The sequence below is a fragment of the Reyranella sp. genome (assembly GCF_965279465.1).
Taxonomy (GTDB): Bacteria; Pseudomonadota; Alphaproteobacteria; order Reyranellales; family Reyranellaceae; genus Reyranella.
Genome location: NZ_OZ257242.1, coordinates 1,009,538 through 1,067,208, shown reverse-complemented (window position 1 = coordinate 1,067,208; position 57,671 = coordinate 1,009,538). Strand labels below are relative to the sequence as shown.

The 57,671-nt window shown below is 66.3% G+C and carries 45 protein-coding genes and 2 pseudogenes (2 of these 47 running past the window's edge); 18 read left to right on the top strand and 29 right to left on the bottom strand.

All coding sequences use genetic code 11. The features are described 5' to 3' along the window. Nucleotides 1–2,415: the 5' portion of a helicase-related protein gene (locus tag ACQY8M_RS05140; protein ID WP_428669530.1), read on the bottom strand. 981 nt of this gene lie to the left of the window's left edge; 2,415 of the gene's 3,396 nt are visible here — the first part of the coding sequence; the start codon lies at nt 2,413–2,415; its stop codon lies beyond the left edge, outside the window. A gap of 163 nt (nt 2,416–2,578) precedes the next feature. Between ACQY8M_RS05140 and ACQY8M_RS05135 the strand changes: the two genes are divergently transcribed. Beyond that, on the top strand, nt 2,579–3,574 hold the full coding sequence (locus tag ACQY8M_RS05135) for a 2-dehydropantoate 2-reductase (protein ID WP_428669528.1): 996 nt from the start codon (nt 2,579–2,581) through the stop codon (nt 3,572–3,574). On the opposite strand, the gene ACQY8M_RS05130 is transcribed toward ACQY8M_RS05135, so the two are convergent. Further along, nucleotides 3,523–4,260, bottom strand: coding sequence for a DUF1223 domain-containing protein (locus tag ACQY8M_RS05130; RefSeq protein ID WP_428669526.1), 738 nt, complete (start codon nt 4,258–4,260; stop codon nt 3,523–3,525). The two genes, ACQY8M_RS05135 and ACQY8M_RS05130, sit on opposite strands and share 52 nt — an antisense overlap. Before the next feature lie 199 nt (nt 4,261–4,459). Between ACQY8M_RS05130 and ACQY8M_RS05125 the strand changes: the two genes are divergently transcribed. The 5 genes from ACQY8M_RS05125 to ACQY8M_RS05105 all read left to right on the top strand — a co-directional run bounded on the left by ACQY8M_RS05125 (nt 4,460) and on the right by ACQY8M_RS05105 (nt 8,369). Then, the gene (locus ACQY8M_RS05125) at nt 4,460–5,203 is read left to right on the top strand and encodes a metal ABC transporter ATP-binding protein (RefSeq protein ID WP_428669524.1); all 744 of its coding nucleotides are present in this window, start codon (nt 4,460–4,462) and stop codon (nt 5,201–5,203) included. A 27-nt stretch (nt 5,204–5,230) separates the two neighbouring features. Further along, entirely contained in the window at nt 5,231–6,097 is an 867-nt protein-coding gene (locus ACQY8M_RS05120; RefSeq protein ID WP_428669522.1) for a metal ABC transporter permease, read from the top strand. An 8-nt stretch (nt 6,098–6,105) separates the two neighbouring features. Next, entirely contained in the window at nt 6,106–7,104 is a 999-nt protein-coding gene (locus ACQY8M_RS05115; protein ID WP_428669520.1) for a YeeE/YedE family protein, read from the top strand. Then, nucleotides 7,101–8,060: an alpha/beta fold hydrolase gene (locus tag ACQY8M_RS05110; protein ID WP_428669518.1), complete on the top strand. Its 960-nt coding sequence runs from the start codon at nt 7,101–7,103 to the stop codon at nt 8,058–8,060. The genes ACQY8M_RS05115 and ACQY8M_RS05110 overlap by 4 nt, the downstream gene beginning before the upstream one ends. A gap of 123 nt (nt 8,061–8,183) precedes the next feature. Next, nucleotides 8,184–8,369, top strand: coding sequence for a type II toxin-antitoxin system VapB family antitoxin (locus ACQY8M_RS05105; protein WP_428669516.1), 186 nt, complete (start codon nt 8,184–8,186; stop codon nt 8,367–8,369). A 363-nt stretch (nt 8,370–8,732) separates the two neighbouring features. Here ACQY8M_RS05105 and msrB read toward each other — a convergent pair whose 3' ends face one another. Together msrB and ACQY8M_RS05095 are read right to left on the bottom strand one after the other, a co-directional pair. Beyond that, a complete protein-coding gene (gene msrB, locus ACQY8M_RS05100; RefSeq protein ID WP_428669514.1) occupies nt 8,733–9,131 on the bottom strand; it encodes a peptide-methionine (R)-S-oxide reductase MsrB in 399 nt (132 codons plus the stop codon). 45 nt (nt 9,132–9,176) lie between these two features. Then, entirely contained in the window at nt 9,177–13,913 is a 4,737-nt protein-coding gene (locus ACQY8M_RS05095) for an NAD-glutamate dehydrogenase (protein WP_428669512.1), read from the bottom strand. Between the two features lie 450 nt (nt 13,914–14,363). Between ACQY8M_RS05095 and ACQY8M_RS05090 the strand changes: the two genes are divergently transcribed. Both ACQY8M_RS05090 and ACQY8M_RS05085 read left to right on the top strand, forming a co-directional pair. Then, nucleotides 14,364–16,232 carry a ribonucleoside-diphosphate reductase subunit alpha gene (locus ACQY8M_RS05090; RefSeq protein ID WP_428669510.1) on the top strand — a complete coding sequence of 623 codons (1,869 nt, stop codon included), beginning with the start codon at nt 14,364–14,366 and terminating at the stop codon, nt 16,230–16,232. A 153-nt stretch (nt 16,233–16,385) separates the two neighbouring features. Continuing rightward, the gene (locus tag ACQY8M_RS05085) at nt 16,386–17,348 is read left to right on the top strand and encodes a ribonucleotide-diphosphate reductase subunit beta (RefSeq protein ID WP_428669508.1); all 963 of its coding nucleotides are present in this window, start codon (nt 16,386–16,388) and stop codon (nt 17,346–17,348) included. Between the two features lie 430 nt (nt 17,349–17,778). Here the strand turns inward: ACQY8M_RS05085 and ACQY8M_RS05080 are convergent, their stop codons facing one another. After that, the gene (locus ACQY8M_RS05080; protein WP_428675625.1) at nt 17,779–18,084 is read right to left on the bottom strand and encodes a hypothetical protein; all 306 of its coding nucleotides are present in this window, start codon (nt 18,082–18,084) and stop codon (nt 17,779–17,781) included. Here ACQY8M_RS05080 and ACQY8M_RS05075 point away from each other — a divergent pair. Next, nucleotides 18,080–18,290 (top strand): annotated as a pseudogene (locus tag ACQY8M_RS05075) (molybdopterin-dependent oxidoreductase); the annotation flags it as partial. The gene ACQY8M_RS05080 and the pseudogene ACQY8M_RS05075 overlap by 5 nt on opposite strands. Nucleotides 18,291–18,311: 21 nt before the next feature. On the opposite strand, the gene ACQY8M_RS05070 reads toward ACQY8M_RS05075, so the two are convergent. Further along, on the bottom strand, nt 18,312–19,154 hold the full coding sequence (locus ACQY8M_RS05070; RefSeq protein ID WP_428669506.1) for a GNAT family N-acetyltransferase: 843 nt from the start codon (nt 19,152–19,154) through the stop codon (nt 18,312–18,314). Nucleotides 19,155–19,231: 77 nt separating this feature from the next. Between ACQY8M_RS05070 and ACQY8M_RS05065 the strand changes: the two are divergent. Together ACQY8M_RS05065 and ACQY8M_RS05060 are read left to right on the top strand one after the other, a co-directional pair. Next, nucleotides 19,232–20,566, top strand: a pseudogene (locus ACQY8M_RS05065) (GDSL-type esterase/lipase family protein). A 414-nt stretch (nt 20,567–20,980) separates the two neighbouring features. Next, on the top strand, nt 20,981–22,471 hold the full coding sequence (locus ACQY8M_RS05060) for a hypothetical protein (RefSeq protein WP_428669504.1): 1,491 nt from the start codon (nt 20,981–20,983) through the stop codon (nt 22,469–22,471). Nucleotides 22,472–23,212: 741 nt separating this feature from the next. On the opposite strand, the gene ACQY8M_RS05055 is transcribed toward ACQY8M_RS05060, so the two are convergent. From ACQY8M_RS05055 to ACQY8M_RS05040, 4 genes are all read right to left on the bottom strand, one after another. Beyond that, nucleotides 23,213–24,556: an LLM class flavin-dependent oxidoreductase gene (locus ACQY8M_RS05055; protein ID WP_428669502.1), complete on the bottom strand. Its 1,344-nt coding sequence runs from the start codon at nt 24,554–24,556 to the stop codon at nt 23,213–23,215. 193 nt (nt 24,557–24,749) lie between these two features. Further along, the gene (locus ACQY8M_RS05050) at nt 24,750–25,595 is read right to left on the bottom strand and encodes an urea carboxylase-associated family protein (RefSeq protein WP_428669500.1); all 846 of its coding nucleotides are present in this window, start codon (nt 25,593–25,595) and stop codon (nt 24,750–24,752) included. A 95-nt stretch (nt 25,596–25,690) separates the two neighbouring features. Beyond that, nucleotides 25,691–27,109 (bottom strand): amidase, encoded by a 1,419-nt coding sequence (locus tag ACQY8M_RS05045; protein WP_428669498.1) that lies wholly within the window; start codon nt 27,107–27,109, stop codon nt 25,691–25,693. Next, nucleotides 27,106–27,288, bottom strand: coding sequence for a hypothetical protein (locus tag ACQY8M_RS05040; protein WP_428669496.1), 183 nt, complete (start codon nt 27,286–27,288; stop codon nt 27,106–27,108). The genes ACQY8M_RS05045 and ACQY8M_RS05040 overlap by 4 nt, the downstream gene beginning before the upstream one ends. Nucleotides 27,289–27,382: 94 nt before the next feature. Here ACQY8M_RS05040 and ACQY8M_RS05035 point away from each other — a divergent pair, with 94 nt between their 5' ends. The 3 genes from ACQY8M_RS05035 (at nt 27,383) to ACQY8M_RS05025 (ending at nt 32,002) form a co-directional block, all read left to right on the top strand. Beyond that, nucleotides 27,383–29,503 carry a cation:proton antiporter gene (locus ACQY8M_RS05035; protein ID WP_428669494.1) on the top strand — a complete coding sequence of 707 codons (2,121 nt, stop codon included), beginning with the start codon at nt 27,383–27,385 and terminating at the stop codon, nt 29,501–29,503. Between the two features lie 665 nt (nt 29,504–30,168). Next, on the top strand, nt 30,169–31,143 hold the full coding sequence (locus ACQY8M_RS05030; RefSeq protein ID WP_428669492.1) for a Bug family tripartite tricarboxylate transporter substrate binding protein: 975 nt from the start codon (nt 30,169–30,171) through the stop codon (nt 31,141–31,143). 10 nt (nt 31,144–31,153) lie between these two features. Beyond that, nucleotides 31,154–32,002, top strand: a complete 849-nt coding sequence (locus ACQY8M_RS05025) for a TauD/TfdA dioxygenase family protein (RefSeq protein ID WP_428669490.1) — start codon at nt 31,154–31,156, stop codon at nt 32,000–32,002. A 21-nt stretch (nt 32,003–32,023) separates the two neighbouring features. Here the strand turns inward: ACQY8M_RS05025 and ACQY8M_RS05020 are convergent, their stop codons facing one another. Further along, on the bottom strand, nt 32,024–32,866 hold the full coding sequence (locus ACQY8M_RS05020; protein ID WP_428669488.1) for a 6-bladed beta-propeller: 843 nt from the start codon (nt 32,864–32,866) through the stop codon (nt 32,024–32,026). Then, nucleotides 32,866–33,342 (bottom strand): YybH family protein, encoded by a 477-nt coding sequence (locus tag ACQY8M_RS05015; protein WP_428669486.1) that lies wholly within the window; start codon nt 33,340–33,342, stop codon nt 32,866–32,868. Before ACQY8M_RS05015 ends, ACQY8M_RS05020 begins: the two co-directional genes overlap by 1 nt. Nucleotides 33,343–33,407: 65 nt before the next feature. On the opposite strand from ACQY8M_RS05015, the gene ACQY8M_RS05010 reads away from it, so the two are divergent. Beyond that, the gene (locus ACQY8M_RS05010; RefSeq protein ID WP_428669484.1) at nt 33,408–34,055 is read left to right on the top strand and encodes a glutathione S-transferase family protein; all 648 of its coding nucleotides are present in this window, start codon (nt 33,408–33,410) and stop codon (nt 34,053–34,055) included. A gap of 46 nt (nt 34,056–34,101) precedes the next feature. Here the strand turns inward: ACQY8M_RS05010 and ACQY8M_RS05005 are convergent, their stop codons facing one another. The 13 genes from ACQY8M_RS05005 to ACQY8M_RS04945 all read right to left on the bottom strand — a co-directional run bounded on the left by ACQY8M_RS05005 (nt 34,102) and on the right by ACQY8M_RS04945 (nt 51,724). Then, entirely contained in the window at nt 34,102–34,821 is a 720-nt protein-coding gene (locus ACQY8M_RS05005; RefSeq protein ID WP_428669482.1) for a hypothetical protein, read from the bottom strand. 108 nt (nt 34,822–34,929) lie between these two features. Further along, nucleotides 34,930–39,114, bottom strand: coding sequence for a translocation/assembly module TamB domain-containing protein (locus ACQY8M_RS05000; protein WP_428669480.1), 4,185 nt, complete (start codon nt 39,112–39,114; stop codon nt 34,930–34,932). Beyond that, on the bottom strand, nt 39,114–40,955 hold the full coding sequence (locus ACQY8M_RS04995) for an autotransporter assembly complex protein TamA (protein ID WP_428669478.1): 1,842 nt from the start codon (nt 40,953–40,955) through the stop codon (nt 39,114–39,116). Before ACQY8M_RS04995 ends, ACQY8M_RS05000 begins: the two co-directional genes overlap by 1 nt. A 69-nt stretch (nt 40,956–41,024) precedes the next feature. Beyond that, a complete protein-coding gene (locus ACQY8M_RS04990; RefSeq protein WP_428669476.1) occupies nt 41,025–41,867 on the bottom strand; it encodes an ABC transporter permease in 843 nt (280 codons plus the stop codon). Beyond that, complete coding sequence (locus tag ACQY8M_RS04985; protein WP_428669474.1) at nt 41,864–42,811, bottom strand: ABC transporter permease; 948 nt, start codon at nt 42,809–42,811, stop codon at nt 41,864–41,866. The genes ACQY8M_RS04990 and ACQY8M_RS04985 overlap by 4 nt, the downstream gene beginning before the upstream one ends. A gap of 95 nt (nt 42,812–42,906) precedes the next feature. Further along, a complete protein-coding gene (locus ACQY8M_RS04980; RefSeq protein WP_428669472.1) occupies nt 42,907–44,406 on the bottom strand; it encodes an ABC transporter substrate-binding protein in 1,500 nt (499 codons plus the stop codon). 29 nt (nt 44,407–44,435) lie between these two features. Then, on the bottom strand, nt 44,436–45,464 hold the full coding sequence (locus ACQY8M_RS04975; protein WP_428669470.1) for a P1 family peptidase: 1,029 nt from the start codon (nt 45,462–45,464) through the stop codon (nt 44,436–44,438). Nucleotides 45,465–45,466: 2 nt separating this feature from the next. Then, nucleotides 45,467–46,660 carry a class I SAM-dependent rRNA methyltransferase gene (locus tag ACQY8M_RS04970; protein ID WP_428669468.1) on the bottom strand — a complete coding sequence of 398 codons (1,194 nt, stop codon included), beginning with the start codon at nt 46,658–46,660 and terminating at the stop codon, nt 45,467–45,469. A gap of 40 nt (nt 46,661–46,700) precedes the next feature. Beyond that, nucleotides 46,701–48,353, bottom strand: a complete 1,653-nt coding sequence (gene ggt, locus ACQY8M_RS04965; RefSeq protein WP_428669466.1) for a gamma-glutamyltransferase — start codon at nt 48,351–48,353, stop codon at nt 46,701–46,703. Then, on the bottom strand, nt 48,350–49,150 hold the full coding sequence (locus ACQY8M_RS04960; RefSeq protein ID WP_428669464.1) for a methyltransferase domain-containing protein: 801 nt from the start codon (nt 49,148–49,150) through the stop codon (nt 48,350–48,352). Before ACQY8M_RS04960 ends, ggt begins: the two co-directional genes overlap by 4 nt. A 2-nt stretch (nt 49,151–49,152) precedes the next feature. After that, entirely contained in the window at nt 49,153–49,551 is a 399-nt protein-coding gene (locus tag ACQY8M_RS04955) for a carboxymuconolactone decarboxylase family protein (protein ID WP_428669462.1), read from the bottom strand. A gap of 130 nt (nt 49,552–49,681) precedes the next feature. Continuing rightward, nucleotides 49,682–50,344, bottom strand: coding sequence for an acetoacetyl-CoA reductase (phbB, locus tag ACQY8M_RS04950; RefSeq protein WP_428669460.1), 663 nt, complete (start codon nt 50,342–50,344; stop codon nt 49,682–49,684). 147 nt (nt 50,345–50,491) lie between these two features. Next, entirely contained in the window at nt 50,492–51,724 is a 1,233-nt protein-coding gene (locus tag ACQY8M_RS04945; RefSeq protein WP_428669458.1) for an MFS transporter, read from the bottom strand. Between the two features lie 87 nt (nt 51,725–51,811). Here ACQY8M_RS04945 and ACQY8M_RS04940 point away from each other — a divergent pair, with 87 nt between their 5' ends. Beyond that, the gene (locus tag ACQY8M_RS04940) at nt 51,812–52,288 is read left to right on the top strand and encodes a DUF1348 family protein (RefSeq protein WP_428669456.1); all 477 of its coding nucleotides are present in this window, start codon (nt 51,812–51,814) and stop codon (nt 52,286–52,288) included. A 69-nt stretch (nt 52,289–52,357) separates the two neighbouring features. Next, complete coding sequence (locus ACQY8M_RS04935; RefSeq protein ID WP_428669454.1) at nt 52,358–53,341, top strand: Bug family tripartite tricarboxylate transporter substrate binding protein; 984 nt, start codon at nt 52,358–52,360, stop codon at nt 53,339–53,341. A 188-nt stretch (nt 53,342–53,529) separates the two neighbouring features. Here the strand turns inward: ACQY8M_RS04935 and ACQY8M_RS04930 are convergent, their stop codons facing one another. The 4 genes from ACQY8M_RS04930 to ACQY8M_RS04915 form a co-directional block, all read right to left on the bottom strand. Then, the gene (locus ACQY8M_RS04930) at nt 53,530–54,711 is read right to left on the bottom strand and encodes an acetyl-CoA C-acetyltransferase (RefSeq protein WP_428669452.1); all 1,182 of its coding nucleotides are present in this window, start codon (nt 54,709–54,711) and stop codon (nt 53,530–53,532) included. 110 nt (nt 54,712–54,821) lie between these two features. Next, nucleotides 54,822–55,700, bottom strand: coding sequence for a LytTR family DNA-binding domain-containing protein (locus ACQY8M_RS04925; protein ID WP_428669450.1), 879 nt, complete (start codon nt 55,698–55,700; stop codon nt 54,822–54,824). Then, nucleotides 55,700–56,890: an alpha/beta fold hydrolase gene (locus ACQY8M_RS04920; protein ID WP_428669448.1), complete on the bottom strand. Its 1,191-nt coding sequence runs from the start codon at nt 56,888–56,890 to the stop codon at nt 55,700–55,702. Before ACQY8M_RS04920 ends, ACQY8M_RS04925 begins: the two co-directional genes overlap by 1 nt. Continuing rightward, nucleotides 56,808–57,131, bottom strand: a complete 324-nt coding sequence (locus tag ACQY8M_RS04915; RefSeq protein ID WP_428669445.1) for a hypothetical protein — start codon at nt 57,129–57,131, stop codon at nt 56,808–56,810. Before ACQY8M_RS04915 ends, ACQY8M_RS04920 begins: the two co-directional genes overlap by 83 nt. Nucleotides 57,132–57,265: 134 nt before the next feature. On the opposite strand from ACQY8M_RS04915, the gene phaR reads away from it, so the two are divergent. Further along, nucleotides 57,266–57,671 carry the 5' portion of a polyhydroxyalkanoate synthesis repressor PhaR gene (gene phaR / locus ACQY8M_RS04910; protein WP_428669443.1) on the top strand. It continues 242 nt past the right edge of the window, so 406 of the gene's 648 nt are visible here — the first part of the coding sequence; the start codon lies at nt 57,266–57,268; the stop codon falls past the right edge of the window.

The window sequence follows — 57,671 nt, the reverse complement described above, 5'->3', positions numbered from 1 at the left end:
TGGCGGGATCGGCGGTGCAGCGGCTTCGCTCGCCGACGCGCCTCTGGCGTCGCTCCGTCTCTCGGGCCGTTCTCGCGGCTCGCGCTTTTCCTGCTTCTCCTGCTGGGCGCGGCGCGCGTTCTCGCGGCTGTCGCGCACCGCCGCGCGTGCCATGGCGGCCAGCCGCTCGACCATGTCGGCGCGAATCGCATGGTTGCCGAGCGGCAGGTAGCCGATCGCGCCGTAGAAGTCGCGTTCGGCACCTTGCGGCAGATCCATCGAGGTGCGGCCCTCGATCGGCAGAGGCGGGATGGAATCGCGGTTGCGGGCGACCATCCAGAGCCCGGCGCGCAAGCGGATCGGCACCGGCTTCAGCATGCTCGGGAAATAGAGCGAATAGACGCCGACCCGGACGCCGAGCTTGGCCAGTGCCTTGCGGTCCTCTTCGCCGAGATCCGCCATTTGCTGCTCGATCGGACGACGCGGCAGCACGCCGAGATTCTCGCAGAGCTGGAAGATGATGCCGCGCGCGCCGGCCGGCAGCTGTTCCAGGGTCGCGCGCGCATCCATCATTTCCGACAGGCCGAGCCGAATGCGCGTCTCGACCCAGGTGGCAACGCGCTTGCGCACTTCCTCGCGCGCCGGCCCGTCGAGCAGGTCGGACGACAGCGCCTCGACCTTGGGCGCCAGCACGTCCCCGCTCGGCAGCAGGCGGGCGACCGGTCCGCCACCCCAGCAAATCCGCAACTGCGAGTCGAACACCAGCCCGCCGTCCGGCGCGGACGTGAAGGCCTGCAGACGTGTCGGCAAATTTTCGCGCAAGGCGCGCAGTGCCGCGCTCAGAACGGCCTTCTGGTCCGTCACTTTTCCATCGGGGCCTTCGGTCGTGTCGGGAATGAACCGGAAGCCCTCGATGCGTCCGAGATGTTCGCCCTCGACAATGACCTCGCCCGCTTCAGCGACCGACGTCGTCATTTCACCCTCATCGCGCAATCTTCGTACAAGCAACGCCGCTCGTCTATCGACAAACCTTTGCGTCAAACGTTGATGCAGCACGTCCGACAGCCGGTCCTCTATAGCGCGCGCGCGCTCCTGCCAATGGGCGGCACGCTGAATCCAGTCGGCACGATGCGAAATGTAGGTCCAGGTCCGCACGTGCGCGATGCGTGTCATCAACGTGTCAATGTCGCCATCGAAACGCTCGAGTCGTTTGACGTGGCTGTCGATCCAGTCCTCGGGCAAACGCTCGCCACCCTGACTGAGATGCTGGAAAAGCTGACCGAGCAAGGTGGTGTGCTCTTCCGTCATGGTCTTGCGGAAATCCGGGACCTGACACACCTCCCATAGAAGCTTCACTCTCTTGGGTGCGTGCAGGCGGGGCAGAAAATCCGACATTTGCGCCAAAGTCTGCAGCGCGACCTGGTCGTCCTGCTCGCGCACCCGCTGCAGTGCGGCATGAGGTGGCGGTTCGTTGAGTGACGCGATCAGGGCCGGAATGGAGCGGAAGTCGAGTTCCGCGTTGCGCCATTGCAGCTCGCGCAGCGGGTCGAACCGGTGATTTTCGATCGCCTCGACGGTTTCCTCGTCCAGCCCGCCGACATCGATCGTGGTGCCGAAGGTGCCGTCGTTCATGTGCCGGCCGGCACGGCCGGCGATCTGGGCGATCTCGACGTCGCGCAGCCCGCGCAGCTGGCGGCCGTCATATTTGCGCAGCGAGGCGAACCAGACGTGGTTCACGTCCATATTGAGGCCCATGCCGATCGCGTCGGTCGCGACCAGGTAGTCGACCTCGCCCGACTGGAACATGTCGACCTGGGCGTTGCGCGTGCGCGGGCTGAGCGCGCCCATCACGATGGCCGTGCCGCCGCGCTGGCGGCGGATCAGCTCGGCGATGGCATAGACCTCGTTGGCCGAGAAGCCGACCACTGCCGAGCGGGCCGGCAGCCGCGTCGCCTTCTTCGGCCCGACGTACGACAGCTTGGAGAATCGCGGCCGCGCCACGACATCGATGTCGGGCAGTAGTCTGTTCAGCACCGGGCGGATGGTGTCGGCGCCGAGCAGCATGGTCTCGTTCATGCCGCGTGCGTAGAGGATGCGGTCGGTGAAGAAATGGCCGCGCTCGGGATCGGCCGCCATCTGCACCTCGTCGACGGCGAGGAAGGAGACCACGCGGTCGAGCGGCATCGATTCGACGGTGCAGACGAAGTAACGCGCGCCGGGCGGGATGATCTTCTCCTCGCCGGTGATCAGCGCGACCTGGTGCGCGCCCTTGATCTTGACGATGCGGTCGTAGTTCTCGCGCGCCAGCAGGCGCAGCGGGAAGCCGATCATGCCGGACTCGTGGCCCAGCATGCGTTCGATCGCGAGGTAGGTTTTGCCGGTATTGGTCGGGCCGAGAACGGCGGTCAGGCGGCCGTCGGCGCGGGAGGACGACATGGACCGACCTTGGCGCGCCGATGCGGCGGAAGCAAGGCTTGGAAGGAGGTCATGAGGACCCTCCATACCCGTTCCTCCCGCGAAGTCGGGAGAGGATTTGATGGCCGGAGCAGGATCGTGAAAGAGAGATCGAGACCCTCCCCGCCGGTGCTATCGTCACCCCATGAAAATCTGCATCGTGGGCGCCGGCGCGGTCGGCGGTCTCATTGGAACACGGCTTGCCGCCTCTGGTGTGGAGGTGGGCGCGCTTGCCCGGGGTGAGACGCTCGTGGCATTGCGCACGCACGGCTGGCGGCTGAAGCAGGGAGGCCAGTTGCTCTCCGGCCCCGCCGCTGAGGTGTCGAACGACGCGCGCGAGCTCGGGCCGCGGGATCTCGTTATCATCGCGGTCAAGGCACCGGTGACGGCCGCTCTTGCCGAGTCCGTGACCCCGCTGCTCGGACCCTCCACTATCGTGCTGCCGGCGATGAACGGCGTGCCGTGGTGGTTCATGCCGGATCTCGGCAGCATCGATCCGGGCGGTGCGGTTGCAAAGGCGATCCCTCTCCCGCATGTCATCGGCTGCGTCGTGCATCTCAGCGCCGCGACCGAAGCGCCGGGTGTGGCAGCGCACAAGAACGGCATGGGCCTGATCATCGGCGAGCCGGATGGCGCCTCGTCGTCGCGCCTCGCCGCAGTACACGCGCTGTTGGCCAACGCAGGCTTCAGCGTGACCTCGTCGCCCGCGATCCGGAGCGAGGCCTGGTACAAACTATGGGGCAACCTGACGATGAACCCGGTGTCGGCGCTGACCGGCGCCACGGGCGATCGCATCCTCGACGATCCCCTGGTGCGCAACTTCTGCTCGGCGGCGATGCTCGAGGCGCAGGCGATCGGCGCGCGAATCGGCTGCGCGATCGACCAGACTCCCGAGGAACGCCACGCCGTCACGCGCGAGCTCGGCGCCTTCAAGACCTCGATGCTGCTCGATGCCGAACGCGGCCGGCCGATCGAGCTCGACGCCATTGTCACCGTGGTGCACGAGCTCGGCAAGCGGACCGGCGTCGCGACGCCGAACATCGATGCGCTGCTCGGCCTGGCACGGCTCTTTGCGCAGTCGCGCGGGCTTTATCCGGCGGCCAGCAGCTCGAGCTTGTTGGCGCCCAGAACAGGACCCTGATCGGCCTGCTGGACGAGGACCGCGATGCCCTGGTCGGGCTGGAAGCGGTCGGCCGGCACGGTCCATTGTCGCTCAGCGCCATCCCAGCGGCTCACGCGCTCGAAATGCCGAACGACGTTGAAGTTGTCGAGCCGTCGGCCGTTGTTCTCGCCGCGCTCGACTGGCGTCGAATGGCGGCGGTCATAGGCGAAGACGACGACATCGGCCGGCTGGTCGAGCGTCGCCGCGGCAAGCCAGATCGACAGCGCGCCGTTGGCGGTACGTTTCAGCTTCGGGGTGGCGCGCTTCGACGACTGGCGCCGGACGTCGGCCAACAGGGCCTCGATCGCGTGCTCCTTCACGCCGGGTTCGTGGGCACGGCCGTCGACCACCATCTCCGGCGTGTAGACGTAGCGCTGCTTGAGGGTGCGGGCGTAGACGTGCTGCCGCTCGGTGTTCGCCTTACTGGCAAAGCGGTCTTTCCACCCGATGTAATCCCAGTAATCGACGTGGAAGGACAGAGCGACGATGTCCGGGCGCGCAGCGAGCTTGCCGAGATTCATATCGGCCGGCGGGCAAGAACTGCAGCCTTGCGAGGTGAAAAGCTCGATCGACCACGGGCCGTCTTTCGGCACCGCAGCGGCGCTGCGGCCGGCCAGGAGGCCCGCGCCGGCGATCAGGAGGGAACGTCTTCCGGGGAGGGACATGACGCGAACATGATGAGCGCGCCGACGCTTCTCCAATCAACAAACGGTTAGACTCATTTTACGTAATATTATAACACTTCGGGATGTTGCACGGCTCCGTTTCACCCGGCACGGCCCTGCTCGCCATGAGCGCCTCGACCCGCATCGCGGCGGCGCTCGGTGTGGCAGGCCTGTTGTGGCTCTGTGTCTGGTGGGCGCTGTGACCGCAGCCCTGAAGCTCGTGGATCTGACGGTAAGCTACGACCGTCATCCGGCGGTGCATCATCTCTCGGCCGAGATCCCGGCCGCCGAGATGACGGCGATCGTCGGACCCAACGGCGCGGGCAAGAGCAGCCTGCTCAAGGCCCTGATGGGGCTGGCGCCGCGCATCGAGGGCCGTATCGAATGCACGGCCAGGCGAATCGCCTACCTGCCGCAGCAGGCGGAGATCGACCGAACCTTTCCGATCTCCGTGCTCGACACCGTGCTGCTGGGCCGCTGGTCGCGCTTCGGCGCCTTCGGCAAGGCCGCGCGGATCGACGTGCACGATGCGCAGCATGCGATCGAGGCGGTCGGGCTGTCGGGCTTCGAGCGCCGGCCGATCGACACGCTCTCGGTCGGCCAGTTCCAGCGCGTGCTGTTCGCGCGTCTGCTGCTGCAGGACGCCGACCTCGTGCTGCTCGACGAGCCGTTTGCCGCGATCGACGCCAAGACGGTCGGTGACTTGATGGCGCTGATCCGGCGCTGGCGCAGCGAGAAGCGCACCGTCGTCGCGGTGCTGCACGACCTCGACCAAGTGCGCCACGACTTCCCCAACAGCCTGTTGCTGGCGCGCGAACTGGTCGACTCCGGTCCAACCGCGCGCGTGCTGTCGTCGGAGAACCTGCTGCGCGCGCGCGCGATGGCCGAGGCGTGGGACGACCAGGCGGGCGCCTGCGAGATGCCGCTGCGGAAGACGGCGTGACGTCGCCGCGGTCGGGATGACGGGAGAATGTACGATCTCCTGATCGCGCCCTTCGCCGACTTCGGCTTCATGAAGCGGGCGCTGGTGGCGAGCCTCTGCCTGTCGGTCGGGGGCTCGTCGATCGGCGTGTTCCTGATCCTGCGGCGCCTGAGCCTGATGGGTGACGCGCTGGCGCATGCTCTGCTGCCGGGCGCGGCGCTGGGCTTCCTGCTGGGCGGGCTGTCCCTGCCGGCGATGAGCCTCGGCGGTTTCCTCGCTGGCATCACGACGGCGCTGGTTTCCGGCGCGATCGCCCGTTTCACCTCGATGCGCGAGGATGCAAGCTTCGCTGCCGCCTATCTCACTGCGCTGGCGCTCGGCGTGCTGATCGTGTCGCTGCGTGGCTCGGCGGTCGACCTGATGAACATCCTGTTCGGCGCGATTCTCGCGGTCGACGACCAGGCGATGTTCCTGATCGCCGGCACGACAACCGTCACCCTGGTTGGCTTGGCTGCGATCTACCGGCCGCTGGTGGTCGAGTGCTTCAATCCCGGCTTCCTCGCCGCCATGGGTGTGAAGGGCGCACTTTATCATTATCTCTTCCTGGCGATGGCCGTGCTGAACATGGTCGCGGCCTTCCAGGCGCTCGGGACCCTCATGGCGCTCGGCCTCATGCTGCTGCCGGCGGTCGCCTCGTCGTTCTGGTCGCGCGAAGTCTGGTCGATGACGGCGATCGCGGCCCCCATGGCTTTCCTGTCGGGTGCGATCGGCCTGCTGGTGTCGTTCCATGCCGGCCTGCCCTCGGGCCCGGTGATCGTGCTGGTCGCCAGCCTTTTCTTCCTCGTCTCGCTGCTGTTCGGGTCGCGAGCGTCGGTGCGCGCAAGGCTGTCGCATCCGGTTCACCTTCGCGGCTAATCTCCGGCATGGCTCTGGAGAACAATGCGCAGGTGGCGCTGGCCGCCTTCGCGGTCGGCATCGGCTTCGGCGCGCTCGCCCGCTGGTCGGGTTTCTGCCTGCGCGGCGCCGTCGAGGACGTGCTGACCAGGCCGGACGCGCCACGTGCACGCGGCTTCGTGCTGGCGATCGTCGTAGGCCTGATTGGCGTGCAGGCGCTGGTGCTGACTGGCCGGCTCGACATCTCCAAAGCGGTGATCCTGCCGACATCCCTGTTCTGGGGCGGTGCGTTGCTGGGTGGCGCGCTGTTCGGCGTCGGCATGGTACTGACCGGGGGCTGCGGCACGCGCATGCTCGTGCTGGCGGCCGGTGGAAACCTGCGCTCCGTCGTCGCCTTCATCGTCTTCGGCTTCGTGGCCTACGCCACCATTCGCGGCATCCTGGCGCCGACGCGCGCGGCGCTGATGGCCGCGACCTCGGTGACGCTGGCCGAGCAGACCCTGCCGCTCGCGGTGGGAGGTGCCGTGCTCGTGGCAGCGCTCGCCTTCATCGCCTGGCGGCGGGTGCCGGCAAAGCACCTGATCGGCGGCGCGCTGATCGGGCTACTGGTGCCGGCGGGTTATCTCGTGACCGCCGTCCTGGGTGGCGACGAGTTCGAGCCGGCGACGGTCGAGAGCATCAACGTCACGCGCGGCGGCGGCGACGCGCTGATCTACCTGCTGACCTGGACCGGCTCGAAGATCAATTTCGGCATCGCCTTCGTGGCCGGTGTCTTCGTTGGGGCACTGCTGGTCGTCGCACTGCAGCGCGACTTCAAGCTGGTCGGGTTCGAGCGCCCGGCTGATATGTTGCGCTACACAGCCGGCGCGGCGCTGATGGGTGTGGGCGGCGTGCTGGCGCTGGGCTGCACCGTCGGCAATGGCCTCACCGGCATCGCCTCGCTGGCGCCAACCTCGTTCATCGCCCTGCCCGCGATGGTGCTGGCTGCTGCCGCGACCCTGAAATGGCGCTGGAGGAAACGACCATGACCGTGACTCTCAAGACCACCACCGCCAACAGCATCCACATGCGCTACGCCGAGGCCGGCAGCGGCCCGCTGGTGCTGTTCTGCCACGGCTGGCCGGAGAGCTGGTACTCCTGGCGGCACCAGCTCGCGGCGGTGAGCGAGGCCGGCTTCCGCGCCGTCGCGCCCGACATGCGCGGTTACGGCGGCACCGAGGCACCCGAACCGATCGACCAGTACACGCTGTTCAACCTGGTCGGCGACATGGCCGAGCTGGTCAAGGCGCTGGGCGAGACCAGCGCCGTCATCGTCGGCCATGACTGGGGCGCGCCGGTCGCCTGGCACGCGGCGCTGTGGCGGCCCGACCTGTTCACCGCCGTCTGCGGCATGAGTGTGCCCTACGTTCCACCCGGCTACGTCGATATCCTGACGGCGCTCGGCAAGCTCGGGATCAACGACTTCTACCTGCAGTATTTCCAGAAGCCCGGCGTGCCCGAGGCCGAGCTGCAGCAGGACATCCGGGCGGCGCTACGCCGAATCTACTACACGGCGGGCGGCGAGCTCGACGAGAAGGGCAAGGGCTTCGCCCGGCTCACCACCGGCACATTGCTCGGCAACACCGTCGATCCGCCGGAGCTGCCGCCGTGGCTGACGGAAGCCGATCTCGACTACTACGCCGGCGAGTTCGCCCGCACCGGCTTCCGCGGAGGTCTGAACTGGTACCGCAACCTGCGGCGCAACTGGGAGCTGGGCGGCCCGTGGCGTGGCCAGCCGATTCGCCAACCGTCGCTGTTCATCGCCGGCAGCAAGGACGGCGTGCTGCGTTTCCCGGCCGCGCAATCGCAGCTCGATGCCTTCCCCAAAACCTTGCCTGGCCTGCGCGGCAGCCACATTCTGGACGGAGCCGGCCATTGGGTGCAGCAGGAGCGGCCGGCCGAGGTCAACCGCCTGCTGATCGACTTCCTGAAGGGGTTGCCATGACCAGACTGTTCAGCCTTGTCCTTGCCGCGCTCCTCGCCTCGGCCACTGTCGCGACCGCCCAGGAATGCGAGGACCCGCCGCGGGCGCCTCCGCCGCCGAGCACCCCGACGACTTGAGGACGCGATGGCCTTCGATATCGACGACCGCGAAACCGAGGAACTCGTGCACGAGCTGGCTCGGCGCGCGGGGCTTCCCGTCGAAGAAGCAATAAAGCGGGCTGCCCCCAAAGCGCTGCAGGAAATCGAGGCCAGCCCGGCGGCGCTGGAGGCTTACATCGCACATGCACACAAGGCTCGGCCCGACGATTAGGCCTGTGACGAATAAATCGCCTCGAAGTCCGCCATTGGTAGATCACGCCCGCGACGAAGACCCTGTCATCCCGAGCGCAGCGAGGGATCTTTCCTGCTGCTCCAAAGATCCCTCGCTGCGCTCGGGATGACAACTTTGTCGAACATGCGCGCTTCGTAATTGTAGCGATTATGTCGTTACTGGCCCCTAGTTGGCCGTGACGACTTGGCCCATGCCCGTCGTCCCGACCGAAGCCAAGCAGAGTTCGGCGCGGTGGAGGGACTCGTCGCCACAATTTGCCGTTAAATGTTGTGACAAGGTCCTTCCGCTGTACGCCTTTGGCGCTCCGGCGATTTGACGCTCGATGCCCAGCGGGCACGGTAGCTACTTCTTCTCCTCGAACTTGAGCGCCGCGCCGTTCATGCAGTAGCGGTCGCCGGTCGGCTGCGGGCCGTCGGGGAAGACGTGGCCGAGATGGCCGCCGCACTTGGCGCAGGTGACCTCGGTGCGGACCATGCCGTGGCTGATATCGCTCGTCGTGTCGACCGCGCCACCGCTCATTGGCGCCCAGAAGCTCGGCCAGCCCGAACCGCTCTCGTACTTGGTCGAGGAATCGAACAGCGGCTCGCCGCAGCCGGCGCAGCGGAAGATGCCCTTGCGCTTCTCGTTGTTCAGCGGGCTGGTGAAGGGCCGCTCGGTGCCGTGGTTGCGCAGCACGTGATGCTGCAGCGGGTCGAGCTCCGTCTGCCACTCCGCGTCGCTCTTCTCGATCTTGGTGCTCATGACGACCTCCGGTAATCGCGCTGCCAATGTGGCCATGATTGGCGCTCAGACAAGCGCGCGCAACTCGCTCGTCGCGACCGACAGCATGGCAAGGTCGATCGGTCCCGCCGCCGTCAGCTCCTCCTTCAGGCGATCGACCCGCTCGAGCGCGAGCGTGCGGCCTTCGCTCCAGCGCCGCAGGGCGGTGTCTGTGTCGCCCTTCAGCCTGAGCGCGGAGCCCAGCAGGTCGGCATGCAGTGCCGCCAACTCGTCGAGCATCGCGACAGCCGCCTGCGACGGCCACTGGCCGTCGCGCGGCAGCTTGTGGGCGGCGGTTTCGAGGCGGGCGAGCGACAGCCGTTCGCCCAACTGGAAATAAAGCCGTGCCGCCTCTTCGATCGAACAGCCGTTGGTCCGAGCGGCCAGCATGAGGTCGCCGGCCGCCGCCAGTGTTTCCAGCGCCGAAGCCCGCCGCGCCGTGTCGGGCGGCGCGCCCAGTATCTCGAAGGCCGCCGCGCGCTCGTTGAGCGCGGTGCCCTCGGCCTCGCCGATCAGCGAGGACGGCAGATCGCCCAGCGCCGCCACGGCGGCGCCGAGCTGCTCGGTGGCGGCCATGGTGTCGATCGGCTGCGGCAGGCGGCGCAGGGTCCATTGCACCGCGCGGAGCAGGAAGCGTTGCGAGGCAACCAGCATGCGGGTCTGCGTCTCGGCTTTCAAGGTCGCGTCGAGGGCCTCGATCTCGGTCCACAGGTCGCGCAGCTTCCAGGCGTCGCGTACGACGGCGAAGGCACGCGCAATCGACGCGGCCGGCGCGCCGGTGCGCTGACCGACGGTGCGCACGAAGGTCGGGCCGCAGCGGTTCACCAGCGAGTTCACGACTTGCAAGGTCGCGATCTCGCGGCGCAGGCGATGATTGCGGAGCTGCGGCTCGAATTTCTGCTGCAGGGTCGTCGGGAAGTAGCGCAGCAGTTCGCCTTCGAGCAAGGGATCATCGGGCAGGTCGGAGTCGAGGATCTCGTCGGCGAGATCGATCTTGGCGTAGGCCAGCAACACCGACAGCTCGGGCCGCGTGAGATGCTGCCGGGCGAGGCCCCGCGCCCGCATCGCGGCGGTATCGGGAAGGAACTCGACGTCGCGGTCGAGCCGGCCGTGCCGTTCGAGGGCGCGCATGAAGCGCTCCAGCCGGTCATGCTCTTCGGCGGCCTGCGCCTCCGCGACGCTGATCGCCTGGCTCTGCTGGTAGTTGTTGCGCAGCACGAGGCTTGCGACCTCGTCGGTCATGCTGAACAGAAGCGCCTCGCGCCCTTCGGCCTGGTTGCCCCACGGACCGCCGATTGCGATCTTGATATTCACCTCGTGGTCCGAGGTGTCGACGCCGGCGGAGTTGTCCAGGGCGTCGGTATTGATCTTGCGCCCCGCGAGGGCGGCTTCCACGCGCCCGCGTTGCGTGAAGCCGAGGTTGGCGCCCTCGCCCACGACCTTGGCCCGCACGTCCGACGCGTCGATGCGCAGAGGATCCGAGGCGCGGTCGCCGGCGTCGGCGCTGGTTTCCGTCGACGCCTTCACATAGGTGCCGATGCCGCCGAAATAGAGCAGGTCGACCGGCGCCTTCAGGATGGCACGCATCAGGTCGATGGGAGTCGTCACCGGCTGGTCGATGCCCAGCACGGTGCGCGCCTCGTCCGACAGCGTGATCGACTTGGCGGTGCGATCGTACACGCCGCCGCCCGGCGAGATCAGCTTCCAGTCGTAGTCCATCCAGGACGATCGCGGCAGGTCGAACAGCCGCTTGCGCTCGACCCAGCTCAACGCCGGATCGGGCGCGGGGTCGATGAAGATGTGGCGATGGTCGAATGCCGCCAGCAGCTTGGTCTCCCTCGAACTCAGCATGCCGTTGCCGAACACGTCACCCGACATGTCGCCGACCCCTACGACGGTGAACGGCGTGCGCTGGATGTCGGTGCCGAGCTCGCGGAAGTGCCGCTTCACCGATTCCCAGGCGCCGCGGGCGGTGATGCCCATCTTCTTGTGGTCGTAGCCGGCCGAGCCGCCCGAGGCGAAGGCATCGTCGAGCCAGAAGCCGTAGTCGCGCGCCAGCGCATTGGCGATGTCGGAGAAGGTGGCGGTGCCCTTGTCGGCCGCGACCACGAGATAGGGATCGTCGCCGTCATGGCGCACGACGTTGGCGGGCGGCGCGATCCCGCCCGTGACGTAATTGTCGGTGAGATCGAGCAGGCCGCGGATCAGCGTCTGGTAGCAGGCGATGCCCTCGGCTTGCATCTGCTCGCGTGTGCCGCCGGCCGGCGGGCGCTTCACATAGAAGCCCCCTTTCGAGCCGGTCGGCACGATCACCGCGTTCTTCACGATCTGCGTCTTCATGAGCCCGAGGACCTCGGTGCGGAAGTCCTCGCGCCGGTCGGACCAGCGGATGCCGCCGCGCGCCACCCGGCCGCCGCGCAGATGAATGCCTTCCATGCGCGGGCTGTAGACGAAAATCTCGACCAGCGGTCGCGGCGCCGGCAGATCGTCGATCGCGCGGCTGTCGACCTTGAAGGAAATCCATTCCTTGTCGAGCCAGTAGTTGGTGCGCAGGCTGCAGCGGACGGCATCGAGGAAGCGGCGCAGGATGCGATCCTCGTCGAGCGTCGCAACGCCCTCCAGCGCTTCGGCGATCGACTTCTCGATCGCCTCGATGCGGGTCGTGCGCTCGGCCGACTGCGCCTCGCCCAGCGCCGGATCGAAGCGCGCCTTGAACAGCTCGACGGTGCCGTGGGCGATCGCGGGGTAGGCGACCAGCGCGCGCACCATGTAGTCCTGGCTGAAGGGAATGCCCGTCTGGCGCAGATACTTGGCATAGGCGCGCAGCAGCGCGACCTCGCGCCAGGCGAGGCCCGCGCCCAGCACCAGCCTGTTCAACCCGTCATTCTCCAGGGTACCCGCCCACAGATGATCGAGCGCCTCGGCGAAGCGTGGCCCCGCCTCGACGAGATCGACCGGCGACCTGTCCGCGGTCTCGACCCTCAGCACCTGCAGCGCGACACCGTCCTTGCCCGGGGCCTGCAGCAGGAAGGGCGCCTCGCTCAGCACGCGCAGGCCGAGATTCTCGGCAAGCGGCAGGATGTCGGACAGCGCGATCGGCTTCCTCGGATGGAACAGGCGCACCGCGAAGCGGTGCGGCGGCATGCTGGCGCGCCGTCCGAGGCGCACGCCGAACTCGGTGCCGCCGATCGCCGCCTGCAAGGGCCCGATATCGGCGACTGCCTGCGACGCCTCGAAGCTTTCGCGGTAGACCGGCGGGAACCAGTCGCGCCAACGCCGCGCCGCCGGACGGTCCTGCAGCGCCTGATCGAGCCGGTCGTTCCACGAGGTCGCGGCGTCGGCCAGCGCGCGCTCCGTTTCGGCGAGATCGGGTGTCGGGCTGTCCGGCGTATGGAGCTTCAGGGTGTAGAGCGCCTGGGCGAGCGGCGACGCGGTGCTGCCGGAGCCGGTGATCGATGTCACGTCGCCGTGCCACGCCTCCTCCAGGATGTGGCTGAAACGCTCGCCCAGTGCGGCATCGAAGCGTTCGCGCGGCGCGAACACCAGGCAGCTCGCGAAGCGGCCGACGGGATCGCGACGGGCGAACAGCGCCACCCGGCGGCGCTCCTGGAGCTGCAGGATGCCGACCGCATGATCGTAGAGTGTGTCGGGGTCGATCTGGAAAAGCTCGTCGCGCGGATAGGTGTCGAGGATCGCGAGCAGCGCTTTGCCGTCATGGCTGTTGGGATCCAGTCCGGCCCGGCGCAGCACCTGCTCGACCCGGTCGCGCAGCAGCGGCACGTCGAGCACCGGCGTGTGATAGGCGGTCGAGGTGAAGAGGCCGGCGAAGCGCCGCTCGCCGGTAACCCTTCCGTCCAGGTCATGCGTCTTCACGATGACGCAATCCATCGCCCCGCGACGATGGACCAGCGATTCGCGGTCGGTCTTGAGAATCAGGAGCGTCCGCGGCCCGCGCGCGAACCGCGCCATCGCCTCGCCGCCGCCCAGCCCGGCGTCGAACAGCCGGACCTCGTCGCGGCTCAGGATCCCGAGGGCCGAGCCCGGCATCACCTCGTAGCGGATGCCGCCGGGCTGCGCGGTGTCGTCCACATAGCGGTAGCGCCGATGGCCGAGGAAGGTGAAGTGATTGGCCTCGAGCCAGCACAGGAATTCCTCTTCCTCCTCGGTGCGGGCGGGTGCCAGGTCCTCGACGGCGTCGACCGCTGCCTGCCGCATCGCCTTCCAGTCGCCAACGGCGAGCCGCACTTCGGCGAGCACACGGGCCAGCGCCGCGGCGAGATCGTCGCGTTGGGCCGGCTCGGCCTGGCGGTCGATCTCGATCTGCATCAACGATTCGGACGGCGCATGCCCGTCGGCTTCGGCGAACATCAGGAGGTCGCCATCGAGATCGCGCCGCACCGGCATCACCGGATGGGCCAGCAGATGCGCGCCGAGCTCGCGCCGGTTCAGTTCGTTGACGATCGAATCGACCAGGAACGGCATGTCATCGTTGACGATCTGCACGATCGTATGGCGGCTCTCGAAGCCGTGCTCGGCAGTCGTCGGATTGAACACCCGCACCTTGGCGACGCCGGGCAGGCGGCGCCGGGCGAAGGCAAGCAGCGCCACAGCGGCGGCGGCCCGCTGTTCTGCCGAGGCGGTCGCCAGGTCCTTGTCGGCGACCCTTTCATAGAGGCGGCGGGCGAAGGCCTGGGCTTCCTCCGTGCCGGCGGCTGCGCCGATGGCGTCGAGCCCGTAAATGCGTGGTGCAAGCGCCGTGACCATGATCCTGTCCTCGTCCGTGCGGCGGGGGTGCGGATGGTACGCCTGCCGATGACGGTCTGACGACGAAGACGTGAAGGCTGGAAGTGCCCATCCCATGGGAGGTTTGGCCCGCTCCCCCGACGACGGTGCGCCGAATCGCTATGGATTCCGTCTGACGGCCACGGAATCCGTGGCAAAGCGCGTTTTGTTCTCATTGCCTTGCTGCATCTGCGAAGAAGGTCAAGGGTTCGAAAAACAAAATTTCAAACCCGGATTTCCTGTTCAAAAACAGAGGGTTGACCCTTGATTCCTGAGACTCACAATTGAGGAATAAATTTGGAAATGACAGACCCGCCGTCCCGCGTATCATCTAGGGATAGCGGGGCTGGAGAAACCGGCCCCTAGATGTAGGTATCATTCCACAAGATGTTTTATCCACATCTGTGGACAAGAAGAAAAGGGGAGCCGCAAGTGTTTGATGTTGTTCAAGTTCGAAGCGGTGCGCGGGTTGTTACCGATCCTTCTCGGGATGCCCGCCTGACGATCTTCGGCAAGGCCACCCTGTCCGACCGGTATCTGCTGCCGGGCGAATCCTATCAGGAGATGTTCGCGCGTGTGGCGTCAGCCTATGCCGACGACGATGCGCATGCCCAGCGCATCTACGACTACATTTCCAATCTGTGGTTTATGCCGGCAACCCCCGTTCTCTCGAACGGCGGGACCCAGCGCGGCCTGCCGATCTCCTGCTTCCTGAACGAGGCCAACGATTCGCTCGAAGGCATCCTCGGCCTGTGGAACGAGAATGTCTGGCTGGCGGCGCGGGGCGGCGGCATCGGCTCCTATTGGGGCAACCTGCGCTCGATCGGCGAAAAGGTCGGCATGAACGGCAAGACCTCCGGTGTCGTGCCCTTCATCCGCGTCATGGATTCTTTGACCCTGGCGATTTCCCAGGGCTCGCTGCGGCGCGGCTCGGCGGCGGTTTACCTGCCGGTCAGCCATCCCGAGATCGAGGAGTTCATCGAGATCCGCCGTCCGACCGGCGGCGATCCCAACCGCAAGGCGCTCAATCTCCATCACGGCCTGCTGATCTCCGATGCCTTCATGCGCGCGGTCGAGAACGACGAGGAATGGGGCCTGGTCTCGCCGAAGGATGGCGCCGTGCTGCGCAAGGTCTCGGCCCGCCATCTCTGGATCCGCATCCTGACCGCGCGTATCGAGACCGGCGAGCCCTACCTGATCTTCGTCGATCACGTGAACAAGGCGCGGCCCGAGCAGCAGAAGCTGGCGGGCCTCGAGGTCAAGACCTCGAACCTCTGCTCGGAGATCACGCTGCCGACCGGCGTCGACCATCACGGCAAGCAGCGTACGGCCGTGTGCTGCCTGTCGTCGCTCAATCTCGAGACCTATCTCGAATGGCACGAGCATCCGACCTTCATCGAGGACGTGATGCGCTTCCTCGACAACGTGCTGCAGGGCTTCATCGACACCGCCGGCACTGACTTCGCCAAGGCGACGTACGCCGCCATGCGCGAGCGCTCGGTCGGTCTCGGCGTGATGGGCTTCCACTCCTTCCTGCAGCAGAACAACATCCCGCTCGAGGCCGTGATGGCCAAGGTGTGGAACAAGAAGATGTTCAAGCACATCCGCGGCCAGTGCGACCAGGCGTCGAAGACGCTCGCCCGGGAACGCGGTGCGTGCCCGGATGCCGCCGATTTCGGCATCGAGGAGCGCTTCTCCAACAAGCTCGCGATCGCGCCGACGGCGTCGATCTCGATCATCTGCGGCGGCGCCTCGCCCGGCATCGAGCCGTCGGCGGCCAATGTCTACAATCACAAGACGCTGTCGGGCTCCTTCGTGGTGCGCAACCCGTACCTCGAGAAGCTGCTGGCCCAGAAGGGCCGCAACGATGAGGACACCTGGACCTCGATCACCACCACGCAGGGCTCGGTGCAGCATCTCGACTGCCTCGACGACCACGAGAAGGCGGTGTTCAAGACGGCGTTCGAGATCGACCAGCGCTGGCTGATCGAGCATGCCGCCGACCGCACGCCCTACATCTGCCAGAGCCAGTCGCTCAACCTCTTCCTGCCGGCGGACGTGCACAAGCGCGACCTGCACCAGATCCACATGATGGCCTGGAAGCGCGGCGTGAAGACGCTTTACTACTGCCGTTCGCTGTCGATCCAGCGCGCCGACGTCGTGTCGAATGACGCGGTCGTCTCGCCGCTGGGCGATCATGCCCTGTCTTTACCTCGAGTCGACGCCCCCGCTGTCCCACCGGTCGGCCTGCCGGCCGGTGGGACCAACAACGATTACGAAGAGTGCCTGAGCTGCCAGTAGCGTAACGCGCCTCGGTCGTCCCGACCGGAGCGAAGCGGAGTGGAAGGACCTTCTCTCGGCGACTCACCGCCATTTCGTTGAAGCAAGGTCTCTCCACTCCGCTTCGCTCCGGTCGAGACGACGGGGTTGATGTCATTTGTTGGAATTCATCCCATGTCCCTTCTCGACGCCAAGCCGATCTACAAGCCGTTCCGCTATCCGTGGGCCTATGATGCCTGGCTGATGCAGCAGCGTCTCCACTGGCTGCCGGAGGAAGTGCCTCTGGCCGACGACGTGAAGGACTGGCGCAACAAGCTGACCGACAGCGAGCGCCATCTGCTGACGCAGATCTTCCGCTTCTTCACCCAGGCCGACGTCGAGGTGAACAACTGCTACATGCGGCACTACAGCCGCGTCTTCAAGCCGACCGAAGTGCAGATGATGCTGGCCGCCTTCTCCGCGATGGAGACGGTCCACGTCGCCGCCTACAGCCATCTGCTCGACACGATCGGCATGCCGGAAACGGAGTATTCGGTCTTCCTCACCGTCAAGGAGATGAAAGACAAATATGACTATATGCAGGGCTTCAACGTCGATTCGAAGGCCGACATCGCCAAGACGTTGGCGGTGTTCGGCGCCTTCACCGAGGGCCTGCAGCTCTTCGCCTCCTTTGCGATGCTGATGAACTTCCCGCGCTTCAACAAGATGAAGGGCATGGGCCAGATCGTGACCTGGTCGGTGCGCGACGAGACGCTGCACTGCAACTCGATCGTCAAGCTGTTCCGCACTTTCGTGCAGGAGAACCCCGAGATCTGGACCGAGAGCCTGCAGCGCGAGATCTACCTCGCCTGCTCGACCATCGTCGACCACGAGGACGCCTTCATCGACCTCGCCTTCGAGATCGATGGCATCGAGGGCATGACCGCGACCGACGTGAAGCGCTACATCCGCTTCATCGCCGACCGGCGCCTGATCCAGCTTGGCCTGCAGCCGATCTACAAGAAGGACGCCAAGAACCCGCTGCCTTGGATGGACCAGATGCTCAACGCCATCGAGCACACGAATTTCTTCGAGAACCGCGCAACGGAGTACTCGAAAGCCTCGACCAAGGGGACGTGGGACGAGGCCTTCAGCTGAAGTGCGGGAAGAAGATGAAGCGACTGGCTTTCACCGTGGGCCTGGTCGGATGGGCTTTGGCCGGCCCGTGCGGGCAAGCCGGGGCGATGGAAGTCCCCAAGGACCTTGCGGGCCGGTACGCGCCGCGCGGGGATTGCACCCGCGAGCCGAGGCTGATCGTGGATTCGCAGGGGATAACGGTGCAATCCGGTGGAAAGCAGTCGAAGCTGGCACCCGTCGATGTGTGCCTGACCTGCGCGGGGGGCACCCGTTATGAAGGCATCGAGGTTTGGATCGGACCAAATACGAAGGGCGGGGACCAGCCTTTCGTTTTCCGGTTCAATGCGAACGAAAAGCGCGGGACCGTCCTGATCGAGCAGCTGGACCGGAGAGCGCTGCCTCCCATCGTGGGGACGATGGTTGCCGGCTCTCCCTACATGAGGTGCCGAAGCTAACCGGCGGCCGGCCTCTCGATCTTGACCGCGTGCGCAGCGATCGCGCTGCCCTTGATGTCAATGATCGTGTAGCTGTCTCCGTTGATCGGGTCGTCCAGTGCGGAAACATTGACGAAGGCTGTTCCCCTGCGCGTCGTCATCCTGAAGCCATGGCGATGTCCGAACAGGTGGAGGGCCACACCGGGGAAATCCCGGTCGATTCCGAAAAGCCGATCGTGGCTGACCAGAACGGCTCGGCCCGGCTCCGCGTTCGCTTCCGTGAGGGCCGCTGCCAAAGGCGATCTGTTCAGAAGCAGCGGCAATGCGCGCTGGCGCGGCGTACCGCTCGAGGCGGTGCTCGATCAGGCGGGCGTGCACGCCGGCGCGAAGCAGGTCGCCTAACTAAGCCGGCTTCGACGGCCCGGTGATCGACAAGACGCTCAAGTTCGTGAAGGCGCTCGACATTGACCATGCGCGTGACGGCGAGTTCGACGGCTCCTGGATGAAGGGCGCCTACCGCATGCCCGACCGCATCGTCTGAAGGGGCGCCTCACCCCAACTCCAGGCTCGCCACCCCGAACAGGCTTGCGCGATCGATCGCGGGTTCCGCTTCGGTGTACATGCGCGCGGTCTCGAAGGCAGGCTCGAGGCCAAGTTGCTCGGCGAGCCGCGTGCCGGCCTCGTTGAAATCCGGCATGTCGATGGCGACCGGCTTGCCGGGCATCGTCGCCGCCAGCCCCGTGATCAGCGCTGCAGCGATCGCGGTCGACGCGGCATAGAGCGGCCCGATGCGCGAGGCGGTGACCGCGGCGCGGATCACGCCGAAGCCGGTGATCTCGCCGTCCTCCATCGCGACCAGCGCGGCGCGCTCGGGCATCGTGATCCAGGGTGAGAGGAAGCTGTCGCGCAGCTCGGGAAAGAAGCGGCGGTCGTAGGCGGCGAGCCTGTCGAACGGCAGGCTGCGCGCATCGACCAGCCGCACGCCCGGTGGCGGTGCTGCGAACACGGGCTTGCCTTCGTGACGGGCATTGTTCCAGGCATGACGGAAACCGGACTTGCGATAGTTGCCCTGCTGCGCGATGACACCGTCCAGCCCGATGTTGCGGCCGGCGAGCCGTTTCATGCCCGCGTTCCAGATCTGAAGGCCGTAGCCCTTCCCGCGCACCGCCGGCCGAGCGATGTAGCAGCCGAGAAAGCCGAAGCCCGCGCCATAGCGCACGACCGAGATGCAGACGGCGGGCTCACCGTCGAGCCGGCCCATCAGGAAGGCGCCGGGATCCATCGCGTGGAAGGCAAAGCGGTCGGTGTTCGCGGGGTTCCAGCCTTCGTCGCTGGCCCACTCCATCACGCGCACCACATCGTCCACACTCGCGGTCGCGATCTCGAAAGCCATGCCCGTCCCCATTTGCGCAGCCGCACCCTAGCGATCAGACTGTAGGGCAACAAAGCGTTTCGGGGGACGAAGAAGCCATGAAGGGGCTTGCTATGTTGCTCGCGGCGCTCGCCACCTGTTCCTGGGCCTTCGCGCCATCGGCGCAGGCCCAGCAATGGGTGGCGAGCTGGACCGGCTCGGCGCAGGGACCCTATCCGATCGGCAACCCGACGGCACAGCCCGAGCTCAAGTTCGCGTTGCCCTCGGCGGAGCAGGGCGCCAACGACCAGACCTTCCGCCTGATCGTGAAGCCCGACGTGTGGGGCCCACAGGCCCGCATCCGTCTGTCGAATGCCTTCGGCAGGAAGCCCGTGCTCTTCGACGACGTGCACATCGGCCTTCAGGAGAGCGGCAGCGCGATCGTGCCTGGCACCAACAGGCCGCTGCAGTTCGGCGGCCGCAACAGCGTCACGGTCGCACCGGGCGAGAGCGTGGTGAGCGATCCGGTGGCGCTGCCCTTCGTGAAGACCGCCAACGACCCGATGCTGCGCGGCCGCAAGCTCGCGGTCAGCTTCCATGTCGTGGGCGAAAGCGGGCCGCTCACCTGGCACGCCAAGGCGCTGCAGACCTCCTACATCAGCCCGCCCGGCAGCGGCGCCAAGGGGCAGGAGGATGGCGAAGCTTCGTTCCCCTTCTCGACCGCGTCGTGGTTCTTCCTCGACGAGGTCGACATGCAGGTCGCTGCCCTCACCCGCGTCGTCGTCTGCTTCGGCGATTCGATCACCGACGGCACGGGCACCACGATCAACGGCGACGACCGCTGGCCCGACGTCCTCTCGCGCCGCCTGCGCTCCGCCTACAACGACAGCTTCGTTGTGGTGAACCAGGGCATCGGCGGCAACTAGGTGATCGGACCGGCCGACTACGCCGCAAAGCCGATCCCCGGTGGCCCGAGCGCGCTCGACCGGCTCGACCGCGACATCGTGAGCCTACCCGGCGTCGGCACGGTGATCTGGCTCGAGGGCATCAACGACTTCGGTGCGGCCGACGCCACGGCCGAGGCCGTGATCGAGGGCTACAAGAAGGGTGTCGCCCATCTGCGCGACAAGATCCCGAGGGTGCGCATCCTGGCCGCCACGTTGACCTCGGCACTCAACAGCACGTCGACGCACGGTCGGCCCGAGGTCGAGGCCAGGCGCAAGGCGCTCAACGAGTTCCTGCGCACCAGCAAGATCTTCGACGGCGTGATCGACTTCGACGCCGCCACGCTCGACAGCGCGACCGGCGAGATCAAGGCGATGTACCAGCCCAACTCCTCGGTCGGCGGGCCAGGTGACAGGCTGCATCCCAACCGGGCGGGCTATGCCGCGATGGCCAATGCCATCGACCTCGCCATCGTCGCCGTGCGGCCGGCTCCGAGCCCGCGCAAGTAGGGTTCTGTGCTGTAACCCGTGTCCAGACTCGCGCGGGGTAATCCCCGTGCGTAAGCGCTGAAGGCGCGCAATGGACCGTGGTTCAACGAACTGCTGCCCGTCCATCGCCGACATCAACTCGAACGCGCGATGGTGATCGAAGATGGCATGAACCCATGCATCCGCAAGCGCAGCCGGACATCCGCTCTGGCCGGCATGACGGACCCGATTCGGACATTGGGCGACGGCCGAAAAGTGCCAAATACCGACATTGGCGCACTGAAGTCGACACGCCATTCCCGTGTGAACAGACCCAACTGCCGCATGGACGGCGCTTTCGCAACATGTAGCTCGCATCAATATATACTATAGGTTGCACAACCTACAGTAACCATATACTGTGCCCGCGTCAAGACACAGCAAAGGGAGGGATCCATGCACGACTATGTGATGATGTGGAATGCAATCGCGCTGGAATTGAACGCTCGCGATCACACCGGAATTATGAATGCAAAGAATCAGCGCGGACCAACCGCAAGTTCACGCGCACTCGCTATGGTTCACATTGCGATGCACGATGCCTTTTTCGGGCGGACCAACTTGCCCCCTCTTAGCTCGGCCCATCATGGGCTTCAGGGAGCTATTAATACTTTCTTGAACATGGGCGGATTGGCGCCACCGGCGGCGAGCGCGGCCAACGAGGGCGCGGCAATATCCGCTGCTGCAGCGACGGTATTGCTGCATCTGTATCCAGATTTCTCCAGCATTGTTGACGATGCGATGCGCGGGTTTGACTTTGGGGCCAATGCTGGATTGGCCTTTGGCACTGCCGTCGGCAATGCCGTGATCGCCGACAGATCCACGGATGGCTCCGATGAAGGCGGCGCAGTCCAGAAGATAAATGGATACTGGCGTCATCGCGAAGATCCTACCAATCTGGGCCAAGGCTTTCTTGGGCAACGTTGGGGCACTGTGCAGTTGTTTTCCGCCTCCGCTATCCCGCCGCTTGCAGACCACCCAGTGCCGAGATCTAGTCCGTATAATCGCGCTCATGATCAGGTTCGAGCCAAAGGCAGCAGAATTCTGGAAATTGGTACTCCAGGCGCGGGCTTTACTCCCCGAACTCCACTGCAGACTTTGATCGGACTTTACTGGGCGTATGACGGTGCTTCGCAGATCGGTACGCCACCTCGGCAGTATAACCAAATCGTTCGAGAGATAATCGGGCGCAATGTAATCGGGGCCGATCGGGTGGCGGCTTCGGCACGTCTCTTGGCACTCGTTAATGTGGCAATGGCTGATGCCGGGATTGCCGCATGGTTTTACAAATACACATATCAGTTCTGGCGGCCCGTTCTGGGAATTCGAGAATATGATGACAGTTATTGGTTAGGCGGCAGTGCTGTGTCCCATGCGCTTCACAATCGCTGCGATCCATGGTGGATACCTCTCGGCTCGCCAAGAACAAATGAACCGGGCAAACATAGCTTTACTCCTCCTTTCCCCGCCTATCCTTCGGGTCACGCTACGTTTGGTGCCGCTGCCTTCGAGATAACGCGACGGTTTTTCGGCGTATCACCAAATGCCCAGGACAATCTATTCTTCAATGCGATCTCAGATGAGTGCGATGGTCGAGCCATCGCGGAAGACGGCTCTATCAGGGGGCGTCAGCGTCGCCACTACGATTCGCTACTTCGTGCAATGTTCGACAACTCGGTCAGTCGCGTTTATCTCGGCGTCCATTGGCGTTTCGATGGGCTCGCAGAGACTATCACTAGTCATCAAGATATTCTGACCGACACCTCTAATATCGGCGGGGTTCCGCTAGGACGTGCTATCGCTCACAATATTTATAATAGTGGCCTAACCAGGAGCAGCGCGCCAAGGGCGATGATTACTCCCAAGAACCTGGCGCCCGTCCCTTAGTGATAGAGCAAAGCATACGGCCGTGCCGGTGAATGCTCTTGCCGGCGCGGACAATTCCAAAATTGCGCATTGGATCGCGTGTAGGATCGCCGGCGCCGTCGATCCGATCCGCGGGCGGCAATCTTCGACACCGAAGTAGTGTCGCTGCTGAATGACACCAAGCTTAGCCCGGGGGCGATCTTTGAGGAGATCGGGCGGCGCCATCCCAAGCCGGGCGATGGACGGCGAACCCTGGAGCGGCGTGCCCGTGCCTCGGGGGCGTCGCTCGGCTTCGATCGCGAGGTGATCTTCCGGCAGGCCTACGAGCCCGGCCGGATAGGTCTGTCGGACTTCACCGAAACGGCCGATCTTTGCGTCACTGTCGCCGGTGCGATGCTCAATCACTGGTTCTACCACTTCCCGTCTCGTCTAATCTCGCTTCGAGCACGCCCATGTGACTCTGGGTGGGGAGAGCTAAGTCGCCCTAGAGGAAGGCTCTGTAGGCGGGGGCGGCGCTGGCCAAGCTGTCCCGACATCGAAGCAGCGGCCGGTCGGCCGCTTTCCGAAATCCGGATAGAGCGAACGGAACGACTTGGCCGGGCGTTACGACGCACTGTGCGCCCACTATGGGATGGAGCCGACTCACAAAAGCCGGGGTGGGCGCATGAAAATGTCGCCCGGCACATAGGCAACGCGTTTCTGCACATTCGTGGAGGTAATCCGCTGTATATCCTCGGCTATGGTCGGGACGTCCGGGTAAACTTACTCCGCCGCCTTCGTGGTCTCGGCGAAGAAGCGGTTCTCCGGCCGCGGCAGGCCGAGGTTCTCGCGCAGGGTCCTGCCCTCGTATTCGGTGCGGAACAGGCCGCGCCGCTGCAGCTCGGGCACGACCTTGTCGACGAAGTCGTCGAGCCCGCCCGGCAGGTAGGGAAACATCACGTTGAAGCCGTCGGAGGCGTTGGTCTCGAGCCACTCCTGCATCTGGTCGGCGATCATCTTCGGCGTGCCCATCATGGCGAGCCCGCCGTAGCCGCCAAGCCGTCCGGCAAGCTGGCGCACCGTCAGGCCCTCGCGCTTGGCGAGAGCAACGACCCGTTCTCGGCCGCTCTTGCTCTGGTTGGTTTCGGGGATCTCCGGCAGCGGACCGTCGGGATCGAACTTGCGCGCATCGACGCCGGTCGCAATCGAAACAGCGGCGATGCCGCTCTCGTAGCTCACCAGGCTGTCGAGCCGCGCGCGCTTCTCCTTCGCCTCGTCGAGTGAGTCGCCGATGATGGTGAAGGCACCGGGCAGGATCTTGATGTGGTCCGGGTTGCGGCCGATCTTCGCCGCGCGGCCCTTCACGTCGGCATAGAAGGCGCGGCCCGCCTCGATCGGCCCACCGGCGGCGAATACCACCTCGGCTGTCTCGGCCGCGAGCTGACGGCCGGCATCCGAGGCGCCGGCCTGCACCATCACCGGCCAGCCCTGGACCGGACGGGCGATGTTGAGTGGCCCGCGCACCTTCAGGTACTTGCCCTTGTGATCGAGCACATGGAGCCGGGACGGATCGAAGAAGACACCCGACTCGACGTCGCGGATGAAGGCGTCGTCGGCCCACGAATCCCACAGGCCGGTGACGACGTCGTAGAACTCGCGCGCACGGGCGTAGCGCTCGGCATGCTCCATCTGCTCGTCCATGCCGAAATTCAGCGCCGCGTCGGGATTGGACGTGGTTACGAGGTTCCAGCCGGCTCGGCCGTTGGACAGATGATCGAGCGAGGCGAAGCGCCGGGCGATGGTGTAGGCCGGCTCGAAGGTGGTGGAAGCCGTGGCGATCAGGCCGAGATGCTCGGTGTGCTGGGCCAGCGCGGGCAGCAGCGTCAGTGGATCGAACGACGTCACCGTCGCCGAGCGCTTCAGCGCCTCCATCGGCATGTTCAGCACGGCCAAATGATCGGCCATGAAGAAGGCGTCGAACCTGCCGCGCTCCAGTGTCTGAGCGTAGCTGACCAACGCCTTGAAGTTGAAGTTGGCATCCGGCGTGCCGCCGGGATAGCGCCATGCCGCGGTGTGGATGCTCACCGGCCGCATGAAGGCGCCGAGGCGGAGTTGTTTCTGGGTCATGGGCGAAATCTTGCCTTGCGGCGGGCCGGCCGCAAGGGGCGCCGGACGAGAAGAGCTAATTCGTTCTATTAGGCCAGCGTTCGTCGAATATTCCCGTCGTCCTGAGCGAAGCGAAGGACCTGACGGAACGGCCACCGAGTCTCTTGCCGGCGTGAGGCCCTTCGCTTCTCTCAGGAAGACGAGGAGGCATTTCCTACCCTTCCCACGAAGGCTTCTGCAGCTTCATGCCGTGCGCCCCTTTGTAGGCAGGACTTTCCGGCGGCCTCCACTCCGTCAGCACCGCCTTGTCGAGCTCGTACACTTCGATACCCAGCGGCCGGCAGACCTCGAGCGGATCGCGCGCATCCGGTCCCCACAGCGGTACCGACAGGTCTCCGCCGGGACAGGTAGAGAGCGCGCACAGCAGGTCGATCTCGGCGAAGAATTCGAGATGGTCGCCGGTCTTCGCCGGGCACGCGCGCATGAAGTATTTGTCGGCGCGGTTGAGGCCGGTGCATTGGAAGACGTTCAGCACGTCGTGCACGTCGAGCTCGGTCAGGCCGTAGGATGCCACCGCGCGCACCAGGTTCGAATGGCAATGGAAGTCGAAATCCTCGCCGGTCAGCATGCGGTTGACGTAGGGATCGCAGCGCGTGCCGAGCAGATCGTGGACGCGCCCGCCGAACTCGTCGATGCCGTAGTCCTTCAGGCTGTCCGACGTGATGGTCGCGAGCGGCCGCAGATAGGGCAGGGTCGACCACAAGCGGTCGAAGGTCGTGACATGCGCCGCCTGGAGCTGACGCGTGCGCGACGCCCACAGCCGCTCACGCGGATTGTGCCGGTTCCAGATGTTGAGGTCGCCGACCTGCGGGCCCTCGACCGTGACGATGCGGAAGACATGTCCCGCCGGCACCGTCCAGGCGCGACCGGTGCGGATCGGGATGGTGAAGGAGTCGATGAGCTTGCGTTCAGTGCCTTCGGTTACACGCTTGTAGAACGCCTTGTCGACGGCAAGAGCCGAACCGGCGCTCGCCTGATAGGCAGCAGGGAAGTCTTTCATAGCGCACCTTTGTCATCCCGAGCGCAGCAAGGGATCCATGCTGCAACCCATAGATCCCTCGCTGCGCTCGGGATGACAACGTGCGTCGGATGGAATCACCCGATCGGCGGGTGCTTCTTGTCCATTCCCGACGCCTGTTCCCAGGCGCGGGCGACGCGAAACAGCATCGCCTCGTCGAAGTTGCGGGCGGCGAACTGCACCGAGAGCGGCAGGCCGCCGGAGGAGAGACCCGACATCATCGCGAGAGCGGGATGGCCGGTGACGTTGAACGGCGTGCGCGCCTGGCGTGGATAGGTACGCTCGACATCGGCCGGACGGTCGATGCGGCACGCGGGGTCCATCGAGCTCGCGCAGAGCAGGACGTCGACCTCGCTCAAGGCCGCGTTCACGGCGGCGATCATCTCCGCACGGCGCGTGTTGGCCGTCACGTAGTCGCCCGCGGCGAGAAACGCGCCCGGCATGAGGCGGCGACGCGCCAGCTTGCCGTAGTCGCCCGGCCGCGTGCGCAGCCACTCGCCGTGGATCGCCCATGCCTCGCTCTGCATGATCACGCGGTTCACCGCCCCGAACTCGACCAGTGACGGCAGCTTGATGTCGCGCACGTCGGCGCCCAGCATCTGCAAGGCGCGCATGACGTGCTCGAGGGCCGCTGTGACTTCCGGGTCGGCCGGGACGTCGACCTCGTGGAAATGCCGCACGAAACCGATGCGCAGCCCCTTGGCGCCGTGGTCGAGAGCGGCACGATAATGGCCGGTCGGCACGGCCGCGCTGCCGGGATCGAGGGGATCGTGGCCGGCGATGGCTTCCAGCATCAGCGCGTTGTCCGTGACCGTCCGCGTCATAGGCCCGACATGGTCGAGCGTGAAGGACAGCGGGAAGACGCCGCGCCGCGACACCAGCCCGTAGGTCGGCTTCAGCCCGACGATGCCGCAGCAGCTGGCGGGATTGCGCACGCTGCCGCCGGTGTCGGTGCCGAGCGCCATCGGAAACAGGCCGGCAGCGACGCCGGAGCCCGAGCCCGACGACGAGCCGCCCGGATGATGATCGGGATTCCACGGATTGCGCGCCGGCGGCCACGGCAGGTCGAAGCTCGGCCCGCCAACGGCGAACTCGTGAGTCGACAGCTTGCCGACAACGATCGCGCCGGCCGCGCGCAGCTTGCTCACGCACACCGCGTCGGCGGTCGCCAGATTGCCGTCGAGAATCTTCGAATGGCAGGTCGTCGGCAGTCCGGCGACGTCGATGATGTCCTTGATGCCGACGGGAACGCCGTGCAGCGGTCCCCTCAGACGTCCCGCCGTCGCCTCGGCCTCGGCGACCTTTGCCGCGGCGAGCGCCGTTTCGCCGTCGAGGCGAATGAAGGCGTTGAGCGTCGGGTCGAGCTTCTCGATGCGCGCGAGATGCGCCTGCATCAGCTCGACCGGCGACAGCTCCTTGGTCGCGATGGCATGCGCCGCATCGGCTACCGTCATGTAGTGCAGATGGCCGTGCCCGGCCTCGATAGCGGCGTTCATAGCCCGTCTCCCGCGCGCATCGCAGGCCACGGCTCGGCCCGCGGATCGGACGGTGTCTTGATCTTCGCCATCACGCTCGCCGCCTGGGCCGCCGCTGCCGCGACATCATCGGGGAACTCAGCCAGCGCCTTGTCGAGGCCGGCCCGTTGCGCCAGCGCCTGCATAAATTCCTTGTCCATGGACTGCATCCCTGAAAGTCCTTTGCCGTTGTGCAGGTCAGCATGAATCGCGCCACATCGTCCATGGGGTGGGCGCGTTTCGAAGGGGGAGTGCGTGGCGACTGACCATACCTTGGCGATCTTCATTGCCGAGCTGATTCTGCTGCTGTTCGTCGGCCGCGTGCTCGGCGAAGGCATGAACCGGCTCGGCCAGCCGGCACTGTTCGGTCAGTTGCTGGCGGGCGTATTGCTGGGCCCGTCGGTATTTGGCCTGCTGCTGCCCGAGCTGCGGAACGTGATCTTCCCCGACAACAAGACACTGAAGGCGATGATCGATGCCGTCTCGCAGATCGGCATCCTGTTGCTGCTGCTGCTGACCGGCATGGAGACCAACCTGGCGTTGGTGCAGCGCCGGCGCCGCGCCGTGATCTCCTCGTCGCTGTCGGGCATCGCCGTCCCGTTCGTCTGTGGCGTCGCGCTAGCCTACGTGATGCCGACCGATATCGTTCCGGCGCACGAGAACCGGCTGGTGACGGCGCTGTTCCTCGGCACGGCGCTGGCGATCTCCTCGGTCAAGATCGTGGCCATGACCCTGATGGAGATCGGTGTCATCCGCCGCGACATCGGCCAGCTGATCCTCGCCACCGCGATCCTCGACGACACCATCGCCTGGATCATCATTGCCGTGATTGCCGGCATCGCGATCCATGGCGGCGTCGACCTCGCCAGCGTCGGCGCGAGCCTAGCGGGCACCGCGCTGTTCCTCGCCTTCTGCCTGACCATCGGCCAGCGGCTGGTGGCGCGACTGATCGTGTGGGTGAACGACCACATGACCATCGAGATGCCGGTGATCACTGCCATCCTGGTCGTCATGCTGACGCTGGCACTCACCACCGACCTGATCGGCGTGCACACCGCACTGGGCGCCTTCATCGCCGGCATCATGATCGGCCAGTCGCCCATCCTCACCGAGCACATCGAGGGCGAGCTGCGCGGCTTCATCATCGCCTTCTTCAGCCCAGTGTTCTTCGCCGTCGCGGGCCTCGGCATGGACTTGCGCACCCTGATGGACCCGACCCTGCTGCTCTTCACCCTCGCCGTCATCCTGGTCGCGAGCGTCGGCAAGTTCGGCGGCGCGCTGATCGGCGGCTGGCTGGGCGGTCTGACGACGCGGGAGTCGCTGGCATTGGCGACCGGCCTCAACGCACGCGGCTCGACCGAGGTGATCATCGCCAGCATCGGTCTCGGCATGGGCGCGCTGAGCAGCGAGCTCTACACGATGATTGTGGCGATGGCGGTGGTCACCACGATGGCGATGCCGCCCACGCTTCGCTGGATGATGGCGCGCGTGCCGATACGGGAGGAAGAGGCCAGACGGCTCGAAACGGAAGAAGCCGAGCAGACACAGGCCCTGCCCAAGATGGAGCGCGCGCTGGTCTATGTCGACGACAGCGCCAACGGCCGGCTGGCGGCGCAACTTGCCGGCCTGTTCGCCGGCCGCCAGCAGATGCTGACGACGGTGCTGGAGCACGTGTCGGCAGACAAGCGAGTGGAGCAGTCCGGCGCACGTGACCAGGTCGCCGAAGCCAGCCGGACCACCGCCGACCGCCCTGCCGGCGGCGACGCGCTGGTGTCGGCGCGGGCGGACAGCGGCGGCGACGGGCTGGCACGGGAGATTTCGCGCGGCTACGCCATCGCCTTCGTCGGCCTCGAGCGACCGATTTCTGCCAACGGACGCCACTTCGAGGAAAAGCTGCAGGAGCTGTTGGCCACGTTCACCGGCCCTGTGGCGATCGCCGTCAACGGCGTGGGCGCCGCCGGCCCGTCCGACATCCCGCTCGACATCCTGCTGCCGGCCAGCGGAGCGCAGGATGCACGGCTCGCCACCGAGATTGCCCTGTCGCTCGCCCATGCCAGCAAGGGCAAGATCACCGCGCTGCATGTCTTCCATCCGCAGGACGACACCGCCCTGCTGCGCGGCCGTGCGCGCCGGCAAGGCATGTCCGTGCTGGTTGATGTTCATCGGCTGGGCAAGCGCAGCGGCGTGCCGGTGAAGGGACTGACCGCAACCAATGTCAGCCCCGAGGCCGAAATCAGGCGCGCCCTTCGCGGCGGCCGGTTCGACCTGATGGTTCTGGGCACGTCGCTGCGTCAGGGCGAGACCAAGTTCCTGGGCCCACGAATGGCCAATCTGCTGGGTGTCATCCGCACGCCGGCCCTGCTGATCGCGCGCTGATCGGTTCAGTCCCTCCGCTCCTTGAAGCGGCCGCGACGCTCGCCCAGTGGAACTGGGCCGAGCTCGAACGGCGAACCAGCACCACCTCACCCTGAGAGCTTGTGAAAAAATCGACCTGGCGATTCAAAGATGATCTCGCTCCCCACTTGCCTCACCCTGAGGAGCGCAGCGGAGCGGAGCGTCTCGAAGGGTGGCAACGCGTACAACCTCGATAAAATGCCGAGATCGCAGCACTTTCCGTGCGTCCTTCGCGTCGCCATCCTTCGAGACGCTTCGCTGCGCTGCGCTCCTCAGGATGAGGCGGAGGGGTAGCCAGATTGGTCTTCTCACTGCCGGCCGATAAATTCGCAAGCTTTCAGGGTGAGGTAAGTGGGTGGCGAGATCATCATTGAGTCGCGACGTCGATTTTTTCACAAGCTCTCAGGATGAGGCGGGAAGGTTGCCAGACCGGTCATTTCACCGCTGGCCAGTAAATTCACAAACTCTGAGGAGTGTAGCGCAGCGAAGCGTCTCGACGGGTGGAACGAGCGCCTTGCCCGTTGCCATCCTTCGAGGCTCGCTGCGCTCGTGCCTCAGGATGAGGTGGGATTTGGGCGAGCGGACTCCGTCCTAGGTCGCGCCTGCTCGCCGGTGTAGCCTTTCCCGAAAATCTGAAAGGAAACGACTTGAGAGAGTGGGTGATCGCGGCGGTGTTCGCCGCTTCGCTGCCAGTAGCGGCGCGGGCCGCCGATCCGGCGTTCAATCCCGAGAATGGCCCGGTGAAGATCGTCGTCGGGTTCCAGCCCGGCGGCATCGGCGACACGGTCGCGCGGCTGTTCTCCGAGGCGGTCCAGAAGCGGCTCAACCAACGCGTGGTCGTCGAAAACCGGAGCGGCGCCAACGGCATGATCGCCTTCGAAGCGACGGCGAAGGGCAAGACCGATGGCATCGCGCTGGTGCAATGCTCGACCGGCGCAATGGCTGTCAGCCCGGTGCTGCCGGGTGTCGTCCTGCCAATTGACATGAACAAGGACCTTCAGCCGGTCGCGCGCTTTGTGCAGTCCAACTGGGGAATCGCGGTGCCGAAGGACTCACCGTACAAGACGCTGGCCGACCTGATCGACGACGCGAAGAAGCGGCCCGGCGCGCTCAATTACGGCCATGCCGGCGTCGGCTCGCTGCAGCATCTCGCCGCCGAATGGCTGGCGGTGAAGGCCGGCATCAGGATGCAGGGGATAGCCTATCGTGGCACCGGCCCCGCCGTGCTCGAACTGATGGGCGGCCGCATCGACCTGGTCGTCGGCAGCCTCGGCGACTTCTCGGCCCAGGCCAAATCGGGGCAGCTACGTGTCCTGACCCTGATCGACGATATCGGCTCACCGCAATTTCCGGATGCGCCGCAGGCCTCGGCCACGGTGCCGGGTTATGCCGTTACGGGCTGGATCGGCGTCTGCGGCCCGCGCGGCCTGCCGGCGTCGGCGATCCGCTGGTGGGAAAAGGCGACGGAAGCCGCCCTCACCGATCCCGACCTGCAGAAACGCCTGCCGGATTTCGGCCTGACGCCGGGCTACGAAGGCGCCGAGGCATTCGCCAGGACGATCACGGCCGAGCAGGCGCGCTGGAAGGCCGTCATCGATGCCAACAACATTCGCGCGGAATAGGAGGCTCATCATGCGCAACAGCCGAATAGATGTGCGGCCGATCTCCGGCGCGGGCGGCGCGGAGATCTTCGGTGTCGACGTCGCGCAGGATCTCGACGATGGCACGGTGGGCGAGATCCGCGACGCGCTGAACGAGCACTGCGTCGTGTTCTTCCGCGACCAGGAAATCGACGTGGCGCAACACAAGCGGTTCGCCCGCAAGTTCGGTGAGATCTTCATCCATCCGAACTTCGCTACCGTCATGGAGGATCCGGAAGTGGTGATGGTCCGCCGCGAACCGGGCGACCTCTCCTACGTCGGCGAGGACTGGCATACCGACACCACCATGTGCGCCGAGCCGCCGATGGGTGCGATCCTCTACGGCATCGACGTGCCGCCGTACGGCGGCGATACCATGTTCGCCAACCAGTATCTCGCCTACGACGCGCTCTCGCCGACCATGAAGAAGCTGCTCGACGGCCTGCGCGCCGTGCACAGCGACATCGGCATCGCCGGCCCGCAGGCCAGCCGGAACAAGCTGCGCTCGACCAAGAATCGCGACGACGAAGGCTGGCGCGAGACGCGCAACACCCACCCGATCGTGCGCACCAACCCCGAGACCGGCCGCAAATGCCTGTTCGTCAATGCGTCCTACACGATCGGCATCGAGGGCATGACCGCGGCCGAAGGCAAGGCGCTGCTGGACTTCCTGCTCGAGCATGGCCATCGGCCGGAGTTCACCTTCAGGTTCCGCTGGCAGAAGGGCTCGATCGCCTTCTGGGACAACCGCAGCACCAAGCACATCGCCCTCGGCGACACCGGCCCCTTCCGTCGCCTGATGCGCCGCATCCAGATTGGCGGCGCCGGCGTGCCAGCTTGACACTGCTGGGAGCAGAAAGAGTCAGTTCAGCCGCTCGAGCTTCGTGACTTCCTGCGGCGGCAGCTCTGAGAGATAGAGATTGCCGTCGGCGTCGCCGCTCAGGCCGTGTGCGCCATTGATCGCGCCCCGGCAACGGCCGATCAGCTTTCCGTCGAGCGTGAGCAGGCTGATGCGCGGGATCTGGTCGGTGACGAACACCAGGTCGCGGTCGTCGATCCAGATCTGCATCGGATGATAGAAGTCACCCCACTCGGCAACGAAGTTTCCCTCGCGATCGAACACCTGCACGCGATTGTTCTCGCGGTCGGCGACCAGCACCCGGCCGCGGCTGTCGACGGCGATGGCATGCGGGGTGGTGAAGGCGCCGGGTCCGCTGCCCTGCCCGCCCCAGGTGTGAAGCAGGCTGCCGTCTGCGGCGAAGCGATGAACGCTCGAATTGCCGTAACCGTCGGCGACGTAGATCTCGCCGTCGGGCGCCTGCGCCGCCGCGGTCGGATGGTTGAACGGCGCGTCGAGCGACGGCCAGTGCCGCTTGCCCAACGCCTGCACGACCTTGCCGTCCTTGTCGAAGCGCAGCACCTGATGCGCGTCGCGGTCGGCGACCAGGATACCGCCGTTGGCCGAGGCGTTGATGTAGTGCGGCTCGGCCAGGGTGCCTTCACCCCAGGCGCCGATCTGCTTTCCGTCACGGTCGAATACCAGCACCGGCTGGTCCGCGCCTCGCTGCACGACATGGACATGGCCCGCGCCGTCGACCATCAGGTCGGACAGGAAGCCGAAGCCTTGCCCCTCGGGCTTGGCCCACTTGCGATGGATGGCGTAGCGGCGGTCACCGAGGATGACGGTGTAGCGTTCGTCGGACATTATTTGGGCACCTCGCCGGGCGCGGTTCTGTCGGAAGCGAAGAGATAGTTGCGAATCTTCCAGACGCCGCCCTCGCGCCGGAAGACGACGAGCAGGTTGAACGACTCCTGCGTCTCCGCGCCGGTGGCCAGCACCTTGACCGTACCGGTCGACAGCGCACGCGCCCAGCCGAGATCGCCCGATTGCTCGGCCTCCTGCAGGCTGAACCTGAGGCCGACCTTCAGTGTGGCGAAAATCGCCTTGTACGCGGCGCGCAAAGCGTCCTGCCCGATCGCAGCCTTCGCGCCTTCGCCCATGAACACGCCGCCAGGACCGTACAGGCCCACCAGCGTCTCGACATCGTTGGTATCGAGAGCGGTCGAATAGGTCTCCAGGATCTTCTGGAATTCCGGCACGGCCTGCGCCCGGGCCGCCCCCGCAAAAGCGGCGAGCACTGCGGCGAGACACAGGACGTGACGGGCGAGAGACGGACGCATGGGCCGGTTCCTCCAGGCGACGACGCCACATAGGCAGGGAACATGCCAAGAGGCAAGATGGGCGCATGTCCGACCCTCTCTCGCCCGACCGTCTCGTGCTGCATGGCAGCTTCACCTCGAGCTCGTCCTACAAGCCGATGCTGTTCCTCACCCTGGCCGGTCTGCCCTTCTCCTTTCGCACGGTCAATCTCAAGAACGGCGTGCAGAAGCAGCCCGAGCATCTGGCGATCAATCGTTACGGCCAGGTGCCGGTGCTGCGCCATCGCGGGCTGACGCTCGTGATGTCGAACGTGATCCTCGACTATCTCGCGCGCACCACCGGAAAGTTCGAGGCCGACAGCGAGCAGGACCGCATCCATGCCCGCGAGTGGCTGGCGTGGGAGAACGACGCCATCACCAACGTCGCGCGCGTCCGCCATTTCGCCCGCTTCCGGCCCGACGTGTCGCAGGACATCGTGAACTTCTTCCGCCCCGGCGCCGAGGCCGCACTCGACTTCATCGACACGTCTCTGGCCGGCCGCCGGTGGCTGGTCGGCGATCACTGCACGATCGCCGACCTCGGCTGCTTCGGCCGCCTGGTGTTCATGGCCGAGGGCGGCATGTCGCTCGACAGCCGCCCGCATGCGGCGGCGTGGCGCGAGCGCATCATGACGATGCCCGGCTTCGCCCTGCCCTACGACCTGATTCCCAAGAAGGACGCCGAGTTCGGCTGATCGACGGGTCGCCTCCGAAGGCGACCAGTCGCCGCCGCGGACGGTCTCAACGCGGATCAGTCAGATATTCGTCGAGGAGCTTTTTTACTCGGGCTTTGTCAATGTCGTCGCGAGGCACGAAAATGCCGAGCGATTTGACTCGTTGAACGACGTCCAGAAACTCGAGGATTTCGCCGTAGATTTTCAGCCGTGGCCAGAAGTCGTGTACGGCGATGAGAGCCGGCGGCCTGATACGAAGCAGGGCGAACAGCGCGCATGCTACTCGAAAGCGGCCATCGATGAAGACGAAATCAACGGGAGGCGATTTGAGTTTTCGCCAAATCGCACGCGAATACTGCGGCCATCGGGCTTTCGCTGCGGCATCGACGGGATAGCCCCAGGCTTTCGTTTGACCAATGTTGACCCTGTGCATCCTGAAGCGACCAGAACGCAGGGCGGTTGCGGCGCTGGATACGCCGCAGACCTTGCCTGCCCAGGTCTTGTCCGACTCGACAGAGTCGAGAACTTCGACTTCATTTTCCAGAAAGAGGATGGTGGAGCCACCACAGCCGAACTCGAGGACGTGATGACGGTTGCGACTGGCTGCACGCAGCAGGTCGACTTCCTCCGGCATCATGCAGGCAGCCAATTCGCCCATCCCCACCGTCCGTTTACGCATTTCCAGCCTGGCGCCAGAGGCGCTGCAACAGTCAGTCTCGGTCGGGCTGTCAGGACACGCGATCGATCCGCACTGAGCGAAACTGCTGACCGCATTGGCGAGCGCCACGGCAATCGGCAGATGCTCCGAGATCCTCGGACGGCCGCCGACGGCAATATCATGGCAATCCCGGCGACGAGGAAGATCGCGGCATTCATCCGCCTCAGCCCCGCCCGATCAGTAGTCCCATTCCATCTTGACCCCGACCTTGCCGGTCGAGTCGGCGCCGATGTCACCCTGGATCTTGGTGTGGGGCAGGACCTCGATCTCGACCACGCCGCGACTCGAATCGGCGGAGGCCCCTTGCCTGGCGCCGACGTAGATGCCGGGCGCCACGTAGCGGCCACCCTCGATCGACGTCGACGTGCCCGAGCTGCCGCCGCCGGAGTTGATCGATAGCTGGTCGAGCCCCAGCCCACCGCGAATCTTGGACAGAAAGCCGCCGCCGACCGGTTGCCGGCCGGTCAGCTCGGCCAGCGCCTGCGCCGCGCTCAGCAGTTCGAACGGGCTGAGGCCGGCCGACGGCTTGCCGAACAACAGCAGCGCCATCGCCTCGTCCTGCGGCAGGGCCGGCGAAGAGGAGAGCTCGATCTTGGGCGCGCGTGCAGACCCGGTGATGTCGACCTCGATCGTCGTGCCCTGCACGGTGGTCGTGGCGGCGAAGTCGAGCAGCGGATCGATGGTTGTCCCGCTCATCAGCGAGACGTTGCCGCGGGTGAAGTTGAGACGATGGCCGACAAGGTTGAAGTCGCCCCGCCGCAAGGTGAGGTTCCCCTGCACCGCGGGACCGGAGGGATCGCCGGTGACCGTGAACTGCCCGCCGACTTCGGCATTGAGGCCGCGACCGCGCACGAACACCGCCTGCGGCGCCTGGACGGTGAGATTGAGCCGTATGCCATCGTTCGCCGGCGGCTTGGGTCCGACCGGCACAGGGGGCGCCGGTGGCGCCGGCGCGGCGCCAGCCTTGGTCGTGCCGTTGACCTCTCGCACGGCAATGGTGGGAAAGGCCGCCGCCTGTGCTGCGGCAATGGAGATTTCGGCGCGATCGATCGTGATCGGCCCGGACACCTCGAAACCATTGAGCGAGGAGCCGGCGATCTTGACGTTCGCCGATGCTGTGGCCAGCAGGTCTGGCCGGCTGACGGCCAGTGCCTTCTGCGACGTGACCGCGAGATCGACCGGGAATCCCTGGGTGGGGTCCAGACGAACCGTACCGGTCGCGGAAATGCTGCCGCTGCCCGCTGTCTGGAAGCTCAGGCGCTGCAGCTGCAGCGTGTCGCCCTGCAGCGACATCAGCGCCTGGCCGCCGCTCAGGCGCAGGCCGGCGTCGGGCAGGGAGAGACCTGCATTGGCGAGTGCGATCGTGCCGCTTCCCGTCACGGCATTGCCGGCGATGTTCAGGGTCAGGTCAGGGCGCAGGGTGCCGGTGACGTTGCGCACGGCAAGGCCCAACGCCGGCGAGAAGGGCGCAAGGTCGGCGGTGCCGGAGATCTGCACGTTGGCGGTGCCCTGAGGGAGCGCTGCCCTGGCCTTGATGCCCAGGCTGGTGGCGCCGCCGGCAGTCACGCGTGCATCGACCGACGCCTGCCGATCAGCCATCGACGCAGTGCCCTGAACGGCGAGCGCCGGCAGCAGCGCCGTCTCCGGCCGCTTTATCCGCAGGCCACGGGCCGCGTAGGTCGCCTGCACCTTCGGATTGGCGAGCGCGCCCGTCACGTGCGCCTTGGCCTGCAGGCTCCCGTCGAGGCCGGTGCCGGGCGCTAAGGCATCGACAAGCGTGAGCGGCAGGCCCGTGATGTCGAGCGTCAGGTCGCTCGCGGCAGGATCGACCACGCCGTTGACTGCGAGCCGACCGCCGCCGAGCCGGAATGCCGCCGGTTCGATCGTCACCCTCTGGCCAGCGACCTTGAGGCGCGCCGGGGAATTGAGCGCCAGGGGGATGCCCTTGTAGCGGCCGTCGAAACGCTGCAGCCTGACGCGGATTTCTTCAGGGGTCGGCTCGACCTTGGCGGCGAGGCTCGCGTTGGTGATCGGCCCGGCGACGGCCAAGGTCATGTCGAACGCCTTGATATCGCCCTTCACCGTGGCGTTGGCGCGCCCGATGTCGGCCACTCCACTCAGGCCCTCGGCCTTGATCGTGGCGTCGGCCGCCGCCACGCCCATCGGATCGGTCACCGTGGCGTCGAGCTGCAGCGAGCCGACGCCCGTCGTTCCGCTGCGAATCCTGTCGCCGCGCAAGACAATCTTCACCTTGCCGGCGGGATCCGGCTCGGTCACGATGTCGAGGTCGAGCGCGCCCGCCAGCGGGTTGCCGATCAGCGGCGCGAGATCCTCGAGCCGCGCCATCTTGAGGTGGCCCCGGCCGGTCGCGCCCTTGGGCGTCACGCTGAGCCCGGCGACATCGACCGACGCGCTCGCCCATCCGCCCTGCAACTCCGGCACCAGCACGCCGCCGTCGGCCTTGCGCTCGAACCGGCCGTCTAGCTTCACCGGCTGGTTGGCAAGGTCGCCATCGGCCTTGAGCCGTCCGCGAATCGCCTCGCCGTCCAGCGTGGCGTCGAGCAGCAGCGCCAGCTTCCTGGACGATATCCCGCCCCGGCTAAGATCGGCGAGGTCGACGGAGAATTGAAGGTCGCCACCGGTCGGTGTCAGCACCACCGTGCCCTTGGCCGATGCAGCGCCGCCGACATCCTCCTGCAGCAGGCCGAGCCTGGGCAGCGCCAGGGTCAGGTCGATCTGGCCAGTCCGTTGGCGGCCGCTGCCCGACATCTCGAAGGTGAAGCCCGGGCTCGCTATCGCGACCTTGTCGAGCCGCCACGCCTCGTTGGCCTGCAGGCCGGCGCTGCCGCTCAGCTTGATCGTCTCGCGCAGCAGTCCGGGCGGCGCACCCTCGAGAGCAAGCTGCTCGAGCATGCCTTGCCAGTCCACCTTCTGGCCGTCCTTGTCGCTGCGCGCCGTCAGCTCGAGACGGCCCTTGCCGCCCAGCTTCATGCCAGCGAGCCCCTCGAAAGCCGAGAGGTTGGCGAGATCGATCGTGACCTTGCCGTCGGCGGCCTGGGTCGAAGGCATGAAGCTGCCGCCGCCCTTCAGCGCAGCGAGCGGCGTGGCGGCATCGAAGGATTCGACGACCAGCCGGCCATTGGAGTCCAGGCCGAGCTTGGCCGAGAGATCGACATGGCCCGGCGGCGGCGCACGCTCGCCAAGCATGGGCAGTGCCACGTCATCGGCCGAGCCCTTGAGCGTCGCGGTGGCCTGGGGCTTCTTCGCTAGATCTGAAGCCGCTGCCTGTATATCTAGCTTCAGGTTCCGCCATTTCACGCCGCCCGCGAGATCGCTCAATGGTCCGGCTTCGGCTGCCTGCAGGTTGGCAGTAGCCTCGAGCTTGTCGGCGGCGGTGTCGTAGCGTGCCGTCGCATCGATCTGGGCCGGTCCGACTTTCAGCGCCGCCTGCTTCACGATCAGCAGGCCGGCATCGTCGAACGTGGCCTCGCCAGTGAGAGTAGCCGGTGCGCGCAGCATGCGGGCGATCGGGCTGTCCGGCAGTCCCGGAGCGACGGCGCTGAGCTGCAGCGAAAGAGCAGTCGCGGTGCCGTCGCGATGCCAGCGGGCAGCACCGTTCGAGGTGACGGCGTCGCCGGCAGCGGCGGTAAGGTCGGCCGTGCCGTCGCTACGATCGCCCTTGGCGACCAGCTTGAGCGACATGCCGTCGAGATCGGGCCGGCCGATCAGGGCCGCGACGACGCCGCCCTTGGACGATTCTTGCGCCACGATCTGACCGTCGATGGCGAAGCGGTCGAGGCTGAAGCCGAGATCCGCCGACAGATGTGCCGTCGGACCGTCGCTGCGAGTCATATCGAGCTTCACGCGGCTGGGCGTGCCGTCAGCGGTGACCAGGCCCGAGCCGTCCAGCTTCCAGTGCGAGTCGACGCCGCCCAGCGGTGCACCGACATGCAGGTCGGCAACCGACAGCGAGCCGAGATTGACGCCGACCGGCAACTTGAAGCCACCGTCGGACGACGGCTTGGCCGGCTCGTCCGAGGGCAGCGGCGGGCGCTGCACGTCGATTTTCGCCGCCGAGACCTGGTCTACTCTTACGCGACCCGTGAAGAGCGACGTGAACGACCAGCGCACCTGAGCATCATTGATCGTCAGCCATGCGCCCTGCTTGTCGCGCAGCTCGATCTTCGCAACATGCAGGTCGGTCGGCACGAAGCCACTCACTCCCGCCACCTGTAGCGTGTCCGACGAAATGAAGCTGGCCGCCATCTGCTGAACCGGGGCGGTTTGCAGGGAAGCGAACAGAGCGAAACCGACCAGGATCACGCCGCCCGCCGTCCACCCAATGGTGCGGCCCACGCGCATCAGAAGGCCTGTCCAATGCTCACGTAGAGACCGAATGGAGCATCGCCCTCGCGCTTGTTCAGGGGAAAGCCCACGTCGAGGCGCGCAGGGCCGAAGTCGGTGTAGTAGCGCACGCCCACACCGGTGCCGATTCGCGGCGCGAACTGCGAGAAGTCGGGAATGGTATCGGTATAGGCGCTGCCGGCATCGACGAAGGCCACTGCGCCGAACGACTTACCGATGCGCTGGCGGAACTCGACGCTGCCCTCGACGACGCTGGCGCCGCCCAGGGGATTGTTCCAGGCATCGCGCGGCCCCGCGCTCTGGTAGGCGAAGCCGCGCACCGAGCCGCCGCCACCGGCATAGAACAGCTTGTCGAACGGGATGTTGGCGGCAGTGCCGCCGGGAATGGTGCCGAACGAAGCCCGGCCAGCCAGCACCGACCGGCCATCTCCGCTCACGTTCAGATAGGCCGTGCCGGTGACGCGGGCGATCACGAAGGGATCGCTCGGGTTGGTGAAATCGTAATAGGGCGTCAGGTTCAGGGTGAGGCGGTAGCCCCTGGTCGGGTCGACGTCGCTGTTGGCTTGGTTGTTGATCACCTGCATCGGCATGCCGAGCAGCTTGTAGTAGCCGGTGTTGCCGTAGCGCGTGATCTGCGAGACCTCGCCGGTGAGGCCGACCGTAGCCCGCCAGTGCGGATTGAAGATGCGATCGAGGCCCACTCCGAAGCTTACGGCCTTCTTGGTATAGGCATCATAGACTTCGTTCACCGCGGCTGCATTCGCCGTGGCGTCCTGCTGCTTCAGCCACCAGTCGGGCTTGCGAAAGTCGATCTTGAAGCCGTAGCCCAGGTCTTGCGTCACGTTGCCCTGGCCGATGTGATTGACCTCGGCGGAGAGCTTCAGGCTCTCGGCCTGACCGAACAGGTTGCGATGCGTCCAGAAGCCGTTCACGGCGAAACCGCGAATGGTTTCGTAGCTCAAACCGAAACCGATCGTGCGCGGCACCCGGTCCGTCAGGTCGACGTCGATCGGCAGCTCGCCCTTGTCGTTGAGCGCCGTAGCAGGCTTGACGCGCACCGAGTTGAAGACCCCGAGCGCGGTCAGACGATCGCGCAGCGCGTTCACCTTGGCCGGCGTGTAGGGATCACCCTCCTCGTACGGCACGCGGCGCTGCAAGTAGGTCGTGTCGACCTTTTCGGTGCCGGAGAAGCTCACCTGACCCATTCGGGCGAGCGGTCCCGGCGCGACGACGAAGGTGACTTTGGCCTCCTGCGTGGCGTGATCGATCAGCACCTCGCGCCGTGCGACCGCGGCCAGGGCGTAGCCGCGGTCCTTCACCTGACCGAGGATCTCGCCCTCGGTCGCCAGGATGAGCGTGGCGTCGGCGGGCTTTCCCGGCGCCAGGGTGAGCTTGCTGCGGTCGAGGCCGGGATAGCCGACGATATCGGGCGGGCCCTCTATGGCGAGATCGGTGACGCGATAGACCGGCCCGGTCGCGACATCGAACACGAAGTGCGTCTTGTCCGCCTCCGGCGTCTGATCGATGGCGTTCAGGGCGGCGGCATCCTCGACCGGCTGGTTGGCGACCGTCGCGGTGACTCGCGCGTCGTAAAATCCGCGCGAGCGAAGCGCTGTCACGATGCGCTGCCGCCGAGCCTGGGCGCCCTGCAGCAAGGCCAGGCTGTCGCCGGTCAAGGGCTGGTCCTTGTCCAGGTCGTCGGTGAGGGTCTTCAGCTCCTCTGCCATCCGTTCGTCTCCGGTGACCGTGAGGGCAAGATCGGCCGTGCGCGCATGGGCAACAACCAGCAAAAGGCAAAACAGCGCCAGTGCGGCCACCAGACGGAATAGCCACATCATCTTGGGAGTTGAGCCGGCCAGCATAACGACAATGTGCAGAATTAACGTCCAAAAGGGCAGGGGGATGCGTCAGCCGACACGCATTAGTCGCAAGCGTGGATCGAGCAGGTCGCGTAGCCCATCCCCCAGCATATTGAGCCCCAGAACAGCCAGCGCGACCGCCAAGCCGGGCCAAAGCGCCAGTTCGGGAGCTTGGAAGATGTAGGTCTGGGCATCGCGCAGCATGCGTCCCCACGAGGGAACCGGCGGCTGCGCTCCAAGACCGAGATAGGACAGGCCGGCTTCGGCCAGGATCGCGACAGCGAACTGGATGGTCGCCTGGACGATCAGCATGCTGGCGATATTGGGCAGGACATGACGCCAGGTGATGCCGAACGGCCCCTGTCCCAGCGCCGTGGCGGCACGCACGAAGTCGCGGCTCCACATCGCGAGCGCCGCTCCGCGCGTCACCCGTGCGAATACAGGAATGTTGAAGATGGCAATGGCCAGGATCGCATTGCGGGCGCTGGCGCCCAGCACGGAGGTGATCAGGATGGCAATCAGCACCGCGGGAAAGGCGAAGATCAGGTCCGACGTGCGCGACAGCGCCTCGTCGACCCAGCCGCCGCGCGCCGCGGCCCAGGCGCCGAGCGTCACGCCCACCGACATGCCGATCGCCACCGCGATCAGCCCGACCGTGATCGAGGTTTGCGCGCCAACCATGATCCGCGACAGCACATCGCGGCCGAGATGGTCGGTCCCCAGAAGGTTCTGGGGCGACGAGGGCAGCAGCTTGAACCGCATGCGCAGCTCGTCGACCGGAAAGGGCGTCCAGAACAGCGAGACCAGTGCGGTGCCAACGAACAGCAGCAGCAGGATAGCACCGAGCTGGAAGCCGATGTGGCGCCGGGCGCGGACGAGGAAAGCGGTCATGCCGCAACCCGCGGCCGGGGATCGAGCAGTGCGTAGGCAACGTCGACCAGCAGGTTCACGACCAGCACCAGGATGGTGAATAGGATCACGACATTCTTGATCACGATCAGGTCGCGGTTGTTGATCGAGTCGTAGACGAGCTGGCCGACGCCCGGCAGTCGGAAGACGCTTTCGATGATCACCGCGCCGGCTACCAGGAAGCCGGCGATCAGGCCAGCCACGGTCGTCACCGGGATCATTGCATTGCGCAGCGCGTGGCGGAACAGCACGACGTGCTCCGGCGCGCCTTTTGCCCGTGCGGTGCGCACATAATCCTCCCGCAGGGTGTCGAGCATGGCCGAGCGCGTGACCCGGGTGAGGATCGCGATCTCGCCGAGCGACAGCGACAGTGCCGGCAGGATCAGCGCCCGGATCGATCCGGCCAGGTCCTGCCGCCAACCCGGAAAACCTCCCGAGGGAAACACCTGCCAGGTCACGGCGAAGACCAGCACCAGCACGATGCCGAACCAGAAGTTCGGGATCGAGATGCCGATCTGGGTGAACCCCATCACACCCCAATCTCCCGCCGTGCCGTGCTTCCACGCGGCAAACACGCCAAGCGGGATGGCGACCAGCAATGCCCAGCTCAGTGCAAGGGCGCCGAGCGGCAGGGTGACGGCGAGGCGGTCGCCGATCAGCTTCGCGACCGAGGTGCCGTAGGCGTGGCTGTTGCCGAGATCGAAGGTCAGCAGCCCGCCGATCCAGTGCAGGTAGCGGACCAGCAGCGGCTGGTCGAAGCCATACTTCGCGCGCAGCGCGGCCAGCGTGTCCGGCCGCGCATCGGTCCCCAGCATGATCAGCGCCGGATCGCCCGGCAGCACCTCGACGACGGCGAAGACGACGACCGTCGCGAGAGCCAGCGTGACGAGAGCGGCGGCGAGGCGGCGGGAGAGGAAGTCGAGCATCAGGGTACTGTGTCATCCCGAGCGCAGCGAGGGATCTTTCCTGATCCAGGAAAGATCCCTCGCTGCGCTCGGGATGACAGCATTGCGTTGCTGGCTCAGGCCTTCCAGGACACGCCCGTCAGATCGGTCGCCGGTGTCGGCGAGTTCTCCCACATGCCGACGAGTTCCTTCTTCCAGACGCCGATCTTGGCGAGTTGGTAAAGATACCCGTTCACCGCGTCGCGCGCGATGATGCGCTGGCAGTCCTTCAGCAGCTCGTCGCGCTTGGCGAAGTCGGTGGCGGCCACGACCTCGCGCCACTTGGCCTTGAACTCCGGCGAATTGTAGTTCCAGTAATAGCCATCGCGCGCATAGCGATCGATGTCGTTGGCTTCGGTGTGGGCCACGATCGTGAGGTCGTAGTTGCGCTCCTTGAAAACCTCGGAAAGCCATTGCGGCCACTGCAGCTGGGTGATCGCGACCTTGATGCCGATCTTGCCGAGCTGGCTTGCGAGCACCTCACCCGCGCGCTGCGCATAGCCCACGGGTGGCAGCTTGAGGCTAGCCTCGAAGCCGTTGGGATAGCCCGCCTCGGCAAGCAGCGCCTTGCCCTTGGCGATGTCGAACGGACAGGTCTTCGTCAGGTCGACATAGGCCTTGTTGTGCGGCGCGAAGTGGCTGCCGATCGGGGTGCCGAAACCGGACTCGGCATCGATCAGCTCGGCGCGGTTGATCGCGTACGCCATCGCCTGCCGCACCTTGGGATTGTCGAACGGCTTCTTGCCGTTGTTGGTCGCCAGGATCACCTCGCCCTCGGTCGTGCCGACGACCACGGCGAAGCGCGGGTCTTTCTTGAGACGCTCGACCAGCTCGGGCGCCTGGAATCCGGGGAAAGTATCCACGTCGCCGGCGAGCAGCGCGCTCACCTGTGCCGACGGGTCCTTCACCACCTTGAAGATCACCGTGTTGAGCTTGATCGACGCCGCGTCGCGATAGGTCGGCGCCTTCACCAGCGTGATCGAATCGCCTTCCTTGCGCTCCTTGAACATGAAGGCGCCGGTGCCGACCGGATGCTTGTCGTTGGTCGGCGCCGACTTTGGGTGCTGGATCGCCGCGTCGCACAGCGCGATGTTGTAGAGCAGGTAGGAGTTGGGCGTCTTCAGCGTGATCCTGACTGTCGTCGGATCGACTGCCTCGACCGACGCGATGTCGGTGTAGAGCGACTTCGCCGGCACGGTGGAGTCGGCGGCGAACAGCCGGTCGAGTGCGAACTTCACAACCGAGGCGTCGAGCGACTCGCCGTCATGGAACTTCACGCCCTGCCGCAGCTTGAAGGTGTAGACAAGGCCGTCGGGTGAGATCGTCCAGCTCTCGGCGAGACCGGGAACGATCGCGCCGGTGCGATCGATGCGCGCCAGGCTCTCGAAGATGTTCTGGTAGGTGATCTCCCGGATCGCCGCGGCGGCATTCTTGTTGGGATCGAGCACCGGTGGCTCGAGCGACATGCCGAGCACGAGCTTGTCCTTGGCCTGAGCCCAGGCCTCCGGGCCGAACGTCGGAAACACGGCAAACGCAGCCGCGGCGCCCATGACATGACGTCGTGAAAAGCTCTGCACGATTTCCTCCTTGTGCTGGGGGTAATCTATCAGCGGCCGAACACGTCCCGCCAGCCGCGCGCCAGACCGAGTGTCGCGGCATTGTAGACACCGCGCGCCACGGCACGCGCAAGACAATCCGCAGCCACCGTGCCGAGCTCGGCCAGCGCCAGCGGATCGTTGCCGAGATCGTGCATGCCTGTGGCGATCGAGAACACGGTGTCGCCATCCTGTGGCGTATGCACGGGCCGGATCGAACGGGCGAGCCCATCCTGCGCCATCATCGCCAACCGCTCGGCCGACGCCTTGTCGAGCCGTGCATTGGTCGCCACCACCGCGATGGTGGTGTTGGCGCGCGGATCGCTGCGCGCGGCATCTGCCGGATCGTGTGTGAGGTCGGCGCGATCGTGCGACACCGCGAGCGCGAGGCCGTGCTTGGGTGGTGGCAGGCCGCCGAACTCGCCGTTCTGCTCCAGCGCCCAGGCCCAGAATTGCGGCATGCCGCCCATGGTCGTATAGCCGCGCGAGTTGACTGCCACGAGCGCACCGACCTGCAGCCCGGTTGCCGGATCGACCGCCGACGCACTGCCCAATCCTCCTTTGAGATTACCTGCCTTGGCGCCCACGCCGGCGCCGGCATTGCCCAAGGCGAAGTCGCGCGCCGATGCACCGGTCGCCTGATAGGCAAGGTCGCGATAGGGTGGCCAGTCCCACTCCTTGTCGCCGCCATTCAGCAGGTCGAACAGGATCGCGCTGGGCACGATCGGCACGACCACGCCGCCGACCGCCAATCCCCGGCCGCGCTCGCGCAGCCAGCGCATCACACCGTCGGTGGAGGAGAGGCCGTACGCCGAACCACCCGAGAGACAGATCGCATCCACCCTGTCGACGCGGCAGGACGGATCGAGCAGATCGGTCTCGCGCGTGCCGGGCGCGCCGCCACGGACGTCGACCGAGGCGACGAACGGGCGCTCGCCCAGCACGACAGTGACGCCCGAGCGCAGGCGATCGTCCCCGGCATTGCCGACAAGCAGGCCGTCGACGTCGGTGATCAGGTTGCGCGGGCCGGCCCTCAGCATGGTCAGTCGAGCTGCAGGGTGAGGGCCTTGAGATACGCAGTCTCCGGCAGGTTGGGATGCACCGGATGATCGAGCGCCGCGCCGGAGGTCAGCAGGATGCGGCCGGTGCGCTCGGCATCGCGCAGGCCGCGCCGCACCTGATCGGCAAAGAGCGGCAGGTCGACGAGATGGGAGCACGAGGCGACAAAGAAGAAACCGCCGCGCGCCACCAGTGGCGCGGCGAGCCGCACCATCTTGCGATAGCCCTGCGCGCCGATCTTGAGATCCTTGCGGTTCTTCACGAAGGCCGGCGGATCGCAGATCACGACGTCGAACTTGCGCGCCATCGTGCCGCCGAGCTTCTCCATCGCCTCGAAAGCCTCGGCCTTCTCGAACGACACGACCTTGTCGACCCCGTTCAGGGTTGCCGCTTCCATCGCCGCATCGCGTGCCGCCGCCGAGCGATCGATGCAGAGCACCGACTTCGCCCCTTGCTTTGCCGCAAGCACGCCGAAGCCGCCGCTGTAGCTGTAGACGTCGAGCACGTTCGCATCCCTGGCGAGGCCTGCGACGAAGCGGCGATTATCGCGCTGGTCGTAGAACCAGCCGGTCTTCTGGCCTTCCGACAGATCGGCGACGAACTTGGCGCCGTTCTCGATCAGTTCGATGGCACCGGATGCGTCGCCCTTGGCGACCACGACCTCACGCGGCAGCCCTTCGAGCACGCGCACCGGCGAATCGTTCTTGAGCACGATGGTCTTCGGCGACAACTCGGCCTCAAGCGCCTCGAGCAGCACCGGCGTCAGCGCATCCATGCCGGCGGTATTGACCTGCACCACCAGCGCATCGCCGAAACGGTCGACGATCACGCCTGGCAGGCCGTCGGCCTCGGCGTGGATCAGCCGGTAGAACGGAACGCCGATCAGCCGGTCGCGCAATTCCACCGCCCGCGCCAGCTTGCGGCCGATGAACAGCGCATCGACGACCGCTTCCGGGTTCGACGTCAGCAGGCGCGTGGCGATCAGCGAATGCGGATTGAAGGTCACCAGCCCCAGCGCCTCGCCGCTCGGTGCGCGCAGGGTGGCGATCGAGCCCGCCGGGATCGCCTTGGTCTCGGCGTCCATCAGGATCTCGTTGGAGAACGCCCACGGGTGGCCGTCGCGCACCCGCCGGTCCTCGCCGGAACGCAGCAGAACGCTGGGCAGCTTCTTGGCCAAGATCAGTCTCCTCTGGGCGATTTCGCCACTTCTGAGTGGCTTACTCGCCTTTGGCGACGCCATCGCGCCGCGGATCGGCGCCGCCTTCCCAGCCATCGCCGGAACGGCGGATGGCGGTCAGTCCGCCTTCATGCCGGCGGACTTGTACTTGATGGCCGAGCCTGCGCAAGGCGTCTGCCTGCGCGGGCAGTGCGCCTTTGTCCTCGAGCTCGGTCGGACCGTTCATATTGGCGACCCGCGGCAGGTCGAGGGCAGCCTGCGGCGAGAGGTTCCAGTCGAGCATGCCGACCAGCGCGTGGAAGGTGTCGCCGATGATGCGCTGGCCGCCGGCTGATCCGACCGACAGCACCAGCTTTCGGTCGCGATCGAGCACGATGGTCGGCGACATCGACGAACGCGGCCGCTTGCCCGGCTCGACCCGGTTGGCGACCGGCTTGCCGTCGCGCTCGGCGAAGGGCGAAAAATCGGTCAGCTCGTTGTTCAGGATGAAGCCGCCCACCATCATCTCCGAGCCGAACGGCGCCTCGATCGTCGTGGTGAAAGCCACCGCATTTCCGGCGCGGTCGACGATCGTCATGTGGCTGGTGCCGTGCTCGACATAACCCGGCGCAACGGGACCGCCCGGCGGCTCCATGACGTGGTCCCCGGCGATCAGCTTGCGCCGCTCGGCGAGGTACGCCGGGGCGATGAGAGCCTGTGTCGGCACCGGCACGAACCCCGGATCGGCCACATACTGCCCGCGATCGGCGAAGGTCAACCGGCTGGCCTCGGCAATCAGATGGAGCGCGCGCAGGTCGTTGGGCTTCTCTTTCGCCAAATCGAACGGCTCGAGCAAGCCGAGCAACTGCAGGATGGCGATGCCGCCCGAGGACGGCGGCGGCATGCCGCACACGATCCAGACGCGATAGGGTCCGCACACCGGCTCCCTTTTGATCGGCTGGTACGCAGCCAGATCGGAAAGCGCCAAGGTGCCCGGCCGCTTGTTGCCGTGGACGCGGGCGACCATCTCTTCGGCAATCGGTCCCTCGCGAAGCACCCGGGTGCCCTCCGTCGCGATGCGCTGCATCGTGTCGGCGAGCGCCGGATTGACGACCCTCTCACCCTGCTTCTTCGGGCTTCCGTCGGCGTTGAAATAGGTCGCGCGCGCCCCGGGATCCTCGCGAAACGCCTTGATGATCCCGAGCCAGGCCGCGAGTCGCGGCGATACCGCGAAGCCGTCGCGTGCCGCCGCGATCGACGCGCCGAACAGGTCGGCCCACGGCAGCTTGCCGTGCTCCTTGTGCGCCAGCTCCAGAAGCGCGACGGCGCCGGGCACGCCGACCGACATGCCCGAGGCCACGGCATCGAAGAACGGCAGCGGCTGGCCGGCGGTGTCGAGGAACATGCCGGGCGTGGCGCCCATCGGCGCCGTCTCGCGGCCGTCATAGACGGTGATGCCGCGCGTCCACGCGTCGTAGTAGAGCAGGAAACCGCCGCCGCCGATGCCGGAGGCCTGCGGCTCGACCACGCCGAGCATCATCTGCACCGCGACGGCCGCATCGATCGCCGAGCCGCCGCGCTTCAGCACATCGAGGCCGGCCTCGACCGCGAGCGGATGGGCGGCGGCGACCATCTGCTGCGGCTCGGCCCGTGCCGCCTCTCCCCCAATCGATACCGGCAAGAGAAAGGCGACAAGCGCAAGCCATCGCCTCATGCGCGACGGGCCACGATGAACAGGCGGCGGAAGGGGAACAGCGTGATGCCGTCGGCGCGCGTCGGATAGGCCTCGGCGATCAGCTTCGCATAGGCCTCGTAGAACTGCGTCCGCTCGGGCTCGGCCAGCGCCTCGAGGAACGGCCGCAGGCCGGTGCTCGAGGTATACTGCGCCACCGGATCCTTGCCGGTCAGCACCTGCTGGTAGATCGACTCCCAGACCTCGAGATCGGACGAGAGCGGCTTCAGCACGTCGAAGTACTGCGCGGGCTCCTCGACCCGCGCGATGCCGCCGACGCCGGCCAGCTTGCTCGCCCACGGCCCCGATTTCGCCGCCTCATGCATCAGCGCATGCGACGGCGCCTCGTGGTTGCGCGGCATCTGGATCGCGAGCTGGCCGCCAGACGGGAGCAGCTTCATCAGGCCGGGAAACATGTCGATATGGCCCGGCAGCCACTGGTACGCGGCGTTGCTGTAGAGGATCGACGGCGGCGCGTCGGGCTTGAAGTGCGCCAGGTCGCCCTTGGCGAAGCTGACCCGCGGATCGGTGGTCTGGCTGCGCGCCTTCTCCAGCATCTGCTCGGACGAATCGATGCCGACCACCGGCGCGCCAGGAAACCGCTCGGCCAATATTCGGCTGATGTTGCCCGCGCCGCAGCCGAGGTCGTAGATCGCATGGCCCGGCCGCGCGGCATTGGCAGGGTCGAGCCGGCCCATCAGGTCGAGCGCGGGCCGCATGCGCGCATCGGCGAACTTCAGGTAAAGATTGGCATCCCAGACGGTCGATGCGAGCGCCACGATCACTTCTCCTCGAAGGCAGCGTCCACCGGGACGCGATAGGCCATGGTGATCTTGTTGCCCTTCTGGGCCGCCAGAACCACGCGCATGAACTCCTCGTGCATCTCGTCCGTCATGCCCTTGTTGCGCGCCATCGTGCCGTGCGAGGCGATGCAATAGTCGCACTGATTGGCGATCGAGATGGCGAGATAAACTAATTCCTTGGTGAGCGGATCGAGCTTGCCCGGCGCGAACGCGGCCTTCATCTCGGCCGCAAACTGCTCCATCACGCCAGGGTGGCGGGCAAGCGCTTTCCAGACTTTATTGATGTTCGCAGGATCGATTCCCCGGGCCGCCGCGATGCCCTCCACCACGGCCTTCGCACGAGGCACCATGTCCTTGTATTCAACCAGCTTGGCCATGGCGCCCTCCTCCGGTTTTTTGATCAGATCAGGTGTGCTGGGAGCGCGGCTCTCCAGAGCCGCTCTTCTTCGGATTGCCCAATTCCATGAGCGGCTCTGGAGAGCCGCGCTCCCAGCACGACGCCCCAATCTAATACATGTGCTGCCCGCCGTTGATCGACAGCGTCGAGCCGGTGATGAAGCCGGCATCGTCGGCGATCAGAAACAGCACGCCGCGCGCGATCTCGTCGGCCTTGCCGAGCCGGCCGACCGGGATCTTGGCGACGATCTTCTCGAGCACCGGGGCGGGCACGGCCGAGACCATGTCGGTGTCGGTATATCCCGGCGCGATCGCGTTCACGGTGATGCCCTTCGATGCGCCTTCCTGGGCCAGCGCCTTGGTGAAGCCGTGGATGCCCGACTTGGCGGCGGCGTAGTTGACCTGCCCGTACTGACCGCCCTGGCCGTTGATCGAGCCGATGTTGACGATCCGGCCGAAGCCGCGCGTGTTCATGCCGTCCCATACCGCCTTGCTGACGTTGAAGCAGGAGCCGAGGTTGGTGTCGATCACCGCATCCCACATCACGCGGTCGAGCCGGCGCATGGTCGAATCACGCGTGATGCCGGCATTGTTCACGACGATGTCGATCGGCCCGAGATCCTTCTCGATCTGGGCGACGGCCGTTTTGACCGCATCGAAGTTGCTGACGTCGAACTTGTAGACGGCGATGCCGGTCTCTTCCTTGAAGGCCGAGGCAGCGACGTCATTGCCGGCATAGTTGGCTGCGACGTTGTAGCCCCTGAGCTTGAGCATTCTCGAAATTGCGGCGCCGATCCCCCGCGTCCCGCCCGTCACCAATGCCACTCGTCCAGCCATGCGAACCTCCCTTTGCTTTGGGAGGCCAGCTTAGATCATCTCTGCGGAACTTCCCATTTCCGCGATGGATTTCCCCGCTGCTCTTCAGTCGCAAACCATCTCCGGTTGGCGCACCAGGCTCACTGCCTGTGACATCAGGATAACGAGCATCTGAACGGCGAACACCACAACCGCCAGATACAGGCAGGCCTCCGCGCCGAACAGGCCGCCGACCAGCGCGCCCACGCCTGCTCCGACGGGCCGGGCGCCGTACGACAGGATGTTGATCGCCGACACGCGGCCCAGCAGGCGAGGCGGGGTCACCGACTGGCGCAGCGTCGTCGTGCTGATCACCCACAGGATCGGGCCGGCACCGAGCAGGAAGAATCCCAGGCCCGCGAGCAGCGGTGTGGGGAAGACCGTCGTCAGCGCAATCACCGCCGAGGCGACGAAGCCGGTGACCGGGCCGAGGCCGATGACCGTGCCGAACGGCAGCCGGCGCATGATCCGGGTCGCCGCGAGCGCGCCCACCACCATGCCGGCGCCGTACATCGCCAGGGTGATGCCGACGCCGCTCGGCGACAGGCCGAGATGTCGGAAGGCGTAGGGCACGAAGACCGCAAGGATCAGGAACCATGCCGCACCGAAGATGAACTGGGTGATGAAGACCGGCCGCAACAGGGCATGACGGAAGACGAACGCCGCGCCTTCCCGGATGTCCTGCACCGGATGGCGATGCTGCGCCGCTACCCGCACCGGCTCGTGGATGCGTGCCAGCAGCACGACCGCGACCGCCGAAAGCGCCGCGGCAAAGCCGAAGGCCGGTCCGGCCCCGATCCATCCGACCAGCAGGCCGCCCAGCGCCGGACCGCTTGTGAAGGCGACCGTGCGCGCGAGCTCTATCCGAGCGTTGGCCGCCGGCAACGCAGACGGCGCGACCAGGGACGGAACGAGCGACGGTACGGCAACGCTGTAGACGACGGTGCCGCACACCGCGACGAAGCCCAGGGCCGCGAGCAGCGGAAGGGTGATCCAGCCGAGCACGATGAGCGCCAGCGTCGCCAGCAGAGCGGCGGCCCTGAGCGCCTCGGCACTTGCCATCAAGTGGCGGCGCGACAGGCGATCGGCCATCAGGCCGGCCGGAATGGCGAACAGCACGAACGGCAGGGTGAGGACGGTCTGCAGCACGCCGGTCTGTCCCTCGCCGGCGCCGAGCAGCAGCACGGCCACGATCGGCGCAGCGGCGAGCGCGACCTGCTCGGCCGATTGCGCTGCAAGATTGGACCAGGCCAGCCGGTTGAAGGTCGGCGGCAGCTTGTCTTGGTCGGACGACGTCATGCGGGGCTCCGGGTTGTCGGCCCGGAACCTAGGGAGCGTTCCCCGACCTCTCTATCCGGGCGCGGCCTCGTATTGCTACAAGGCGCCATGACCGATGCGCCGCGCCCACCCTTGCCGCCCTTCACGCCCGAGAGCGCCGCGCAGAAAGCGCGCGGGGCCGAGGATGCCTGGAACAGCCGCGATCCGGCGCGTGTGGCACTTGCCTACACGTCCGACAGTGTATGGCGCAATCGGTCGGAATTCCTGCAAGGCCGCCCGGCGATCGAGGCGTTCCTGACACGCAAGTGGGCGAAGGAACTCGACTACCGACTTATCAAGGAACTATGGACGTTCGGCAGCAATCGCATCGCCGTGCGCTTTGCCTACGAATGGCACGACGATTCCGGCAACTGGTTCCGCTCGTACGGCAACGAGAACTGGGAGTTTGCCGACAACGGGCTGATGCGCCGCCGCCTCGCCTCGATCAACGACCTGCCGATCGCCGCGGCTGATCGCAAGCTCCATTGGCCCGCGCCGGGACCGCGGCCCGCCGATCATCCCGGCCTCGGCGATCTCGGGTTCTGACGCCGATAGAGCGTCAGCGAGCCTCTTCAACTAATCTTGGCTCCAACTCAGGTCATGGGAGGAACAAGGATGAAGAGCGGAAGCGCGATTTCCAGAAGGACGGCGGGCCTCGGCATTGCGGCGGCCAGCCTTCTTGCGACGCAGGGCGGGGCGGTCGCCCAGGACTTCCCCAATCGCGCCATCACCATCGTCTGCCCGTTCGGGCCCGGCACGGCCATCGACATCATCGGCCGCCAGCTCGCGCAGCACATGACGGGCACGCTCGGCCAGAGCGTGATCGTCGACAACCGGCCAGGTGCCACGGGCAACATCGCAACCGATTACGTCGCGAAGTCCTCGCCGAACGGCTACACGATCTACATCACGAGCACGAGCATCATCGTCAACCAGTTCGTCGGCGCGCCGGCCAGCAGCCTGTCGAAGGACTTCGAGCCGGTGGCGATCAGCGGGACCCTGCCCTACGCCGTGCTGGTCCCGACCTCCCTGCCGGCGCAGAATCTTCAGGAACTCGTCGCGCTGGCAAAGGCCCGGCCGGGCAAGCTGAACTACGCCGGCTATGTCGGCGGCGTCCCGCAGTTCCTCGGAGAAATGCTGAACCGAACGGCAAACGTCAACATCGTGATGGTGCCCTACAAGAGCACGACCGACGCGGCGAACGATTTCGTCACCGATCGCATCCAGGTGCTGTTCACGCCCGTCCCGTCGGGCCTTCCTTTCCAGGCCAGCAAGCAAGGCCGGATCATTGCCGTGACGGGCGGGAAGAGAGCGACGATTCTGCCCGATGTGCCGACCATGCGCGAGGCCGGCTTCCCCGACCTCACGGTCGAGGTCGGCTACTTCTTCCTGGCGCCCGCCGGGACGCCGAAGCCGATCGTGGAGAAGCTGAGCAGCGCCATCATCGAGGGCCTGCACGATCCCAAGGTATGGGCAGCACTGGCAGCCCAGGGCGTGGAGAAGAAGGAGGGCGGGCCGGAGGAGACGAGAGCCTATCTCGCCGACGAGTTGCGCAAGTGGGAGGCGATCGTGAAGCAGTCGGCAGCGGCGGCGAAGTGATTGCTCGTGCTTGATAAGCTCTTCCTCCCCCGCTTGCGGGGGAGGTGGCGCGGTAATCCGCGACGGAGGGGGTGTTACACGAGATCGTGCGTCACGCCCCCTCCGTCAGCGTAAGACGCTGACACCTCCCCCGCGAGCGGGGGAGGGAAAGCAATCCATAGAAGCAAAGAGTACTCTGCCCGGAGAGCTCAGTCGCGCTGGACGCACATGGCGATGCCCATGCCGCCGCCGATGCAGAGGGTGGCGAGGCCCTTCTTGGCGTCGCGCTTCTGCATTTCATAGAGCAGGGTCGTCAGCACGCGCGCGCCAGATGCGCCGATCGGATGGCCGAGCGCGATCGCGCCGCCATTGACGTTGAGCTTCTCGGGATCGAGGCCGAGTTCCTTGCCGACAGCCAGCGCCTGGGCGGCGAAGGCCTCGTTGGCCTCGACGAGGTCGAGATCCTTCACCGTCCAGCCGGCCTTCTTCAGCGCTTCCTGCGACGCCGTCACCGGGCCGATGCCCATCACCTTCGGATCGACGCCGGTGGTCGCCCAGGACACGATCTTTGCGAGCGGCGTCACGCCGCGCTTCTTGGCTTCGTCGGCACTCATCAGCACCAGCGCGGCCGCGCCGTCGTTGATGCCCGAGGCGTTGCCGGCCGTCACCGAGCCGCCGTCCTTGGTGAAGGCCGGGCGCAGCTTGGCCAGCGCCTCGACCGTCGTGCCGTGGCGCGGGAATTCGTCGGTATCGACCACGACGTCGCCCTTGCGGGTCTTCACGGTGACCGGGACGATCTCGTCCTTGAAGCGGCCGCTCTTCTGCGCCGCCTCGGCCTTGTTCTGCGAGCCGGCGGCGAAGGTGTCCTGCTCGACCCGGGTGATCTGGTACTTCTGCGCCACGTTCTCGGCGGTGTTGCCCATGTGGTAGCCGTTGAAGGCGTCCCACAAGCCGTCCTTGATCATGGAATCGACCAGCTTGAAGTCGCCCATCTTGGTGCCGTCGCGCATGTGGGCGACGTGCGGCGCCTGGCTCATGCTCTCCTGGCCGCCGACCACCATGATGCTGGCGTCGCCGTTGCGGATCGCCTGCCAGCCGAACGCGACCGCGCGCAGGCCCGAACCGCAGAGCTGGTTGATGCCGAGCGCGGTCTTCTCGACCGGGATGCCCGAGTTGATCGCCGCCTGGCGAGCCGGGTTCTGGCCCTGACCGGCCGACAGGATCTGGCCCATGATCACTTCGTCGACTTCCTCGGGCTTCACATGCGCGCGCTCGAGCGCGCCCTTGATTGCGGCCTTGCCGAGGTCGTGGGCCGGAACGGCGCTGAACGCGCCGTTGAACGAGCCGATGGGAGTACGCGCCGCGCTAGCGATGACGATGTCGGTTGCCATGAGTTCCTCCGTAGGCCGCCCTGTGGGCAATGTTATAGGCCGGTTGTCGAGGCGGGCAAGCCCGCCGGCCTGGCCGCCGGCCAAGGTTGCCGGCGGGCGCTGGCGTTGATTCAGCTCCGGACGGGCGCCAGGGCCTCGAAGCGCTGCCGATAGCGCCGGCTCAAATTAACTTCCGCGCCGTCCTGAAGGCGAATGCGCCAGTCGCCACTGACCCACGGCGTCACTTCCGCCACCCTCGCGATATTCACGACATGTGACTTGTGAACCCGCACGAAGCGCTTGGGATCGAGCTCGCCTTCGAGCCTGGCGAGCGAGGAGCGGATCTCGAAGGTCTCGCCGCCGACATGCAGGATGGCGTAGTTGCCCGAGGCCTCGATCCAGTCGATGTCGGCCATCTCGATCACCACCTCGCTGCCGCCGCGCTTGCGGACCGTGAAGCGCTCGGGCCGCGCAGGCACCGGTGCGGACACCGGAACGGGCACGGGCGCGGCTGCAGGGACAGGCGGCACCTCCGGCCAGGTCTTGGCCGCGTCATAGCGCTGCAGCAGATAGTGGAGCGCCAGCACTCCGGTCGTCAGCATGAGATAGGAGACGAGATCCTTCGCGAACTCGTATTGCAGCCGCTCGACCGTCAGCGGGAAATTGTAGGAAACGCCGACGACGGCGTTGAGCCAGAGCAGCCGCAGGGCCGCCATGCCGGACGTGTGCAGCAGGCTGAACGGCACAACCCCGGCAACATGGACCAGCAGATTGCGCGGTGCCCCACCGATCGGGTATCGACGATGCAGCCAATAGAGAGCGGGCAGCAATGCCGCGACCACGATGTGGCTCGTGATCTCATCGGTGAGCGGCCGGCCGACGGAGATGGCCTGGCCGCGGCGGGCTTCGTCGGCCACCGCCACGTAAGTGCGCGTCGCGATCGAGACGGCGAACAACACCGCCCAGACCGCCGGCAGGCGCCAGTCGAGGCGTCGCTCCGCCCCCGGCATCAGTGCGCCTTGAGCCAGTCGATCAGCGGCGTCCAGCACAGCTCGCGCGCGCGGCTGCTCACCACCATGCCGATGTGACCGAGCGGCAGGTCGAGCCGCGTGACGTTCTTCAGGCCGCGCTTTCGGTCGGCCAGCGCCGCCGCCGAGAGAGGCGGCACGATGCGGTCGCCCGACGGGATCATCACCAGCGCGGGCTTCGTGATCCTGCGCGGCACGATGGGCTTGCCACCCACGATCCATTTCCCGATGCCCGGCAGGTTGTCGCCGTACCAGCCGACCAGGCACTCGCGCGCGGTCGGACCGGCGAGCGGCGCGCCCTCGTTCAGCCAGTCCTCGAGGAGCACGAAGTCGCGCGCGGAATCGCCCTGCTGGTCCATGCCGAGGAAGCGGCCGAACTTCTTCATCGCCAGCCAGGGATCGAGCGACCAGAACAGGGTCTGCAGCGCATCGACCGGCAGCTCGCCGAGCTTGTCGGCCAGTTGCGCCAGCAAGGGCCCGGCCGAGAGCAGGAAAGCGTGGCCGGCTTTGTCGGCATGGAAGTCCCACGGGGCGGCGAGCAGAGCGAGCTTCGCGACCCGGCGCTGCTGGCGCGCGGCAAGCGCCACGGCGAGCGTGCCACCCATGCAATAGCCCATCACCGCCGGCGCGCGGCGGGCGCGCTTGCCGACATAGGAGACCGCGCGCTCGAGCCGCGCGACATAGGCGGACAGGTCGAAGCGCCGCTCCTCCGCATCGGGCGTGCCCCAGTCGACCAGGTACGGCCGCAGGCCGTTCGCCGCCATGGCCCGCAGCAGGCTCTTCTCGGCATTGAGGTCGAGCACTTCCCAGCGGTTGATCAGCGAGGGCACGACCAGCACGGCGCGCGTCCCCTTCTTGCGTGCTGCGCGATCGGTCAGGCCGTAATCGAGCAGCCGGGTGTTGCCCTCCTGCCAGACCGCCGCCGGGTTCTCCAGGGTGCGATGGACCGGATGGCGGCGATAAGCCAGAACGCCTTGGGCCAGGCGATCCATCCGCCGGCCGATCTCGCGGTGAAGCGCCTGCTCGAAACCGCCCTTGCCCGCGCGCGTCTCGAGTGCGGCAACGTCCCTCAGGACCTCGGCCAGCGCCTCAGGCGCGGTCGAGCTTGGACTCGAGCTGGGCGAGTCGCGCTTCCAGAGCTGCCACGCGCTTTCGGAGCTCGCCCAGGTCATCAGCGCCGTGCTGAGATGAAGCGGCAGCGGACGCGGTCCCAGGCGGGGATGCTGCATGCGGAACTCCTTGGGCGGCCTGCAGGACGGCTGCGACTTGTGCGTTGGCGGCCGCGAAAAGGCGGGCGATCTGCTCGGTCAGGGCCTGATCGCCGGCAATACCCGACAACTGGTTTTGCCAGAGATCGAGATAACGGCGCGCCAACCCGTCGAACTCGGTGCTGTCGTCCTTTTCCGAGGTCATGGCGGCACTATAGCGCATCGTCGGGCGAACGCCTCTTTCGCAGCCGCTTTACGATTGCAGGGGCAGCGCGCTGCTTGTCGCACTGCGGCATCGGGGCTAAGGTCACCGCCAGGGTGGGTGAGGAGCGCAGCGTAATGGCCGATCAGCCTGCACCGGAAAGCGGACCCAAGCCCGCGCCGGTCGTCATCAAGAAGTACGCGAATCGGCGGCTCTACAATACCGCGACCTCCGCCTATGTGACGCTCGAGCATCTGTCGCAGATGGTGAAGGAGAAGACCGACTTCGTAGTCTACGACGCCAAGACCGGCGAGGATATCACGCGTCCGGTGCTCACCCAGATCATCTTCGAGGAAGAGAGCAAGGGCGGCCAGACGCTGCTGCCGATCCCTTTCCTGCGCCAGCTGATCTCGTTCTACGGCGACAGCCTGCAGGGCGTGGTGCCGCAGTATCTCGAGATGTCGATGAGCCAGTTCGCGCGCAACCAGGACCAGATGCGCCGCTACCTGCAGAATGCGTTCGGCTTCAACCCGTTCCAGCAGT

Coding starts and splice junctions, on each gene's coding strand:
- ACQY8M_RS05120 (WP_428669522.1), top strand. CDS start 5,231: ATGTACGATCTCCTGATCGCGCCCTTCGCCGACTTCGGCTTCATGAAG.
- ACQY8M_RS05050 (WP_428669500.1), bottom strand. CDS start 25,595: ATGAAAGACTTCCCTGCTGCCTATCAGGCGAGCGCCGGTTCGGCTCTT.
- ACQY8M_RS05015 (WP_428669486.1), bottom strand. CDS start 33,342: ATGCGTCCGTCTCTCGCCCGTCACGTCCTGTGTCTCGCCGCAGTGCTC.
- ACQY8M_RS05135 (WP_428669528.1), top strand. CDS start 2,579: ATGAAAATCTGCATCGTGGGCGCCGGCGCGGTCGGCGGTCTCATTGGA.
- ACQY8M_RS04930 (WP_428669452.1), bottom strand. CDS start 54,711: ATGGCAACCGACATCGTCATCGCTAGCGCGGCGCGTACTCCCATCGGC.
- ACQY8M_RS05130 (WP_428669526.1), bottom strand. CDS start 4,260: ATGTCCCTCCCCGGAAGACGTTCCCTCCTGATCGCCGGCGCGGGCCTC.
- ACQY8M_RS04955 (WP_428669462.1), bottom strand. CDS start 49,551: ATGGCCAAGCTGGTTGAATACAAGGACATGGTGCCTCGTGCGAAGGCC.
- ACQY8M_RS05025 (WP_428669490.1), top strand. CDS start 31,154: ATGCGCAACAGCCGAATAGATGTGCGGCCGATCTCCGGCGCGGGCGGC.
- ACQY8M_RS05055 (WP_428669502.1), bottom strand. CDS start 24,556: ATGACCCAGAAACAACTCCGCCTCGGCGCCTTCATGCGGCCGGTGAGC.
- msrB (WP_428669514.1), bottom strand. CDS start 9,131: ATGAGCACCAAGATCGAGAAGAGCGACGCGGAGTGGCAGACGGAGCTC.
- ACQY8M_RS05105 (WP_428669516.1), top strand. CDS start 8,184: ATGGCCTTCGATATCGACGACCGCGAAACCGAGGAACTCGTGCACGAG.
- ACQY8M_RS04925 (WP_428669450.1), bottom strand. CDS start 55,700: ATGCCGGGGGCGGAGCGACGCCTCGACTGGCGCCTGCCGGCGGTCTGG.
- phbB (WP_428669460.1), bottom strand. CDS start 50,344: ATGCTCAAGCTCAGGGGCTACAACGTCGCAGCCAACTATGCCGGCAAT.
- ACQY8M_RS05060 (WP_428669504.1), top strand. CDS start 20,981: ATGCACGACTATGTGATGATGTGGAATGCAATCGCGCTGGAATTGAAC.
- ACQY8M_RS04935 (WP_428669454.1), top strand. CDS start 52,358: ATGAAGAGCGGAAGCGCGATTTCCAGAAGGACGGCGGGCCTCGGCATT.
- ACQY8M_RS04995 (WP_428669478.1), bottom strand. CDS start 40,955: ATGATGTGGCTATTCCGTCTGGTGGCCGCACTGGCGCTGTTTTGCCTT.
- ggt (WP_428669466.1), bottom strand. CDS start 48,353: ATGAGGCGATGGCTTGCGCTTGTCGCCTTTCTCTTGCCGGTATCGATT.
- ACQY8M_RS05020 (WP_428669488.1), bottom strand. CDS start 32,866: ATGTCCGACGAACGCTACACCGTCATCCTCGGTGACCGCCGCTACGCC.
- ACQY8M_RS04915 (WP_428669445.1), bottom strand. CDS start 57,131: ATGACCTCGGAAAAGGACGACAGCACCGAGTTCGACGGGTTGGCGCGC.
- ACQY8M_RS05000 (WP_428669480.1), bottom strand. CDS start 39,114: ATGCGCGTGGGCCGCACCATTGGGTGGACGGCGGGCGGCGTGATCCTG.
- ACQY8M_RS04945 (WP_428669458.1), bottom strand. CDS start 51,724: ATGACGTCGTCCGACCAAGACAAGCTGCCGCCGACCTTCAACCGGCTG.
- ACQY8M_RS04920 (WP_428669448.1), bottom strand. CDS start 56,890: ATGACCTGGGCGAGCTCCGAAAGCGCGTGGCAGCTCTGGAAGCGCGAC.
- ACQY8M_RS05085 (WP_428669508.1), top strand. CDS start 16,386: ATGTCCCTTCTCGACGCCAAGCCGATCTACAAGCCGTTCCGCTATCCG.
- ACQY8M_RS05040 (WP_428669496.1), bottom strand. CDS start 27,288: ATGGACAAGGAATTTATGCAGGCGCTGGCGCAACGGGCCGGCCTCGAC.
- ACQY8M_RS05045 (WP_428669498.1), bottom strand. CDS start 27,109: ATGAACGCCGCTATCGAGGCCGGGCACGGCCATCTGCACTACATGACG.
- ACQY8M_RS04985 (WP_428669474.1), bottom strand. CDS start 42,811: ATGCTCGACTTCCTCTCCCGCCGCCTCGCCGCCGCTCTCGTCACGCTG.
- ACQY8M_RS04990 (WP_428669476.1), bottom strand. CDS start 41,867: ATGACCGCTTTCCTCGTCCGCGCCCGGCGCCACATCGGCTTCCAGCTC.
- ACQY8M_RS05110 (WP_428669518.1), top strand. CDS start 7,101: ATGACCGTGACTCTCAAGACCACCACCGCCAACAGCATCCACATGCGC.
- ACQY8M_RS05115 (WP_428669520.1), top strand. CDS start 6,106: ATGGCTCTGGAGAACAATGCGCAGGTGGCGCTGGCCGCCTTCGCGGTC.
- ACQY8M_RS05070 (WP_428669506.1), bottom strand. CDS start 19,154: ATGGCTTTCGAGATCGCGACCGCGAGTGTGGACGATGTGGTGCGCGTG.
- ACQY8M_RS05010 (WP_428669484.1), top strand. CDS start 33,408: ATGTCCGACCCTCTCTCGCCCGACCGTCTCGTGCTGCATGGCAGCTTC.
- ACQY8M_RS04975 (WP_428669470.1), bottom strand. CDS start 45,464: ATGCTGAGGGCCGGCCCGCGCAACCTGATCACCGACGTCGACGGCCTG.
- ACQY8M_RS04940 (WP_428669456.1), top strand. CDS start 51,812: ATGACCGATGCGCCGCGCCCACCCTTGCCGCCCTTCACGCCCGAGAGC.
- ACQY8M_RS05095 (WP_428669512.1), bottom strand. CDS start 13,913: ATGGTCACGGCGCTTGCACCACGCATTTACGGGCTCGACGCCATCGGC.